The sequence below is a fragment of the Labilibaculum euxinicum genome (assembly GCF_009795715.1).
Lineage (GTDB): Bacteria > Bacteroidota > Bacteroidia > Bacteroidales > Marinifilaceae > Labilibaculum > Labilibaculum euxinus.
The window spans coordinates 1-57,671 of record NZ_WTCR01000003.1 but is presented as its reverse complement, the minus strand read 5'-3'; the positions used below and the strand labels follow the sequence as shown (position 1 = coordinate 57,671).

Here is a 57,671-nt window from a genome sequence, read left to right as displayed (position 1 = left end):
GTTTCCTATGAATACCCTCCTGTTGCTGGGCATGAACTGACAAGCCATTGATAAAAAGCAAAAAAACTATTAATACCTTTTTCCAGCTTGGCTTCAACCTTTTAAAACCTACTGTTTTTTGCTCTAGGACATAGGTCTGGCCATTGGTTGAATCGGATAATTTCATAAATATTCTTTGATTATCAGACATTTCATTTTTTATTAAGTCTACTATTCATCGTTCATACTGGAAACCACCAATCAAAAGAGTGAAACCAACCACTCCTCGTTCTCCATCCTCATTTTATTCTTTAATAGCCCAATAGAGAAAGCATTTCATCTGCATATCGCTTTCCTAAGATTCTGTAACCCGCTGAGTCAAAATGGGCAGCATCCTGTCCAGTACATCCATCCGAAGAAATAATGTGCGCTGTTGGAATCGTCTCCGGTAACGTTCCTATAATGGTGTTCATACTTGAACAGCAATTATTATCACCAGAGAACATTTCACCTGCTAAAAGAGGAACAGAATTGGCTTCTAAAGATAGGTCTGTCAACATATCATTATATATTTTCTGTACGTAGGTTGGCCATTCTTGCTGCCCCGAGTTTGTTTCACCCTGATGTAAAAGAATCCCTTTGATCACACCGTCCTTTTGAGCCAGTTTTGCCAGGCTGACCAAATACTGATATGGATTTCCATCATAACCGTCTATAATGGAGGTAAACCAGGCATCGGTAGATGTAGAATCGTAGTCCTGGTATTTATCCTTATCAAACAGCCTGATGTCGCATCCTGCAACAGCAACATTTATAATACCCACAGTGATGTTATTTGGCAGATTTTCAACCATAGTTCTTCCAAAATAATCGGCAGGCGAAAGCCCTGAATTACATTGGCAAGTAGGCGGAACAGCTGTATACCACGTTGACTTTTCCCTATTCAAGTTTGAACAATCCAGTGTTTGAAACACCTTGAAACGGCTATCTACCGTCTTATCCTGACTTTCGATTGCCCCCATGCCTTGCATATTGGATTGTCCAAAACAAAGAAAGATGTAAAAATTGGGATCCGCTTGTGCTACGGGCGTACTCTGAGAAACCTGTGATACTTTAACCAATTGTTGAATCTCTCCATTTTTCAGGGAGATGCTCAATGTGGCGAAGCGTGTTGAACCTGTGTCATTTAGTTCTGCTGTCAACTGGATTTCTACGTTACCACTATTGCCACTGGTTTGGTTTAATTCCAACCATGATGTTAAACCATCAACACTCCAGTTGTCATTACTTGTTATTGTTATATTTTCTGTTCCCCCTTCTGCTGATAAGGAAATCAATACTTTAGAAACATCCAGCAATGGTTCTATATCATTATTTGCATTTCCGCATGATATTGTGGCAACCCATAAAAGAGTCGCTAACATTGTTCTGCCTAAGAACTTGGTATTCATTATAATTGTATTTTTCATGAATTTTCTTAGTTGTTAAATTTTCTTTCAATCTTAAATACTACCGCCATATCATTTGGTACATCTTTAGGTTTTTCAATTACCAAGACCCCTGCTTTTTGTTTCCACTTGAGTTTTTCATTACTACCAAGCATTTCGATCTTTTTTATTTTGAAATTCACTTTGTTTTTACCTAGTGATTTTATGGTAATATCTTCTAAAGGAACCTCTAAAACTGAGGCGTAAAGAATAGTCCCTTTTTGATTGAAGCGAATATCTTTTTCCGACAATTGTGTTTTGCCTTCGTTAAAACCAGGACCTTGCATAGGGTTAGCTTCATCAGCCACTGGCCCCTCGCCAAACACCCTCCACGGACACGTATCAAAAATACTCTCTTTGTTTATATCCATCCAGGCTGCAATGCCTTCTAAAATAGCTACTTCCTTATCATCAATCGTTCCGTCTCCGCGAACTGGAATATTCAACAGTAGATTACCATTTTTACTAACGATGTCAATCAAAGTTTGTATGACTGTTTTTGCCGATTTGTATCGGTTTTCATCATAAACAGCCCTGTTATAATGCCAATCGCCAATACATGTGCAGGTTTGCCAAGCATCTGCTTGTGCTTTATCTGGCGCGCCTCTTTCCACATCCCACACCATACATTTTTTCTGTTCATCGGTCAGTACCTTTCCAAATAAGACAGCTTCTAGCTTTCCATCATGGATGGACATATTAGTATTGTAATAATGCGCAGCAATCTTTAAACCAGCATCACTAACTGGCCAAAGCGGCAGAGCCGTGTCATCAAAATAAATTAAATCCGGATTATACTTATTGATGAGATCCATGGTACGGTTGTAGAATCTATCACAGCATTCTTGATCTGGAAGGGATGCCCCATTTTTCCAATTCCACTGCCCACCCCATAAGGACGTAATATCATCTTCACTTCCTTTGCTAAAGGGATGATTTTGTGCATAAAGATTTTGGGGGTCAAGCCCTTCCCACCAAGTGCCCTTACCATCCTCTTTGGTTAGGTTTCCATCATAAGGTACACCAGCCAATGGTCCTTTCTTGTCAGAGCGCTGGGAAGTTTCAAACCATGTCCATGCATGGGACGCATGTACACTTATCCCAAAGGGCAAGTTATACTTTTTTGCTGCTTCTGCCCATCCGGTCATGATGTCTCTCTTTGGGCCTACACGTACAGAGTTCCATTCTTGGTACTTACTGTCCCATAAATCCAGATTATCATGATGGTTTGCCATGGCGAAAAAATATTGTGCTCCAACTCTTTTATAAAGGGCCACCAACTTTTCTGGATCCCAATTTTCAGCTTTCCAGTCATGAATCACGTCTTTGAAGCCTACCTAAGAAGGATGCCCATAATGTTCCAAGTGCCATTTGTACTGGGGACTACCTTCGTCGTACATAAGCCTGCCGTACCAGTCACCTTGCTCGGGCTGACATTGTGGCCCCCAATGTGCCCAAATGCCAAACTTGGCATTGCGAAACCATTTTGGTGTTTGGTATTGCTGAAGCGACTCCCATGTTGGCTCAAATTCACCTGGTGTAACGGGCTCTTTGCTGGTATTTACTACTACCATTTTTTTTTCCTGAGCCAACACCATTAAACTACACAATAAGGAAATTATGGTAGAAAAAACGATTTTCATAAATTAATACTATTTTAAAACGGTTTATATTTAAAATTTTTAAATTCTATTATCTACTTTTCAATAAAACACAATCCAATTCTTAAGCCCCGAAATCTGCAAAGAGTATTATTACAATGTTCTAATTAATTCTATTTTTATTTTTTTCAAATTATTAGATATTTTTACTCAGCATAATAATCAATAGCTTAATATTTAATCGTAAAGCTTTTTTGATTGAATATCTAATTATATATTGGCTTCAATAAAATAACTCCGAGAATTAATCATTAAATTGCCATTCATCAAACACAAAATCTTTTCCACTAAATACAAAATAGATATTCCCCACTCCCTTCTTTATTTTTCTTTCTACATTCTTTGACAGAGTAATCCATTCGTCTTTATCACATATAAGAGAAACAACAGCTGTTCCTTTTAAATCATTCACATAGACATCTATCTTACCTTTTCCTTTTACCCTAGCTTCAAATTCTGCAGGAATATGTTGACTAAAATCAGCGCCTCGTACCATGAGACATTGTTTATCCTCGTTTCCTTTAACAACCATATTACCTGGATTACCAAAAGCTTCAAATTGAACTTGTCCAGAAGTGGCAGCAGTTGTTTCTGCTTGTTGGATAACAAATGGATTTAATGTATTAAGTTGAGAAGGCCCCTTATAAGTCGCTTCTCCCATGTGTATGCGTACGTTTTCTTCATCCACCTGTATTTCATCAATACTTACGTTGCGAAAACCACCTTTTGTGCCTAAATAATCCTGTAAATACATGGAGTGATAAGCTATATAGTATTTCCTTTTAAATTGAAACAGATGCGTGTGGTTATTTGTATAAGGTCCCACGTGGTAATCACCAGGATTCTTAAAGTAGCTATCGCGATACTTCCAGCTATCCGAATCTAAAGGCGTTTTACTTGTCATATAAGACATACTGCATTGGCTAGGTTTATCAATATTCTTATAAGGCCATTCCGTGCGCGGTTTCCAGCTTGTATTAAAAGTATAAACCCAGGTTCTATTTATAAAGTTAAGCTCGCTTGCCTCAAAACAATAAGGAGCAGGTATCTCAGCAATTTCACCAGCAAGACTAATCATATCTTCTCCTAGTCTAACAATACGAGAATTACCTGGCATGTATTCGGTTTTAGGTGTTCCTCCTCCAAAAGCCAGCCACCCCATACCTTGGTCATCTATAACAACTCCAGGATCAAATGGAGACTCGCAATTGACTCCAGGCACAGAACTATCAACTATGTTTTTCCCTAATGGGTCACTCCAGGGACCAACGGGAGAAGTAGAGGTAAGCATGGCTGTTCCTATACCACTATTAGAGTAGTACAAATAGAAATGTGTCTTTCCATCAGATTCTACTCTAGATGTTATTGAAGGCGCCCATGAATTCTGAGTCCATGGCGAAATTTCCGCTGTATTTATAAGACCATGATACGTCCAGTTGACCATGTCGTCAGAAGACATCATGACCAGTGAACGAATATGATGATATGTGTTTTTTCCGTCCTTTCCTACGTTCTCATACTGTTGATGATCATTGGTTGCATAGACATAAATTCTTCCTTCATACTCAACCGCTGTTGGATCGGCAGTAAACATAAAGTCCAATAAAGGATTCGCATTGTCAGAGCTAAGCTTCGGTGAAACACCTGCGAATTTTTCCACTAGTTTTTCCTTAACCCTTTCCGTTTTATTTGTATTTGATTGATTTTCAGTGGATTTACATCCAAGAAAACACATAGCTATAATTGTACTTAAAACTATTTTTTTTATATACATTCTTTTATTTTCTTTAAAAAAGAGAATCTTCATAATGGTTGTTTTATTGATTTAAAGCCCCTCAATCATTCCAAGAGTGTAAAAACCCTAAACAACTTAAACAGTACAAAGTGTATTTTTTTTTATGTTCTTTACTTATCATAAATAATTTGTAATCATCCCCGGCACAAGTGTCGGGGATGATTACAAATTATTTATTGAACTACTAAAGCATTATAAATCGGTAATTAATATTACTTAGTCGCTTCTATAATAGCATCAATAGTACGTTGGTCCTTTACGGTATAGTTCTGTCTGTCCACGGCTCCACCAATATCCCAATAAAATGGAATCAAACCGTTTTCAAGAGCCTTTTTTGTCACATAGGTCATCCAATAATCCACGGAGTTATTGTGGAGCTCCAAATCTTTAGGTACATATTGTTCATTATCACGCCTATAAGTACCATACTCTCCCAAAATCACCGGGACTCCATTATCTACAAACTTCGCCTTTGCCAAAGCCATAGATGCATCTACCGCATCTTCTTCTCCATAGGTGGCATTACGTTCAGGCTCAATCGTTGAATGAAACCCATTTCCCCAATAGAAGGCCATTTTCCCCCAATCTACGTCTTCTTTCAAGATACAGAATTGAGAAGGAGAATAAAAATGAACCTCAGCCATCATACGTCCCTCTATCTCGTCTGTGGGCATATCCATTAAATCATTACTTTTTTCGATATTTGTGCTAGGTCCTTGAACTACAAGCACTCTATAGCTGTTTCTTCCGCCAGTAGACCGAACAGCATTGACGAAGGTCTGGTGATAAGAACTTAGCACCTCCATCTTAGCAGCATCATCTACGGCTGGTTCATTGGCACTGGCAAACATCAAATGCTCATCAAAGTCTCGCATTGCCGTTGCTATTTGCTCCCAGTAAGCTCTCTGTTTCTCATTTACCGATTCTTTCATCTCAGGAGTACAGTTATTTTCTAACCAACCTCCATCCCAATGGATGTTAAGAAGCACATACATATCATTATCAACACAGTACTGTACCACTTCCTTAACGCGGTCCATCCATGCCTGATCTATTTTTGCAGTCGTTTGATCTGCATACTGATCCCATGAACATGGAAGACGAACGGCATTAAACCCTAAATTCTTGATGGCTCCAACATATTCTTTTGTAATGTTAGGATTGCCCCAAGCGTTTTCGCCCCCAGGAGTTGCCTCTAAGGTATTACCAATATTAATTCCCAAGGTCATTTTTGCTGCCAATTCTACAGCAGTACTGCTCATCCCTGTTGCATCAGGAGCTAATGGTGATGTATTGTAGGAAGGATATAGATTTGCAGCCTGATCAACAGTCACTCTCCTTGCTTGACCATTCGATGAGTTTATAGTCAAAATACCACTCCTATGATTACCAGTATTATTAGCTTCAATTGTAACGTCAACCGAAGTAGTACCACTATTACCTGCTGTAACGCTTACTTGTACCCAGGTAGATGCATTATTATTTATTGTCCATTCATCACTACATTCAATAGTAAATAAATCCTCACCTCCATCGGGTTCTACGTTAATCTCAGTTTGAGAAACATTTAAAACTGACTCTACACCTGCCTCTTTCTTACATGAAAAAAAAGACATGATCGTAATAAAAATCACTAACCCTTTAAAATAAACATTTAACTTCATTCTCTTTTTGTTTCTAATTAATACATAATCAATACTACTTCAATATACTTTCAACTCGTTCCAAAGAAATCCTTGCATCATTTAATTAAATCCATAACGGTATTGAACCATTCAAAATCGAACTGTCCTTCGGCAGGCTCGTAACTATCTCATGCCAAATGTCTCTTGCAGACAACATTGAACCTACCTCTTTTATTAATTTAATGCTGCTGTTATTTTTCTCAATATTTTATCATCATAAGGATGATAATTTGTGTCCACATACAATTGCGACGCTTCGGAGAAGAAGTTTAAAAAGAAAGCAAATGCAATTAACAACATCACTTTAGTACTAGTCTTTCTCATTCCATTGTCATATTTTACAATTTCTATCATAAGCGACTATAATCTAACGACTTTAAAATTCTTTCATCCAAAACATTACACACCTGTAAGTTTCAAATAAACGACAATTTAAATATATCGTATTCTCCAAACTCCCAAGGGGCTCCATGTTTTACAAAGGGGGTATAAATGTATTATTTCCATTATTTTGCTATTTAGCAACAACCTCAGAGCAAATAGTGTTTGTTGAAACTAACTACATATTTATTCCTGCTTTAAGGCATAACTGTCCGAAAAAATAAAATAGAAAAAAAAGCCCGAAAATTCCATTTTTTGAAGTGTGAGCTTTAAAATTAATACCAAAACATTCCTTATCGCAATTATTAAAAAAAGGAGTTGCGGATAATTGATTTAACCGTATCGGCATTCATATTTTTTCTGACAAACTAATCCATTGTATATTTTTTACCATACAAAAAATTAGGCCTGCAGGAATTACTATCTGAAGTAAAAACCTACAGGCCTATATAAGATTAACTATTGTTTCAGTTAAACAGTTATTTAATTCTTATAATCCTAATGTTATCAAAAGCACCTCGGAAACCAGTTTCAGTTGCTACTTCAGTTTTATTGGCTGTATATATAGTTATGCCACCACTCCCGGCATCACCTAGCAAGTCAACTAAACTGGCAACACTGTCACCTTTGCCAGGTAGGCCATCGCTATCGGCTACTTTAAACATTGTTAGCGGTAAAGTTACTGTCACCCACTGACCAGCAGTAGTTGCTGAGAAAGTTTGGGCTCCATTAGCTACTAACCAAGGCTCCCAAAGCATCTGGTAGGATGGGTCCGCTTCAAAAGAATAATCTTTTATAACATACAATTGAGTTCCAATCCAATCGCCGGGAACATTAAGCTCAAACTTAAGGGCAAAATTATCAACAGGTAAGTCCAAATCTTCAACAGACACTAATTGCGTACTATTTAGATTAATACTACGACCACCGGACCACCAGTCGCCGGACCACGGAGCAAGAACATCACTGTTTAATACTGCAAAATTACCTTGATTACCAGGGAACTCTTGACTATCATTTTTAATTTCTGCACCCCAACTGAAAGTATTTATATCATCAAAATTACATAACATCCCAGTTTCAAAATCATTCACTGCAAAAATTGTAGAATCAACTCCTGATCTTGTAACAACTTTTACTGGCCCGCTTTGAGTCAATTCCGGAGCAGTAAATATAATAAATGTTCCGTCTTCGGATATTTGAAAATCCGCAATATTTGTACCTCCAAAACTAAAAGATTCAATTTGAAACAAATTAGTCCCACTAATGGCAACAACAGTACCTGGTGTTGGTAATTCATTTGAAACGCCAGTAATGGCAGGAGGCCCTGCAAGTATTGGAAAATCAAAACTTGTTTCTCCATTGGTGTTAACAAATCTAACTTTGTTTACATCTACCTCTGCCACCAAAGGAAAAGGAATTACATCAGGAACCTTTACCACCGCATAATTCCCGGCTAATATACCATTATCAATCGTGGCTGGTATACCATCAAAGGTAATCAACGATGCGTTCTGAAGGTTTGAACCTTCCAATACAACATACTGTCCGGGAACCAATACATCAAGAATGGTGTCATTGGGGGCAGGAGCGTAATTACGTATCCCTGTAATAACAGGTGAATTATCCTCTTCTTTTTCACAAGACGTAAGCTGTATTCCTAAAATGACAAAACAGACTAACATCGCGAAATGAATACGATTAAACATTATTTTTTTCATAATTATTCTATTTATTTTTCATTAAAAATAAGGTACCGGCTCATCCAACAACTTAGGATCTGCAGTGATTTCATCTGAAGGGATTGGTAGTTTAAATGTATTTATGTTTGCCGGGGTAATGATACCATATGCATCTTGAGGTTCTGCTACCCCAGCATCATTAAGTGTAAATATCACTCTTTCACCTCCATTTAAAAGACCAATAGCTTTAGTAGGATTATAATAAGAAAGTCTTACTAAATCCATCCAATATTGACTCTCTGCCGCCAACTCAATCCTTCTTTCTCGTAGCATTGCATCATCATTAATCTCAGTTACAGCTTCAAGGCCGGCTCTTTTATGTACTTTATTAAAGTATAACAGTGCTTCTGCATCGCTTGTTGAGCCGTTATTACCTAAAATAGCTTCTGCATACACGAGATAAACATCTGACAGTCTTAATAAAGGGGTATGTTCAGCCGAAGAGAATACACCCATTGTTGGCGCATTAACATCTTTTTCATTACCTACGATATGTTTCTTTAAACCAGCATCACCTGTATAGTCTACACCTCCCTTTTCTTGATTTAACTCAGCATAATGATCCCCTTTATACATAAAAGTAGCTTTACGCCTAACAGAATCTGCCTCTGAATACTGCAGATACATATCATAAGTAGGTCGAATACCGAACCAAGGTGTAACTCCGTTAATAGAGAAACCTGCACTTGAAAATAATTGAAGCATATTTCCATTCAGCCATCCTTGATCTACAGGAGACCATTGAAGAGAAAATAAAATTTCTTCGTCATCAGTAAATTCATACTTAAATACGTCTTCATAGCTATCCATTAACTCTAAGCCACTGTCATGACATACATTTCCCGCGTACAGTTTGGCACTATCAAGAAGCGCTTCGTTTCGTTGCCCTCCAGATATAGAATTCAACCCAGACCAAGTTAAATAAGTTTTAGCAAGCAGTCCTTGTGCTGACCAGGTTGTTACCCTACCCTTTTCATCGCTTACCGGCAAATATTTTGTAGCATAAGTAAGATCGTTTACTACAAACTGATATACGTCATCCGCAATATTCCTCTCCTTCAAAGGGTCATTTATCAAATCATTAAGATCCTCAATTATAGGAACATCCCCCCACAAAACAGCAAGATTTAAATAAGCATATCCGCGTATAAATTTAGCTTCTGCAATTGCTCCGTTTATTTCCTCTGCAGATATGGTATTGGGAGCTTTCTCTGTAATTGCATTAATCGTAATATTACAATGCTGAATTACAGCATACATTGATCTCCAGTAAGTAATAACAGCACTATTCAACCCAGTAACTGCAAAGTTATTTATCTGAACTGCATCATCATTATAACCAAGTATCATGTTTCCACTCATCACTTCACCGATTTGAAGGAACGAAAAATAACTCAAACTCCCCCATTGAGCACCAGCATATAAAGCAGCTGTTGCCAATCTTAAATCTTCAGAGGTTTGATAAAAGTTACCTGAACTGATGTTAGATAGTGGCGGACGATCTAAAAACGTATCGCTACAAGAAGCTAAAAGACCTGCAATAGCAACAGTTAAGTAAATTATTTTTGACTTTAATTTCATAGCAATTTATTTAATTATTTATTTGATAAAGATAAATTTACACCAAATGTAAATATCCTTGGCTGAGGATAATAACCGCTATCAACTCCAGCATTCCTAGGATTCCATGATCCAATTTCCGGGTCAAGACCAGAATAGTTAGTGATTGTAAATAAGTTGGTTACAGACGCATAAACCCTTAAAGAAGAAATATTCGCTTTACGAAGCAGGTGTTCTGAAAATCTATATCCTAAAGTAACACTTTTACATTTTAAGAATGACCCATCTTCAATATACCTGTCTGAAGTTCTTGTGTTTCCATTGGTATCGTCATTTCTAACCCCATGAATCTTAGTATCAGCATTCACAACATATACATTGTTCACATCACTGTCAGATCCTTCCGGGTCTACCAATGCAAGTTTGGCATAATCTTTCATTGAACTAAAGTAGGAGAGATTAGCACGTGGATTTTCTGTATTAATGCGGATTTTATTATATATTTTATTGCCATAGCTACCACTAAAGAAAATATTCAAATCAAAATTCTTAAAGGTAACTGAGTTATTAAATCCAATCTGAAATAGTGGAATTGGAGATCCAAGGTAAGTTTGGTCACTTTCATCAATGATGCCATCGCCGTTTTGATCCTTAAACATAAGGTCGCCATACCAAATACTACCTCCAGCCTTGCCATAAGGTAATATTTCTCCGTTTTTAGCCGGCCTTGCATGAGGAAGGATACCTTTTGCCTCATCACCTAAAAAGTCAACAGGGCTGGCATAAACACCTTCTACTTCATAGCCATAAAATTCACCTATTGCCCTTCCGGCAACAGTTCTGCTTAAATCACCTTTAATAAAAGCACCTTCTGAATTTAACTTAACAACTTTATTTCTATTAAGAGAAAAGGTAAAATTGGTCTTCCAGGTAAAGTTATTGGTTTTAATATTAGTGGATCCGATTTTAAACTCAAAACCTTTGTTTTCCATGGATCCCAAATTGCCATATGGCGCATCTATTGTACCTGGGACATAACCTATTCCTGTATCAGCATATGAAGGCAATGACACTTGTAAGGCCAGTTCATCAGTTTGTTTAAGATAAAAATCTAATCCAATATTTAATCGCCAATCAAACAAAGTAACATCAAGCCCTATATTGGAAGACTTCGTTTGCTCCCATGTCAAATCAGGGCTTCCAATTTTTGTGGTAATTTGAGATACGCCAGATAGAGCTGTTGGCCATGCAGAAAGCACGGATGCATAAGCATAATCAGTCCCCCCGGCTCTGTTCGTTAAACCATATCCGCCACGTAATTTTAAGGCATTAATCACATGTATATTTTTCAGAAAGTTTTCATTTTTAATGTTCCATGCAACAGATCCTGAATAAGACAAGATCCATCGATTTTCCTTAGCATAAATTGATGAACCGTCGTAACGAACATTTCCTTGTAAAATATATTTATCAAATAAACCTAGGTCAACCCGTCCAAAGTATGATTCTGTTGAATTATGCGTTTTACGACCATTATTGGTAGCTGTGGTTGCATCTCCTGCACCAATGGTTTTTACAGTATTTGAAGGGAAATCACTACGCCCAGCAGATACATCTTCGCCTTTAGAAAGCTGAGCCTCATGACCAACCATCGCTGTCAAGTTATAATGATCTGCAAACATATGATTATATGTAAGGTAATTGCTTACAGACAAATATTGACTCTGCCTATATTGATAAAATGAAGAATTTATATCCCTTATTGCATTTCCCAACTCATAAGTTGGTTCAAACTTATCAGCAGTCCAATCAGTGAAACTCACCCCAAATTCATTTCTCAACTTTAAGCCTTTTATAAAGTTAATTTCAGCATACGAATTATTCCGTAACACTCTACTTTTTTCTTTGTTGTCATTAATAAGCGCTAATGCATATGGGTTTGGCTGAGGTGGTACCCAACCCAAGTCTTCAGTTGAACCACCATAGCTCCCATCAGCATTTTGTACAGGGATATTAGGCCTCATCTCTAAAGCTTTCTGAATAACACCACCAGAGGACTCACTTTTATTTTCTTTAACATATGAAAATGACACATCTGTACCTATTTTCATCCATTTGGTTGTTTGGTTATCCAATTTAAGCTTGAAAGTCATCCTTTCAAAACTTGAACCCAAGGCAATACCTTCCGTATTATTATATGATCCAGACAACACATATTGTGTCACTTCATCTCCACCATTTACACTAATCGTATGGTCATGAGTAGGAGCCATTCTAAATAAAGCATCCTGCCAATCCGTACCCTCACCTAAATATTCTGGATTGGCAAACTCTGGTCTGGCATCAAAAGACCAAGTATTATCCTGGCTTCGTTCATTCAAAAAAGTTGCATACTCTTTTAAATTCATCAAATCGTATTTTTTAGGCACTTCGGATAAAGAATATTTATAACCATAAGATATGGTTGGAGCTCCAACATGCCCACGTTTGGTAGTGATAATAATTACCCCATCTGTACCATCAGTACCATAAATGGCGGTGGCCGAAGCATCTTTCAAAACATCAACCGATGCGATATCGTCCGTATTTAATCCTACTGTTGGATCACTACCTTTTGACATACGTACACCATCAATTACATATAAGGGCTGAGAACCTCCCAAAGAAGTGATACCTCGAATTGAAACACTATTTCCAGATCCTGGACGCCCTGATACAGCCTGCACCATAACTCCCGCCACTTGCCCTTGTAAAGCCTGAGTTAAAGTTGTAGGATTGGTTTTAACAATTTCATCTGCACTAATTGACGAAATGGCACCGGTTATATTTTTACGGGTTGTTGTTCCATAACCTATTACAACAACATCATTTATAAGCTGAGATTCATCTTTTAATGAAACATTAATCACATTTTGTCCTTTGACAGAAACCTCTTTCGTTTCAAAACCTATAAACGAAAAAACCAATGTTTCTCCATCTTCAACCTCTAAGCTATAGGCGCCATTGATATCAGTAATAGTCCCTTGATATGTCCCTTTTATGATGACATTTACACCCGGCAGAGCATCACCATCCGAACTCGACTTTACAACGCCCGATATTGGTATTTTTTGCCCAAAAACGGGCAACACAATTAAATTCATCAGCACAATGGCAAGAAGAACTCTATATTCTCCATTCAACCATCTCATGCGTACACTAAATTTCAATTTCATAATAAGATAGATTTTAGTTTAAAACAACAAGCCTCTTGGGCAACTCAATAAAAATACACCTAACCATAGTTACAAGAGGGTCTTTATGTTTCTCATTTAGGATGCTTTTGTATTTAATTCAATGGTATTATTTAAATTCGAGGGGAAGGAGTATTATATGAAGGGGTTATAATTTATTCGCAACACCATAACACTCATTCGGAATTACGAATAAACTTCCCCGGGAGAGCCCCGAAGTATTAGAAATCAAAAAGAGTAAGCTGAGCTTCATACTCTTTTTGATATTTTACTTCTTTGCCTTGATTTTCAATATGTTTTTTGATAACATCTTTGTTCCTGTATTGACCAACTGTGTTTGCATAGTAGCCACTTGTCCAAAAGTTCCCTTCCTAAAGCTTGGTCTTCACTTCCGGAAAATGTCTGAAAATTTCTTTCGCCATGATACTCTTTACTTTCATACACATTTCACTCACAGACAAACTGGGTACACTTTGTATTAAGAAATGAACGTGGTTTTCTTCATAACCAACTTCTATAAATTGTATTTCATGGCGTTATGACAATTCAATACAGATTTCGTTCAATCCAACTCCAACTTCATCTATAATAACTGGTATGAAAAACCATCCGTTTTTCAAACTTTTCCTCTATCCTCCCCGGGGCGGAGCTTCGAGCGAATAAAACTCTAGGATATCAGGGGTCAAAACATTTCAAAAGAAAATCCCACTTCAAACAAATATTTAAAGTGGGATTATTAATTAAAATCATTAAGAAACTTTTAAAATCAATTTAGTACACAAGGAATCTCAGTACTCGTCTTTCTTTTCCAACTATAATTACAACTGCATACACATTGTTTGGTCTAAAAATAGATCTATTATTGAAATCGAATTGATAAACCGCATTATTATGTCCTTCATCTGTATCTATTTTAAGAGCTCTTTCTACATCATATATTTCCAAGCTCACGTCTGCTGTTTTGCTCAAGAGAAGCTTTAAATGGAAATCGCCCCTATTTGGATTAGGATATAATTTTGCCTCAGTTATATAAACCTGATCAGGCTGAATAAATCCTGCTTTCCGTTTAGTACTGTTGCTTTCAACCCTAACTTGCTTTTCCATATAGTCACTGCATTCATTTTTAAAAATGGACATGCCAATTGTGTGGTTTCCCGCTTCCAGTACTCTCAACCAAATTGATGCCTCTTCTCTATTCACCACTTCTAATCCGTCTGGGAAATGCCATTTTACCGAATCGGGTTGCTCCCATGAAATATCAACTGCAACAATAGTATCACCAACAATGGCCTCAACAGGTATAATAAAATCAGCCACTACTTCATAATCAAGAAATGTTATTGCAAATTCGTGCTCTGCCTCACATCCTTTTTCTGTTGTTACAACCAATCGATAATCCCCTTCTTCATTGAGTTCTACCTCGTTGTTAACGCTAAATTGATTGCCTCCAAAAAACCACTTGCTTGAAGCTCCATCCACTCCAGAATTTACTGTTTCTGTTTGATTCCGGCATAACACATACTCGTAAGGCAATTCTATCTTAACGGGCACCGGTGCACTCAATTCGGCCTCTAAAGTTTTTTTACAGACATTTGCATCAGTAACCTCTATTTGCAAGTCCCCAGCTCCTAAATTAGGAAACCATCCGTTAATGTTTGATTTACCATTTAAATTATAGATATAGTCAGGACTTCCTCCAACAGCAATCAACAGAATACTTCCATCATCAATTCCAACACAATTTGGAGATTGTAAACTACTCACATATAATTCCAATTCTTCCGGGCCCGTAATTTCATATTCTGCCTCTGCAAAACAATTGTTTGCATCACTAACAACGAGCGAATACTTCCCTTTTCCCAATTGCTTGATTTCTCTTGGATTTAAACTTTCGAGGCCTTTCCAAATCACATCATATGGCTCTGTTCCATTTGTTATATCAATAGATATTTCCCCATCTGTGGATTCATGACAACTCACTTCTTTCAAGTCTATCAAACTAATTTCAGGGCCACTCTTTTCTACTATTGAAAATGATTGTGAAGCTACACATGAGTTGGCATCAGTAACTTCAATTTTATAATTACCAGTTGCCAGAGTGTTTGGTTGTAATTTGTTAGCCGGATAAAAATCACCCCAATTGATATAATATTCCGGCGTACCTCCTGTTATTTCAATCTTCACAGAACCGTTACTACTGTTACAGGTACTATGTGTTAAATCTGACAATTCTACCTTAAGGTCTTCCGGTTCATCAACATCAATATATTGATTTTGAATATTACCCAGCTTATCTTTTACAAAAACACGGTAATTTCCGGCTTTTAGATTCGTAAATTCATTCGATTTAGAAAAATCTACCGCATAATTAATTGCATAGGTATAAGGTGCAGTACCCCCAGTTGCGCTAACCCTTACACTACCACTTTCATCGTTAAAGCAAAGACAGTTACTCTTCTCTAATTCCATCAAAATTTCGTCAGGCTCTTCAATTACCACTTCTATTGAATCTTTTACTCCTTTACTATCTTTTACCCGTAGTTGGTACAATCCGGCTTTTAAATTTTCAAATTTACTGGTCACTAACCAAGCCCCCTGATTTAAAGAAAATTCATATCCCGGCCAAACGGCATAAGGCCATCCACCAACAGCTGAAACTTCCAACACTCCATCTTCAGCACCATAATAACTGGTCTTAACAGAATTGGCAACAATAGTTAATTTACCTCCTGGCTCCATTACACCAGCCGTCTTCTTCAAACCATTCGCAACTCCAAACTCATTATTACCATAGGGACAATTGTTCTTATCCCAAACTTCAACAGTATACTCTCCAGCATAAAGCTCTTCAATTTTTTTAAGCCTACCATTTGAGTATTTTTCACCTTTGTGATACCATTGGTATCGATAGTCTCCATTTCCACCACTAACTCTCGCCTGAACTGCTCCATCATTATTTCCAAAATCCGCAACGCCCATCACATCAAAATCGATGGCCATTTCGGCAGGTTGCTGTAATTCTTCCTCTTGTTTGTAGTAACAGCCTAAATCATCAGTTATTTCGAGAAGGTATTTGCCTTTGCCTAACCCATCCTGATTCCATTCCTTACCCGTTGTGCCATTTCTAAAATCCTGCTCATCTTTAGAAATAATAAATGAGTAGTTTCCCAAAGCACTTGTTCCACCTAATACTTCACTCGTCCAAAATCCATCTTTTGCTTCGTAACATTCCGGAATAACAGAATTAAAACTTTCAATATGCAACCAATCTGCTTGCTCCAAATGTTGTTTATTTCGTTCTGTCATACAACCATTAACATCAGTTACCCTGATAATGTATTCCCCTGTCTCCCGTTGAATAAATGTTGTATTTGAAATCGCTCTAATTGAATCCAACCGATCTTTTGCTTCGGCAAGTGGCATCTTATTTAATAGAAAATCATAATAGCCTCCTGAATAATTTACACCTCCTATTGCCTGCACCTTTATTTCACCGTCTGTTCTTTTCGAAATGTCCCCCATGTCCTTTGCGTGACATGTTGGTATTGTAAAAGCAACATCTGTAATTTGCAAAGAATCCGGTTTTACAAGCGTTACTATATTGCTAACAGAACACCCATTATCATCAGAAACTATATAGCTGTACATTCCTGCTTCTAAATTTTTAAATGCAAGATTCTCTCCGGCAATAATATTTCCTAACTGATGATTTTCATGTTCATCCGATTGTACGATTTTATATTTGGATGCATTCGTAATTGGCAATCCGCCATAAGGAGTGATCTTAACTGAATCTTTTAAATAAGAACATCTGATTTCGAACCCGCCTTCGTAATGCGATGTTTCAATATCAAAATGAAGTACTGTTGGTTCGGTTAATTCCGTATCCTTTACATACTCACAAGCTTTAAACTGATCAGTAATGCTTACTTGATATTTGCCTGCTGGTAAATCGCTAAAAATTACCTGACCATTTTTTACTTTAGTAAATTCCTTCTCGATTTCCATCCCCTCTAAATGAATGCTGTAGGGAGAGATTCCCCCCAAGGCTTCTACTTTAATAGTATCGGTTAATCCTTTACATTTTATTTCAAATCCATTATAATCGGACAAATTTATGTTTGCATTTATAGGATCTGGTTGTTTTAAGCTAATATCATGAAAAGCAGAACAGCTGCTATTATATGCCCCCGTTACCTTTACATGATAAAGACCAACAGGTAAATCTTCAAAAAATACTTCACCATTCGAATCTTTGCTTGCCATTAGGGTATTGCTTTCATCCAGCAATTCGAAAGTGTAAGGTGTTATTCCTCCTGTAGCTTTTGCCCAAATACTATCTGTCCCACCAAAACATTTAATATTATAATCGTCCGATTTATATTTATTTTTTGATAATTCAAGTTCCAATTTTAATGGTTCTAAAAGATCAGGGGTATAATTATTCTCACATCCATTACCATCTTTCACTAAAAACATTTGAGGTACTCCCCTTATACCAAAATCCACATAATTACCTTTAACATCCAAATGTTCAATTACTCCATCATGCTCAATAGTATATGGGGTTGTTCCTCCATTTACTGATATTCCCAAAATATCACTTACACCAAAACATGCATAATCAAAAAACTCATTTTTCGAATTACTATACTTAGAATCGCTCTTCCCAACTTTTAGCTGTGTCGGTTGATCTAAAGCAAATTTAACCTCAGCAGATTTACAATGTAATGTATCTGTAGTTAGAACAGAATATATCCCCTTACTCAGTTTTTTAGTATCCGGGAGATTAATTTTTGTATTGTTTGCCACATTAGAGAAGCTATGATAAAAACTACCATCTTTCTGTATTTCAATAGAATATAATGGATTTCCTCCATTTACAATAAGAAATGGTTGTACAGTTTCACCGAAACACCTAAATTTAATTTCTTTACCTCCTTTTAATACATCAATTCCAGCTATTTCCATACTATTTACAATAGAATCGGTCTTATCAACAATGATCTTTGTTTCGTACAAACATGAATTAGTATCTTTAATTTGAACATCATAGGTACCCGATGCTTTATTAGTTTGAATAAAATTCCGATTGGTATTCATCCAATCATCCGAATTATTTATAGAATATTCAAAAACATCTCCTGCACCTCCAATAATCTCACTAACCCATTTACCATTCTTTTCATTGTAACACCTAGGTCTAGTAGTAACAATATCCTTAATCAATAACAAAGGTGGTTCATTCAATTTCTGATTTTCCCTAAAACTTTCACAACCATTTTTATCTTTAACAATAATTTTATATGTCCCTGTAACCCGATTTTTAAATACAGCCGTCTTGCCCAAAATAGTATTTTGCTCTAAATTATTCCCATATGCATCTATCCCATCAATAACAAATTCGTAATCTGCTCCAATGCACCCGCCACTAGCACTCACCTCAATCTCACCATTCCCTTTCTCATTCAATACATGATCCATCATATCATGATGACAGGAAGGCTCTTTAAATTTAGGATCCCCAAGTACTAATTCTTTTGGTTTAGTTAAAATTGTATCTTTTACAAGCTTACAAGTATTCTCATCTATTACCGTATAGGTATAATTGCCATCATCCAAATTTCCAAATTCTGAATATGATTCAACATCATTATGGCTTGTATTAAATACTCCGTCAATATCTTGCTGAATATCATAAGGTCCGACACCTCCAGAAAGAGCAATTGTAACCAAATCTGTCGTATCTGAACATTTAATTTGGTAACCATTATAATCTGATACTTTCATTGTAAAATCCAATGGATATGGTTCATTCAAGACAATGGACTTTACAATAGGAACTTTATTAAACTTATCAGTTATTTTTAAATCATAAGCCCCTGCTTTTAATAATGAGATCCCAGCTTCAATAGTTTTAATAACAACATCCTCTCCTGATTTTGTTATCTCCAAAGTATAAGGTTCAATCCCTCCTGAAGGGATAGCATTAAATCTTCCGGTTTCTCCATTGCATTTTATCTGATAACTATTAAAATCATCTGGATAAGTAATACTAGTTAGGAGTGGGGCTGGTTCCTTTATCGTTATCGGATTTTCTTGTATACATGTAGGATATTTCCCATTAACAATAGCTTTATAGGTACCAGCGGTTACATCAAATTTATTTATTCTCAAACTAGAAGATCTACTCTCCACAAGCTTCCAAACTCCTTTTCCTTCATCATATTTCTGAAAAGTTATAGCATAAGGAGTAATGCCCCCTTCAACTATAACATCTAATTTATCGTTTCCTCCATTCTTTTTGATATGGTAAACTTCTCCCGTGCCAGAAGTATACTTATTTGGGATCATCTTAACAGTCAACTTTTTCGGCTCTTTTAAAGTAAGATTAAAATCAGGCTTACATCCCAATGCATCTGTAATAATGATAATCGGTGCTGTACCTTGCACATCAAACTCTGCAACTCCTCCTGAATTACTTATATTCTTATCCTCTGAATCATAACTTAATACATAAGGGCTAATTCCACCATTTACCTGAAGTTTAACTGTTGCATAATCTCCTAAACATTTGTAATTGTAACCCGAATAGTTTAGATAAGTAGGATTTACTTGCACAATCGAAGGCTCTTCCAATTTAAAAGTTTTGACCTCTCCTAACGAACATCCATTCTTATCAAGAATTGTTAAGGTATATTCTCCTGATAATAGTCCTTGAATAACAACTACCGTATTTTCACTTATTTCAGTTCCCGATTTTGGTGTTGGTCCAATTAGAATATAAGAATATTTTGGTGTACCTCCTTTTATTTTAAATTTTACTTCTCCATCACTAGCTCCATTGCAGCTAATATGAATTTCATTCCCCGCAATCTTTTCTGTTCGCTCAAATTCATAAATCTCAATAGGACCATATTGTTCAAATGTTCTTTCAACATCTGCTGCGGTACAACCATGTGAATCTTTTATTTTGAATGTATGTTTCTTTGCATCAATATCAGTAAAAGTCTTATCTTCAGCATAATCTTCAAGAGGGTTGATCTCACCATCCATTGAAAAATGATATTCTCCACTTCCACCTACACCTGAAACTGTATGAGATACTAACTCACCAAAACATACCTTCCCTATAGGTTCAGGAACTGCAAATTCCAATTTACTATCCTTAATTAAGCTAGACTTACCACTCTGATAACATGCTAAATCATCCATTACCCAAAGTGTAAACTCCTTCTCCTCCTCTGGTTGTTTATCTGCAATACTCACAATTGGTAATTCCGTTCTATACTCTCCATTAGATGTTAAACTATAAGTATAAGCACTTGATACAACACCTCCACTAGTGCTAGGATTAATAATCTGAAATTCATCACAATTCCCAGTAGATTCAAATCCAAAAGATGACAATTTTATTATCTCATTTTCCTTTATTGTAAAAGGAACTGTTTCATGACCCAACAAAAAGAATCCATTATATTCCGTTGAATCTTTATCTTCATAATTCTCAGTATTAGATTGATTAAATCCATTACTAACAGTTAATTCATAATCTCCCTCACTTAAATTATAAAAGGTAAACTCGGATGTTTCGAAAGTTTTCGAATCAGAATATGTTTCATCTATTTTCCTCACTGTTGCCCTATATGCCACAACACCTCCATTGCTGCCTAAATCCCCAACAACTTTTACTTTTAGTTCTCCATCACTTCCTCCAAAACATGTAACAGTCTTTTTATCGGCCTCAGAGATTAGCTGTATATCTGGATAATGCGGAAAAACATCCACAATCATCACTTTATCCTCCTCGATACATCGCAAGTAAGTTTTGGTTGCAGGGCGGACAATGGTTTGTACTCTAAATTTAAAGTTTCGGTAGAATTTATTTGATTCGGGGAGTAGGTAATCACAGGTTCCATCGTTTGTGATATTGGACTTTGTTTTACTATCTATTGCTGGAACAAAATAGGGAATATCAATTGTTTCATCTATCAAGTATCGCTCTATCATATCCTCCAATTCATTATCAGAAGGATCATCTTTAAGATAAAACATAACATATTGAGTAACATTCCATATTTCTTCCCGAGACATATTAGAATAAAACTGAAGATTATATCCGTCCTCTGGCTCTCTGCCAATTGCCGAAATCCAAGGAAATGATTCTCCGTATTCATAAAAGAAAAACGGAGCTAAAACCTTACGTTTGGTTTTTTCTGTAGTAGTAGCACCATCAATCTGCACCATCCATTCGTACTCAAAATTAGCACCTTCAGGTTTAACTACTTTTAAAGGAACTATAGCCCCCTCCTGAAAACTGGTATCATCTTTAGAAGGACTTGTAATTTCTACAGAGGGTGGCGTTATGGAATATTCTAAATCAACAGCCCAGTGTTTACCATCGCTTTCCACTCTATATATATGATAACCTGGACTATCATCATTATCGATTAAGGTTTTAATCGAAAAATCACGCTCTTCTATAAAATCATTATCATTACTCCCCCCGTCATGCTCCCAGACCTTAAATCGGAAAAATCTATCTTTGTCTTCTGTGAAATAATCAACTAAATTCTGAGAAGTAAGTTTAAACTTTTCTGTATGAAAGGTAGCTGGTAATGTTATGTTGCTTAGATTATACCATGCAACATATGCACTTGCTTTATTTACTCCATTTCCAGTAATTGTTTTAGTATAGAAATTGGAATAATCTGTCCCAGATTTCTTTTGAAAATTAGCCCTGCATTCTAAATCCCCATTTCCATGATCATCCATTTCTTTCTGGTAGAACTGGATAATCTTAATCTTAATCTCCACCTCCCCATTATACTTCAAGCCTTGTGCCTTTACCGAAAAGCTCCCCAATAAAAAAACAAGTATAAAAAACAGTAAAAATCTCAATTTCATAGTAATGGTTTTATGGATGATAAAATGATCTGGTATCTGAAAATAATTGTTTAGTAATGAATTTGCAGTAGTTCGGTAAAAGGAGATTTACCTCCATCTTTGTATACAGCCTGCAGTCGGTACTGATAGTGGGTATTTAACTCTACATCAACATCTTTAAATTCCGATTTATTTTGAATGAACCGATAGAATATTAATTCTTTTCCCTCTGCAGCTCTATATATATTTACCTGCACAACATCTTTGTCTGCTGCTTTCCATGTAAGAAGTACATGTCCCTCATTTATTTTTGCCTCTGCCTGTACTGCTTTTAATTCAGGACGAAATCCGTCATCGGCAATTTCTGCCTGCAGCCACTTTTCGGCGGGAGATTGATTTTTACCGGCATCTTCGGCAAGAATACAATACTGGTAAGCAATTCCTTTTTTAGGACTTTTATCCAGATAGGAACTTATAGAATCGGTACTAGAAAAACGAGCAATGGTAGCACACACTACACTTTCTTTTGATTTTCGTATCAGTTTCTCGTATTTAGTATCCACGCTAAAGCTATGCACCCAACTAAGATTAATTCCCTCATCGGTAATTTCGTAATTCGAGAATATTGGTGGTACTGGAGGAATGGTATCAGGTTTTTGCAGCAGTAATGCCTCGCTCAATTCAGATTGATTAAAACGTTGATCGACAGCCGCTACCTTGTAATAAATTTTAGGGGTTAAATTGTACAAATCGATGGAGTCTACAAAAAATGTATCGCGAGTATGTACTTTGGTGATCTGGCTAAATTCATCAATCATGAAATTGGATCGGAAAACCCGGTAACCATTTATATCTTTTTCTTTGCCTGCATCCCAACTTAGGTGTACCAAACCAGTAGAATCGATTCGCCCCTGCAAGTTTACAGGGGCAACCGGAGGAATACTGTCCTGAAGCTGCACCAGCAACGGCACCGAATAGAAGCTGTCGTCGTTTACTCCGGTTGCCTTAATTTTATAATAATTGGTGCTTAATGGTTCCATATCTACAAAAGACCGGGCTTTCCCATTCAACTCACCCGAAATATCCTTAAAATTTCCTGTTGATGAGCCAGCTCTCAGCACCTGCATATTCTTCACATATTGATCTCCGACAGAATCCAGTTTCCATCGAATTTCCACCTCTCCATTATCATTAATCTGCTGATCCAAATCTTCATATCCTATTTGATACTGAGGCTTTCCCATTGCGCTAACCACATCGGAATAAGGACCTGCTTCGCCAAAAGCAGTACGCCCATAAATTCGATATTGATATTCTTTCAACAATTCAGGCAAGGAATCGGGCTTCATCATATCCATAGGAATATCTCCATCATCGCCATAGGAAAGAACCATTGGCGATTCACTTAATGAGTGAAAAGAGTTTCCTCCATCATCCGATCGTTCCACCATATAAGCATTGTAAGTCGTTGATAATAGAAATTGATTCCATACAATTAATGCTCTTTTTCCATCTGCCTTAGCATGCAGTCCCAATGGTTTTTGCAAGGGTTGATAATCAGCTGCTCCCGTATATACATATCCCGTATCCACCTCAACAGTTAAATGGGTAGGATAAACCCGATACAAATACATTTCATTTTCCCTGATATCCGTATCGGTATAATTCAGGCCCATTGCCGCAGATACTCTGGCCGATTGATCGGCAGCAAACATGGCAAATGAAAACCGGTTCTCCTGTTCTCTGGTTTTATAAACCATCTGCATCATTGGATTTTGCTTTTCATCAATCATTTCGAACTCTTTGCCATAAAGAGCCTGAGCCGCTACGCAAAGCCAATCGTAATCGGCTGCAAGAGAATCCTGCATGGCATTTTCCCACCATTGCTCATTATTTGCTTTACATCCTTCCTGCAACAATTTGTATTCGGGCTGAGGCAATTGTTTCCCATCGCGATACAAAACAAATCGTTCCAAAGTATAGCCGTTTGTACTGGCCTGCTTCCAAAGAATATGATGGTTAGGAGCCCAACGCAACAACACTTTATCTTTTTTGGGCGAAGCCAAAATTGCGACACCACGTTTAAACTCAGCATCGTTTTCCTGCGAAAAAGCATTGCTTATGCATAAGCTCAATAAAAATAGGGCTATAAGATGTTTCATTAGTTATTAAATTGTTTGGTATTTTATGGGATGTGGTTTAGGGGAGTATACAATTACAACTCCCCTAAACTTTCTTTTCATTTAATAATCTGCAGGAGTAAATTCCCAAAACTCTAAATTGTCATTATCTCCACCTATATATATTTTCCCATTAATTACAAAAGCAAAATAATGCGGGCTATAATACCCTGGACAACATGTATTTATGGTTCTTATATCATTATCAAAACTGTAATTTGAAATTTCAAGTACACTTCTGTATTTTATTTTTGTATTGTCAGACGAAACATATACATAATTATCTGTCGTAATGCTATAAGCCTTATTATCTAACAATAATGAAACACCAAATGGATTAAATGACGACTCACTTTCTTTGTAGGTATCTGTTATATAGTCATATTCGAATTGCTCAATAATCACCTTATCTCCATTTACAAATGCATCTTCTTTATAAGTTAGAGAATGATTTCTTGACGGGCAGTCAGCAACTCGAGTCCATTCATCCTTATCTAAATCATATTTCCAAAGATCATTCTGAAATACGTCGCCGATGTATCCCAAGCCGTAATAGAAATTGTTATTCACAACAAAGCTTATAGCACCACTACGCTTTTCTCCGGGAAATTCTGCTCTTGCTTGAGAATAATCTCCATAAAAGTTGAAACTTTTCAGCGTCTTTCCCTGCAGAATCAATAATTCCTCATCGATCAGACCAATTGCATCAGCCTTTTTATTTTGCAGCGATAAAATCTCTTTGTAAAGGCTCCAGCTATCGTTGGTTGGACTGTATTGATAAAGTTTTTGATTACTTAAAACATAAGCAAAATATCCTTTGGTAAAACCAAAGCCGTCCCCCATTTGTTTCTCTGGCAAATTGTTTTTCTTAAGCCAGGTATCAGGTGGCAATACTGTAAGCGTATTATTCTTATTATAATATTTATACCCGCTGCCACTTGTCACTTCCAAATCAGCTACTCCAGGCTGAAGATCTTTTGGAGTTTGTACAGTTACCGTATACCCCTTATCACCTGGCCACTCAGAAATAACCTCGCATAGTTTCCCATTAATCTTGAAATTTATATCCGCTCTATTTGTTTCCGAATTCATAGGCAAATATCCACTAACAAAAACTCCTATTGATTGGTCTGATCTGATATACTCCTCATTTAGTGTAAAATATCTCAAATATTTAAATGTGATTTCACTTTGACTTGTCGCTCCATTTACAACTAAATAAAGCTCAATATCTTTATCTCCCGCATAACCATCTGGTGCAATAAACGTAATTTCGGTTTCGGAGGCTTCCAATATTTCGGCCTCATCTGAACCCAACTCTAGGGAAATAGCTTCCTTGTCAGTTGTAAAGTATTTACCAGTTATAGTCACCTTAGTTCCTCCGGAACCTTCTTTTGGGTTGATATCTGTAATTTCCGGTTGAGCCATACTAAATCCCATATCATACTTATTCATGTAAATATCTGTTTCGGTCTGAATAAAAGCATTGTAAGAATACTTTTTCCCTTGCTCTAAATTTTTCAATTCAAAAGAAATAACTCCTTCATTTGGGCTTCCCTCCAAGTATTGTATTGTGCCATCGTCTAGAGTTGAAATATCGTCGTATCCTTCTGCCCAAACAAACCCATATTTAAGAATAGGCTCGGAACCTGCCTCTGTAATTTCGGCATTAATAACTGCCGTTGTATTGGTTATATCTGATGCCGCCGTGGCTCTTATAACCGGAGGAACCATAGGCTCATCTTTTTGGCAACTGCAAACTACAAGAGCAATTAATAGTATAAAATAACAGCGTTTTAAGTTTTTCATTTATGTATTGTTTTATTATTTGATTTTTATTTTCAATTATTCCTTTTTCTCATTTACACCTATCTAGAAAGCTTTCGGAAACTATGAAGGAGACTTTCCAAACCGCACCAGTAAGCCCCTTTAGGGGTTTGGGGTAATAGGGATAAAATTTATTATTACGACTCATATCAAAATTTACTCTAAACAGTTAATCTTTACTACTTAATTGCATTACCTACCCATGTCTTTCACAAAACACACAATACAATCTCACCTTCTAAAATCCTTCACAAACCACACGATACAATCGTGCGGGAGCGGGGGTTGCTTTCTTATTTCCTATTTCTTGTTCCTCATCTTATACCCCTAAATCCCCTGAAGGGGACTTTCCCAAACCGCACCAATAAGCCCCTTTAGGGGTTTGGGGTAATTAGGGATAAAATTTATAATTACGACTCATATCAAAATTTACACTAAACAATTATTCATTAATACCTAATTGCATTACCTACTACATATCCTTCACAAACCACACGGAGGGCTTTGGGCAGCAGAGGAAAGATCACCTGTATGACTTAGAACGCGATACAATCGCGCACTAGCGGGGAACTAGCGGGGAATTCACATTACTCATAGACAAAAAACAACCAATGTACATAAGGAATTGTTTGCTCTTGTACTAATAAGGCTCTTTCACCAAGTTGTTTCCCAGAAATAATATCTCTAACATAAATAGCATCATTAACTCTGTAATAGATTTTATTGTCTTCTATCAAAAGAATCTCACTATCTGCTTGATTTTCATTATTCTGTTTTGCATCCCACTCAAAATATTGCTCTGTGTCGATATTATAAATAAAAAGTTTCCCTGTTGGAAATATTTCTTGAATAGAAAACCGAGTATCGGCATTCATGCCCCACATTGTCGTATCTTTTCTTCTGTATTTTTTACCTGGTATTTCAACACCATTATTAATTCGCTCCTCTTGCCCTGCTGAAACCCAAAACACCTCATGACCTGCCAACCATTTCCCATGTGCTCTAAGAGTTTGAAAAACGGTTGGTAATCCAACAGACTTCCATTCTTCTTTTTCTTTGTTATACAAAAAATGTAATCGTTCAAATTTATCTCCAATAAACTTTCCTTTATAGGGCATTACTATCATTTCATTGGTACAAATCATATATAACATCCTACCATACTTTGAGCTTAAGTTTCGCTTTGTAGAATCCAATTGAATTATCTGCTCATAATGCGGTAAGTCAAAAGGAGCTTTTCCTGTACTAGTTACAATTAATGTATCCCCATTAACTAATTCTCTTCTTAACTCAATTTTTTCTGTATAATTAGAATTAATTCTACTATAAGTATCGTCTAAACCTAATCCGTTGTAGCCTTCTGACCTATAAAAATTATAATCATTAGATGTCGTTTTATATTCTTTTTGCTCTTCTACATCAACATTATAACAATGCATCCTATTATCATTATCATATGTCCTATAAAAAAAATATGACTTACCCTCTTTTACTAGATTTAGACTTCTTAAACCGATATTGTTCGGAGTGTTAAATTGTCTTAAACCCAATTTATTTTTAAAAACCCCTTCAATAAAATAAGTTGTATCGGAATCGAATTGATCATACATTATTCTAAATAATTTTTGTTCCTGATAAATCCTTATCATTTTTGTTCGGTTCTTAACACTATCCAACGGATATGGTGTCATGAATCCTGTCTTAACCAAAGTATCAACAACTATTAACTTCTCATTATCAATTTTAGATAAACGAACTCCATATTTTATCTGCTGATCTGCATCCATTTTTGGATATTTATCATTAAAATAAAGAAACTCACTCATAGCCCGTTCAGTTCCATCATATTGCCCCTGCAAACAATAAAGTGTTCTTTTTTGCGCATTTAGGTTAATGCAAAAAAACAAGCCAAGATTTAATAGAATTAATTTTAATTTCATATCTGTTTATTAATTATTGCACACTTCATTGATATAACTTGTATTAGAAATTACCACTTCTTTTCTTTTGTAAGTTTCAACGACTTCCCAATGTGGAGGATGTAAAATAGGTTTCTCCTCATCCAATGGGTTGGGGTCCTCTTTACCTTCGTTCAATTTAAATAAAGTTACACCACCATTAAATTTCCCTATTAGTATTGCATCTAAAAATGAATATTTCCCCGAAGGGGCATTAGTATTTATCACATTCAAATTAGGAAAAATTGGACTTTTACTATTGGTAAATGTAATCTTACCAAAAACAATATCATCTAAAACCGCATAGCTTTCAGGATATTTTCCCAACCATTCTTTTATTAGTAATAATTCATCTTGCAAATTATTTATTACACTTTTAACTTTTGTACCAACAACATCAAGCCCCCCATCAACATTAGCTTTCCAATTCCACCTTTGTTCTGCTGAACATACTTTATCCACTCCATTTGATCGCCAATTATCCAATTGCTTCAATCCAAATCCTTTTGGTCCTCCATATAAGGGTAAGCCTTTTTGTCCTTTACCATTTTTAAATGGACTAACATAAACTGCTTTTTCATCAATAGGAGCCAATGATAAACTCTCTACCTTGTAATGATCAAATTGCATACTTAAAGACTCATGTTGAATTATTTTATTAAGAAACCAGTAATTACTATATCCTTTATTATTCAAATATGATTTAATTTGAGATTTCGTTGGGTTTTTACCTCTTATATGAAAAGTTCGTTTTTCAATATCATTCTCACAAACACAAGTTATTTCAACCGTCCCTCCAATAAATTCATCAAACTTTAAATGCACTTCTTCTTGAGGGCTAACATTTTTAAATGATGCAATTTTCTTTTCATCTAAAAACTCATAAACATCATTCGAATATTTATATTTTATCAAATATTTAACATTAACATCAAACTTTGCATTTATCTTACCAACATTCTTTATTTTAATATTTTTTGGCATTTCAGGCATTTCAGAAATATATAAGTAAAGAGAGCTATCTTGTGTAATTAAGTTATCATTATGATATAATTCCATAATACCTTTAACCTGATTTCCATCAAACTTCTCCTCTCCCTTCAAAACCTTAAATGCAGTCAATAACTTTTTAAATTCATCATCATCGTCGCTCATAAATTGAACTACCATTTCAACTTTTTCATCCTTGAAAAAGGCTAGAAGTAAATAATCTCCAATTTCAGTAACTTTAATTTGCTTATTAAGCTCCTCATTATCGATTAATTCACAATAATCCTTCAATTGTGCTTTCTTTATTACAGACTTCTCTTTATCACAATAAATTGCAAGATTATAATTTTCCTCCCCTATTTTAGCTTTCCCCAAATAGATTCCTCTTTCGGTAAGATTAAATTCAACTTCTTTATCGTTCTCACTTTCTTCTAATTTCTTTAAAATACGCTCATACAAAAAACCTTTTGCATTCTCATCTAAAGTAGATCCTCTTAAAGACCACCCTTCTATATTCTCAACCTCCTCTTTTTTCTCTGCCTTGGCATTTACTTCCAACTTCTCCATCAAATCATCAAAATTTGTATAGACACTATTGTAAATTTCTTTTCTAGATTCTAACATAGTCATACTTTCACTTTGTGTAAGAGTGAAATATTCCTTCAGCTTCGCAACAGTACATTCGGACATACTCGCATTCCCCTCTTCTTCCTGCCCCCACAGCTCCACATCCCTTAGGTTGTGAATGTCGTCCCACTGGTATTTGCGCAGTTGTTGTCCGTCGGCATAGTCCATTAGGTTTTGGGTAGAGTTTTCGGGAATGGAAGGAAAATCCTGAAAAGGGTGACTTAGGCGGAATTCGCCGTGAGCTACCTCGTGGGCAATGGTTCGGCACAATGCCTTGCTGTTGTTGTAATGAATATTGGTAAACACAAAACCCCAAGGCCTCTTTTTAGGCATAAAACCCGCTTTGTTTGCAGTTTGTGCTTTATCAACCAAAAACACGTAAGTTTTGTGTTTGTCGTAATCACCGGAGCGTTTCAAAGCCTTAATCACCTTGTTCATTTCCTTGGTGTAATTGCTCAGCATTTTCGATTCGCCATCATCCAATCCCTGACTCATGTCGTCGCTGTACTCAACCTGTACACCCGCATGCCGGCTCACCGTCCATCGCACATTGGCGGGGCTGTAAGTATCGTTCAAGTAGGTTTCGAGCTGTGCCCGTGGTATGCTTGTACTATTTCCATTAACCGACACCAGAACCAAATTCTTTTCTATTTGATCGTAGCTGATTACGTTCAGTGCGCCTAAGAGTACCTTCTTCGTGTTTTTGGTGCTGTCGTCTTTTACATTGTAGTAGGCCGTAATTTGCTGCACATCTTCGTGAAAGCTGCCACGCAGGTTCAAGCTGAAAGCATCGCCCTGTTTTTGCGGAGTAATTTCGGCTCCCATTGCATTCATAAAATGAACGGTATCGGCCTTCATGCCATTGCTTAGCTGCATTTTTACGTTCACCACATCGTTGCCGTTGCTGCCAATGCTTTTCCATGCTTTTAGGTAATACTGTTTGGTGGTATCGCCCAACTGCAGGCTTTCGTAATAAGGCAGATAGGCTTTTTTCTCTTCTTCTGTTAAGCCTTCATCGTGGCTGTCGAAACCATAGCTTTGGCTGCTGTGGGCAAAAAAGAAAATGCCGTTGGCGGTAATTTGAAAATCGCCGCTGTTTACCTGATCGAGAATTTGTGCCACCTTATCGGCTCCCTCTTTTACTAACTGAGCTCCTTCTTTATTCCCTACAGCCAACTGATCGCGCCCTTTCTCGATGGTTCTTTTGGCTTTTTCCAATTCATTATTCAGGCTGTTGTCGCCCATGTCTGTTTGCAGATTGCTGATTTCATCCACAATACTTTCGGCATCTGCAATGGCATCATCAACACTGTCCCAAATATCGTTGTTGAAAAAATCGTCGGCCTGGTCGCGTATGTCGCTGCCCAGAGCGTAAATATCCGAGCCAACCACACGTATTTCTCCGGCGGTTAGCTGGTAGCTTTCATTTACCTTAATATTATCGAAAATGGTTCGCAGTTCAATATTGCCCAACATGCCAATGCGCACCACACCGCTTCCGGTAAATGTACCTCTGCTGCCACTTGCCTGTTTTACTGTTACCTTAAAACCACCGGCATTAATTACATCTCCCGCAGTAAGCTGATTCAATGCCGGACTGCCGTCAATTTCAGGAATAGCTGCACTTTGTCCGCACTCCACCTCGGCCTGCTCTTTCGAAAGGCTAAACTGACTGATTGGGGTAAACTCACTTTCGAGGGTTTCGCATTGTGCCTGCACTTTGTACTGATAGGTAGCGCCCGGTTTTAGTTGCTTCAGCTCAAAATCGGGCTGATTCGACTGCTGGGAGTACCACTTGTCGCCTGCAACATCGCGAATTTGCACGGTAAACGAGCTGTGATTGCTTTGGGGTACAATACTCAGCTGCGCTGATCCTCCTAAGGCCGGATCTACATCAACCATCAAGGGTGGCTTGCATTCTTCGCCAAACACGAAGCTTACTACGGGCGAATAGCCTTCGTTTTTAAACATCTCTTTTTGCTGGCTGCTAAAGGCTCGAACACGGCAGGCATATTGGCGTCCGGGCACCAGCATGGGGTATTGTGCATCGTAAACAAAAGATGTGTTGCGAAAAACGGTTTTCAGCAATGGCTCTTTGGAACGAATTGCCTCTTCGGCCGACTGATTTACAGGCCAGATTTCCACCATTGTAAATTCGTACTCTACATCTGCCAAGGCATTTTGTGAGTTCATGTGCCGTGGCAGCCAATTGAAAAAGATGGAGGCCGGATCGGTAGCCTTCAGCAGTTTGTTATTGGCTGGTGCAGTAATTACCGGTGGTTCGTTTAAGAGCATCCAAGCCATGCTGGTGGCCGTGTTCGATACTTTTTCCTGTCGGCGGGCTTCAAATACTTCTACCGTAAACTTGTAAACGCCTTCGGGCAGGCGTCCGGTTTTCAGGAACTGCTTTTGGGTGATTCCCGAAAAATTCATGTGCTCGGGCGCCAAATACTCTTCCAAACGATCGCCGTACAACAGCTCGGGTGTACCTGCCTGAAGCAGAACGGGAGCTTTGGGAATAAAATCGTCTTTGGTAATCAGTTTAATGCCCTGTCCTTCGATGCTGATGCGTAATCGTACCGAAAGATCGGCGTGATTTAAATCTTTTAGCGTGAGATTGACCAATAGTTTTTGATTGCTCCCCTGATAATAATCGGCCAAATGTACCGAATAGGGTGGAATAAGCTGAACATTGCACTGTACCGGATAATGCTGCGCATTACTTGTACCTGCTGAAAACAACAGAACAATAAATAGTAAAAGAATGGAAACAATGTTCCGTGGTATTTGTTTATTCATAGTTCAATCAATAATTTCTGATCATTTTTTTTTATTCCTTTTTCCTTCTCCGCTCCACCTCATTTTCTCTACCCCTAAAGAGTGTCCAAAAAGTATCGTTCTATTGTCATTCTGATCCCGATGAATCGGGACGAAGAATCTTTCACTTTGAAAAACAGATGTTTCGTCCCGATAGCCATCGGGATCGCTCAACATGACAATCCAATACAAAATATTCCTTTTTGGACTCTCCTTCTTCCAAAACCGAACCAATAAGCCCCTTTAGGGGTTTGGGGTAACAGCTATTACTTACCACACGATACAATCGTGCGGGAGCGAGGGTCAGCCATTACTTACCACACGATGCAATCGTGCGGGAGCGGGGGTCATTTATTCATCTTTTACACAGCGAACGCAAAAGCCAGCACTCTTGTAAAGAGATCTTCTTTCTAACCTCTTTTCATCACCATTAAGTCCAAAATATCTATACAAGTACTTTCCAGACTCAAACTCTGTATTAGTCCAATATGAAGCACCTACAGGCCACAATAGTCCTTCTCCATCACCATTTTCATATCTATTTCCATAATAAAAAAACATATCGAAGCCCATATTATATATCCCTTGTTCAATATCCACATGAGTTAAGCTTTCTCTTTTTCCAATATTTTGAGATTCCTTATCATCCATTCCCATTGCTAATTCCAAATCAATCCATTCTTCATCGGTGGGTAAATGCCAACCTTCAGGGCAAGACAATTGAGCTGCAACCAAATTATAATAGACAAATCCATCTTTGTAATATTTTTTTTCTTTGGCTTCTTCTACATTAGTTCCATCATAAGCTCTAACATAAGCATATGCCTGAAGTGGGTTACCTTCTTCTATTGGGTAAACTTGTGGTAAATACTTTAAATTATCCACCATCCAGGTTTGAGACCCAATTTTTAACGTGCGATACACATTACCATCTCGCTCATCAACAAACGAACCGTAAATAGTTGGAGTTTCGAATATAATTTCTTCAGAATAAGTTGTTCCATTCTCATTGGTTGCATAAGCTTTTAAATGGTATGTTTTTTCCCATTTTAAACCTTTTATAGTAATCGAAAACTCACCTTTCCCCTTTCCTAAAACTTCTTTTATGATATTCGATGATAAATGCGGCGAATAATTTTCACCAATTACAATACCATGTTCTGAAATATCAAAACCTCCATCATAAGTAACATTCACTTTACAAGTGGCTGTTCTGGAGTCAAAACTCAATAATTCTGCCACTAATTTTGGCAGTTTTGAAGCGATAGTTGTAAACTCAACTTGATTTCCATATGCTAAGCCTACCTCATTTTTTGCATAAGCACGAACGTAGTATTTTACTCCATCCTCTAACCGATACTCACGTCCACTAAAAGCATCGCCACTACTTCGCATTTCTGCTTTTGTGATACTATCAGATAAAGTTGGAGTTGTTATTTTTCCGTAACAAAATCCATACTCAAGTATCCCATGTCCTCCATCTGATTCTAATGTTGCATGAAAATATGCTGAATCTTCATCTGCATCCGTCACTGCTTCTGTTGCTACAGAAGGAATTGTGTCCTCTTTCTTATCGCAAGACTGTATCAAGCCTATTAAACTTATTAAGAGTCCAATAATTAAATAATTTCGTTTTCTTTTCATATTTTATTGCTTAAAATTTCTTTACTCTCTTTTTTGCACTTTCCAATTATCTACCCCTAAATGGACTTCGTCGATTTCCACTTCGTTCCAATTCCCTAAAGGGGATTTTCCCAAACTGTTGCCCTTAAGCCCCTTTAGGGCTTTGGGGTAACAGCTATTGCTTACCACACGATGCAATCGTGCGGGAGCGGGGCTTTACTCAAACAAACCCAACTCATAACTCCTAATTCATAACTCCTCTAGTCCATTAAATAAGGCACAACCAATTTGTTCGAATAAGTTTCCTTATTGATTCCAGGCAATACATAACGAATGATTACTTCGTATTTTCCTCCCGTTTGAAATGGGAAATGCTTATTTAATAAATTACTCAAATTCTCTTTCTGAGGCGTTAATGATACTTTAGCTACCTTGTCTCTAAAATCTTTGAAATCGCCGTAAGCTACGGCAGCAATATTGTAATTCAGATTAAAATATTGTGTTCGCACCTGCGGATCTTCTCCCGTATAATTTGTTTCCGTAATTAAAGGATTCGTTATGTCCTGTGAGATTCCCACGGCAAAAACCGGAGGCGTTCCCAAAACACTGGCTTTTCTCCACTCTAAGCTGTATTTTCCGGCCAAAGGATATTCGCCATACATCAATGGATTCAAACCATTTTTAAACCAAGGGTTGTTTTGTTGAGCTTCGAACTGTATTAATGGTTTGTAATCGTCTCCCCCCTTCAATTCGTTCTTACCAAACACTTCAGGAGAATTAAACATTACGTTTGCCTGATAAACACCTATATACACAGGCCATTCCCAACTTCGTCCGAATTGTATTTTCTTGTATTTCTCTTTAAAAGTATTGTAGTTGCTGCTTCTAAAGAAGTTTTCGTACACCTGCTTTTCTTCTACAGTAGTAATACTTGACCCCTCCTTGGCTTTTTTATTATTTACAGTCGCATCCTCGTTCCCGCTTTCCTTAATTACAACATTAGCATCCATTTTACCGGCACTAAATTTTGGAATGTTTACCAGTTCCTGTTTGTAAACAGAGTTGGTAATCAATCCCTTTGGTATTTCAAAATTAACGGTACGGTCGGCATAAGAAATATCGCCCAGCAGTGCACTTCCATCTTTTCGGGTCATTCTCATTTTCTGATCCCATTTATCGTCCGGCTTAAATAAATAGGGTTGTCCCTTTCTGAGCTTAATGTAACCCAACTTGTATTCGTCTTTAAAGAAATTGAATTGGTTCGATACCGGGTAAGAGTAGGCAATATTACGTGCCGGAATATAATCAGGAGCCACTCCGGTAGTAAAACTGCCCTTCTCTTCCTGAGTCTGACCTTTCATTTTTTTCCATACGCCACCAATTTTCTCTTCAAAACTCACCTTTACCTTGTAATCAATTTTCGATTCTGGAGGCAGTATATCTAAGGAGTTAAAAATAGCCACATCCTTATTTTCATTCCACTCTATTTCTCCTTCTATTGATTTTCCATCAGCCGTTAAACTCATCTCATCCAGTTTAACACGGAAAGTTTTTTCAATCTCATCCAAGTCAACCATTTCGAACGGTTTTTCAATTTCCAGATTAAAAACAGTTTGAAAAGCGGTAAAAACATCTACTTCAGCTCTTCCGTTTTGAGGCGTAACATCCGAAATCACTTCCAGTTCGTCCAATACACTTCCTCCTACCAGTTCGCATTTATTGCCAATTTCCACTTCGAATTTGCAACGGCCTTTTACCAAACCACCCAAAACACTATAACGACCACCAACAATGCCTTTCATCCATAATGGATTTGGTAATTGCGCCTGAAGTAATGCGGCAGCACCTATGTGCAGAATGTGTATTCTTTTTCGTTTGTGAAATACTCTCACCTGAATGCCAATTTCTCCGTCGAGATAAGCGTAAGCCTGTCCGTTTGCATACCAGCCATCAATACCCGGCGATTTACCACTCCCCTTGCACCGCACTTCGTTACCATAATTCTTTAACATGATATCGAAACCGGCACCGGCATTAAAATAGCCGTAGAAAATAAGGAAATTCAGATTTCCGGTACTGATACTGACATTGGAGCCAAAAGCAAAGCCTTTCCCTGTTCCCAATGCATTAAAATCTCTCATGTAATCCAAGTCATCTGCACCCAGAATATCTGCAACTTCATCCGGAGGAGGCGGACTGCCCAGTATTTTTGTTCCCACCATAAAGTAGCTGCCTGTTTTTAGTATGCGCATGAGTTTGATGCCTACCCGGTCTTCGGGTGTTCCCATGTAGAAGTACCAATCTTTAGGATCGACATGCAATTCGGCCCAGCCTGCTCTTCCATTCGATCCTACCCCCTGAATAACTCCTCCCGGCACATTCATGAACAAATCGAATGTTCCGTGCAAACTTTTATTGGGAAAATCGTAGCTGACTTTTGCTTTTGCCGCCACCACAGATTTTCCGGCAATTTCACTTTCAGAGCCAAACATTTGCGTTTGAACATCCGATTGTCCCTTTAATCCCGGAATATTAACTGCATCTACCAAATTATTTAATCCTTTGTCCAGACTTTTAGACAACTTCATACAACTTGCCTGCATAGCATCAGCACCCGGAATATTTAAGGGAGATAAAAATTTCCCGTTTCCTTCAAATGAAATGTAATTCAATCCTCCATTGCTATTGAACGACATCTCGAAAATTGTTTCAACTGTTACTGCCGCTTTATCTGGTGAAGCCAGATCGGCTCTCGCTTTTAAACCAAGCCCGGCCTTTTTGTTTGGCACATAAACAATTCCGCTGGGAGTTGCCCCAATACTGCCTGCACCTAAAGCTGTTCCGCTATGCGACATCCTATTGTAAACACCACCTCCAAAAGAGTAAATACTTAAACCTGGAAATACAGGAACACCACTCGGCAAAGTAAACATACCATCGGCATACCAATATCGATATCCTTCAACACTGCCAAAAAGCGCTGAAGCCTGCAAAGCAATTCCGGGCGTAAATTTGGCATCAACCATTCCTTTAAAACCGGATCCGTACAGAGGATCATTCTTGTACCATTGTGCAAAACCTTTTAATTGATAACTGCCCTGATTTACTTCAATACCCAGCTTGCCGATATCCAATCCTGCATACTTAAATTTTATTCGTTCAGGATCTTTTTCGGCCAAAATAATAGCTTCTGCAATCCCACTAAAACTACTGCTAACATTAACGGTCATGTCCAAACCCAAACCGTATTCATTCGTTTTTCGTTTCGTTAATGTAATTCTGTTGAGTTGAATCGGTAAGAAACCTAACTTTTTAGGTGCATCCTCTCGTCCTAAACTAAAACGATCTGCATCCAGAAAGGGTTCCCTGGTAGTCACCATTAGTCCTTCAAAAGAAATGTCTCCAATATTTAAAAGCTTCGTCTTTGGCACCATTGAACCATGCAATACCGCTTTAGGATGAAAGCGGTGATCTTCAACATCAACCTCTAAATACGAAGAGGGAGCTAATTTCACATCAGCATTAAACAGCGGAAAATCCATATCTTCCTTTACTGTTGCTTTCACATAATATTTATCATCAGGTTGAATTAAACCATAATAGCCCAAATGATCTGTATCACCTGCAATTGGTATTAAAATATCACCATTGAACCATGCCTTTTGTAACTTATTGTACTTTAAACCCACTCCCAGAGTATCCAACGAATATGCCCAGCCACTCATGTCCCCTTCTTCCAAAGGAATTAAATTGGTTCCTCCGAATTCTCCTGTAAAGCCCATTTCATCAATAACAGCACTTCGCAAAAAGAGACTTATATTTTCCTCTTGATTTTTCTTGCGGTACTGACTTGGAATCTCAACATTTAAATCTTTTAAATAGAATCCCTGCCAAAGCGGACTATTTAATTCAGGCATTGAGGTAGATTGATAGCCTTTTGGGAAAACCATCCCTGAAGAATTTCGGGTATCACTAAAATCGAAAACAGCATTGCTAACCTTAAACTTAAAATCGGTAAGACCTTTCACCTGAAAAGGATCCAAGCTCACATCAACAACAAAATCAGAAAATGTAGTAATACTGGTTTCGAAAGCTGCAGAAACCTTTGCAGTATTTATTGTATCGGCAGGCAATAGTACATCGCGGCTAAACTCAAGCTTTCCCTGCAAACCCATCCCCCTGTATCCGTTGCAATCCCAATCTACATATGTTTTTTTATTCTCCCCTACAAATACCATTGTCATGTTCTTGTTAAGCGGAAAAGACTGATTCCCAATCAGCATTAAACGTGCATCGCCGGTAAATCCGCCACGGTTAAAGCCAATCCTGTTCCCTGCAAATCCTAATTGTTTTGCTAAACCGGGAACATCAATTAATGAAGAGGCACAAAGTTCGCCTCCTTTCGGAGTTAGAAAGACGGAATCAATGCATATTGTAACTCCTCCCACTCCCATTGACTGATCTTTACCCAACGGCAAATCGAATGATTTTGACGAATTGATTAAGTCCTGGAGCTTACGTGATTCGGTTCTGATTTTTTTTGCGGTAGCAATCAATTTCGCCATTCGCTTAACATCCTTCGGATTAACCAAAGATGCAGCCATCGAAGCTCCTTGCGATTGAACAGAATCCTCTTGAAAGAGTTTTATTTCATCAATATCATTTTCAACAGCAAAATGATTTGCAGAAAATCCAACTTTAAATACAGAAACAAGCAAAATCAGCAATATCAAATTTCGCAGCGATTGACTCATCGTTGCCCTGCAAATTCCATCTTGAACTAATTTATTCCCTATTGAATCGAACTTCATTTTCTGCTGTTTGTTTAAAAACTGTAATTGTAACCCATACTAAGCGTGAACTCTGCATATTTTTTCTCTTCGTGCCTATTCATATAATTCATGCTGAGAGTAAAACTATGCTTCTTTACTGCATAAGAATTATTGCAGCGAATCACATAAATCCGATTTGCGAAATCACCGTTCTGATAAGATCTGTTCCAGGATCCGCTCACCGAACTTCTCAAATTCTTTTTAAACCTTTTGGACAAACTCAGTGTTGGCCCAAGAGTTAAGGCCTCACCCGATTCCATATCGTTGTAATTCCCATTTATTGAGGAGGACAAAGAAACTCCACTGTTTTTCCAACTAATACTATGCGTTATTCCGGTGCTGTAGAATTTATTTCCAGGCTTTTTATCCTGCCCTTCCTGTTTTTCCGAAGCCATTTGCACATTCAGATTAACATTTAAATTTTGTCTGGCATCTGCATTTTTCACATCACCCAAAACCTGCGACAGAGTAAGTGACATATTCTGAGAAACCTGGGTAAAATCGAGGGTATCATAAACCTGTTGCTGATTCACTTCGTTTATATCTTCGAAATCGGATCGGATATTCGTGAAAGAACTATAGTTTGAGTAGGATAAATTCAGATTCGTTTTGGCGCCTGTTTGTATTCCAACATTTACAGCTCCAACCACATTATTCATCCTTGATTTTTTCTCATTTTTCAAATCATTCCTTTGCAAACCGGCATTTGCAGAGATATTTAAGTGTCCTTTAAAAAACTGTTTGGCAGTTGCCACTGAAATATTCTCCATATCATTGGTAAAATAATAGGCTCCCAATGTTTGATACTCCGGATCAACCCTTTCGTACAACATCGACACAGAAAAATCCTGACTTTGATAGGATACATCAGTTTTTATTGCGGTATAAACAGAACTGGATGAGTTGGCATTCATAATGCCATTGGTAAGTACGAATACACCGGTATTCTTTTCACCTCTGTTTTTAAGTCTTTTATCCTGGGTCAGCATACTATTGGTATATTCAACACCAACAAATATTTTACTGAACAGATTTTTACGAACATTCACTCCCAATACCAGGTTTTCCATGGGTGTGATTTCGGTGTTGTCTGGAATGAGTTTTACTGAATTCTCATCATCCTTAGCCCCAAATGCAATAACACTCAAATCATCCCCCTTGTCTTTGTAATTTAGCTTTAAACCGTAACCCATCCTTTTGTAAGAGAACAATGTTTCCTTTTCCGTACCTACTGGTTCTTCCGCTTTCCGAAGCCTTCCAAACATAAGGCTGGCGCTTAGTTTTATTGGTGGAGTCAGCTCAAGCCCTACTCCTAAAAAACTATGTCCGCTTAAACTATAAGGCGAGAAACTCATGGCAGAATAACCCGCATGCAGCTTCACCCACTTGTAAGTTGGAGATATACCTATCTGGTTAAAACTAACTCCATGCGATAATTCTACATCCTGATTGGAATAAGTGAAATTTAAAGGAATTGACCACTGTTCAAACAGTGACAAATTCAAACTGCCCGTAGCATAAAACGTATGTGCGTCTCTGTTGCGCTTAACTCCTATTGCCGAATAATTAACATTATTGGCTGAGATACTACCCGAAACACCAATCTTTTTTGCATTGATTACCTGCTCAACATCCTGAGCACAAACAACAAGAAATGAACTTAACTGAATAAACAGGAAACACAAGATCCGGGCAAACATCCGGGTTCTCTGATCTCTATTTCTCCTCAAACTTATTATATCGTGAACCCCTTTATTCATTTCTTACCGATAAATAATAAATTTGATTCGTCTGTTCTTTAATCTTTCCTGACCATATGCATTGGCAACAACAGGATTGGAGTTTCCTTCCCCAAAATAATCCACTCTGTTTCCTGCAATTCCATGCTGCTCGAAATAATCGGAAATAATTTCAGCCCTATGAACAGATACTTCCAGATTCTTCGCATCATTTACCATCATATCGGTAAAAACATGTATATGAACAATTGAGTTTTTATGCTTTTGCATCCGTTCAATCAAAGAGTCAATAAACTTCTTCAAACTCTTATCTATAATTTTGTGCTGATCAACGGTTGAATAATCCCAGTACTCATCATCCCAAACAAACTCCTCCTTCTTTTTGCGTACAAGTCCACTTGCATTTCTTATCTTATCAGAGAAGCCGGATTTCTTTTCCCGACTAAAATTCTTATTCAACGAAAGCATCACTTCATTGCTTGTCATGTAATTAGAATTTATTTTTGAAGATGTAATGGTACGGCCAACTCTTATTGAATAAAAGGATTGCGAAAACTCTAAAGCAAGTGCGTAGACTTTGTCCACAACGTACCGGGGAATTAAAGCAATACTTCCTTCCTTAAAAAAACCTCCGTTGGAATTCTTCCAATAATATCTCATATCCAAACCAAGATTTAACCACTCATTCTCATCCTGAAATCTCAAATCACCATCTGCTAACAGACTTAATTCATTCCCTAATAAAAGATTGTACCCAAACTGAAGACCGTATTGATAAGAAAGCTTCTCTTTTTGATCGTTCCCTGAAGTGTAAACAGGTCTATTTAAATTGGCCAGTGAGGCACCAACAAAATAGTTAAGACTATTATTTCGATACATTTTTTCGAGTCGAATTCCGGAGTTCCATGAAGAATATCCATCCGATACATCCTGAAAATTTTCATTAATAGCTAAACTTGGCCTAAAACCTTCCCCTAAAACATACTGACTCCCCGTTGTAAAACCATTGTTGTCAAAAAAACGCTGAAGCACATTCCAGGAAATACCCAAACCTAAATTTAATTGATCCGACACTTTCAACTTATAGGCCAATGAAACGGCAAAACTCTCTTCCTTCAGCAAATCATCAGACGATAAATCATCAGACATAAACGACACCCCTACAGCGCCCAAATGGCCTCGTTTCTTATCATTTAAAACCGGCAAAACACCAGTAACCAGAGAGGTCGTAAAAGCAGAACCTGATTTAATTTTCTGAATACGATTGTAGAAACTTACTTTTGCGTACGGTAACCCGACAATAGCTGAAGGATTGTATTGCAATGGAGATTCTGTATAGTTAACTAAGGGTATTTTTTGAGCCTTGAGGTGAAATGACACGACAATAAAAACCAATAAAATTATTTTCCCTCTCATTCTGGATTACTGTTTTATCTAATTCTCTAGCTCAGGAAATTAACCTTAACAGGTTGAAATGGCCTAAAACTAATAAATTTTATATGTTACATTATTCGGCCAACAATAATAAACACTAATATGTTAATACACAATATTTTTTGTTAATATTTATTAAATAACACTCAATTTTATCAGCCTTAAAATAAATATTCTAATTAACAAGTAAATTAGATTTTTAATATTATTTTATGTTGACACAAGCGAAAAAAACACCTCTTCACAAGTTTCGTAAATAATACATTTCACAGCTCACCACGCAACAAAATAAATTGACACATAACTCTTAAAAATAAAGATATACTGGCATTGCAGAATCACCAAATATCATTTTACTCACTCTAAAAACCTTTTTAAAGTGAATATTTTAAACAGAAAAACCTCATTAAAATAAAACACAACTATGATTAATTTAAATACATTCTAACTTATGGAAGGGGATAATATCACAAAGTTCTTCTCCAATTTTATTTTATTTGTCTATATTCGAACATAATTTTCAAAACAAAATCATGAAATCAATTTTTAAGTTAATCACATGCAGTGTTATTGTATTATTTTTCTCAAACAGCTCATTTACACAGGAGTTAAACAGAAAAGGGATACAATCCTTCTTTAAGGATGTAATCTCAAATCCTGATTCATATCATAATACGCCAAGTGATTTTAGTACAAATAAGCTTGAAATCTTAAATGATTTAGAAGTATACAGAATTGATTCAATTGACGCAGTTCGAAAATACGCTTACCTTATTGCCAATAACCTAATTAAAAATGACACAAATTCTATCCTTAAACAGGATGTGGTTAATTTTCTGTTAAAAGGATTTAATGACTCAAACTCCGGCATCTGCGGTATTGTAAGCGATTTACTGAAAGATTACGCTAAAAAATGCTATGACAATAAGGCCCGAAACAAAATTCTGGAATTACTCTACCTACCCCCCCCTTACTATCATGAACTAATCAGATTAGCTGGATATGTTAATCCTGACTCTACTCTAAAAAGCATTACAGAACTGCTGTTATCTGGAATTATCAAAAGCAATGAACCATACTGGGCAGCCAAACTGGCACTGGCAAGAATTGGAGATCATGCAGCAATGGAATTCTGTATGAAACAGATTAAGATGATGGAGGTAAATGATGATTTAGTTTATGATTACGTTCCTGATCTTATCTACACACATCAGAGAGAAGCTTTTGATTTTTTAATCGGGTTATTAAACAGCAATGAAAAAAACTGTGAATCTTCCAATGCAGAATCGACAGAGATGATCGTATGCGGATACAGAATCATGGAGTATCTGGCTCCTGTAATAAAAGACTTTCCTCTTAAAATAAGTGATAGCGGAGATATAGACACGAATGATTATACCGAAGCTCTTCAAATATGCCGCGATTGGTTTTTACAACATTCTGACTACAAAATTATAAACGAAGAATACTAATTCTTCCCATTCCTGAATAGTAAAAAAATGAAAAAAATATTTTTAATCCCCATAGTTTGCCTTTGTTTTAATTTGTGTCTGGCTCAGTTTCAGGAGAAAGTTTTCACCAACATTCCCAATTTGAATAATAGTAAATGTGTTTTGGGCGACATCAATCACGATGGGCGCCAAGATTTAGTATTAATGGGCGAACAACCAGATAAATATGTAACCAGCATATATATCAATAACAATGATCACTTTTCTAAAATGATTGTTCCCGAATTAATACCTCTCAGCAATGGTTCTCTCTCCTTATTGGACTTTAACAATGACAACTACCTCGATTTATTTTATACCGGAATGGATACAGATGGTATTAAACACACTCTCCTGTTTAAAAATATCAACGGAAACTCATATGTAAAAATGGCAACATCATTCGAAAATGTCAACCTTAGCAGCCATACTTGGTTTGATTTTAACAATGATGGGTTTCTTGATCTGGTTTTGTCAGGTTTGAATGATAAAAATCAAATCATTACAAAAACATATATAAACAACAAAAATGAAAGCTTCTATTCACAAGAACACAATCTGGCAAGTATTTATTCAGGAAGTACAACATCAATTGATTACGACAAAGATGGATGGACAGATCTTCTAATCACAGGAAAATCGGAAGGCGCCCGCAGAATTTGTTATTTATATCGAAATGAAAAAGGCATTGCTTTCCATAAAGTAATAGAACTGGATGGTGTGACAGATGGAGATTCAAAATGGGGCGACATCAACAATGACGGATTCCCTGACCTTGTAATTGCTGGATATGATGGTGAAAACTATCAATCAAGAGTATACACAAACAATAAAGGAACTTTACAGTTTTCTCAAAACTTATCTGTTCCACTTGGTGGCTGCGATTTAGAATGGCTGGACTATGATGGTGATGAAGATTTAGATTTGATCAGCATAGGAGGAATTAACAATACAAGCCCAAAAACCGTGCTGTATACCAATGACAACGGTCTACTTTCTAATTCCAACATCGTATTTCCAAATGTTTTTGCAGGTTGCCTTGCCGCTACAGACTTTAATGGAGATGGTAAAGCTGATATATTCATTTCCGGCACGCAAATCCCAGAAGGTCCTAAATCTCTTTTCTATACTAATAATTTCAGTTTCTCATACGAAAAACCAGCCCCTCCAACCTTATTGAATTCAGTAACAAGTTATCCTAATGTATCTTTAAATTGGAACAAAGGCAGTGATGATACATCTGCCCCAAGCAGTCTTCAATACAGATTAAAACTTGGAACCACAGCCGACAGATCTGAATTCTACCCTTTTTATAGTAATCTAACTACAGGCGAAAATTTATTGACTTCACAAAATGAACTGTCAGGCACAACTATCGAGTTGACGAATCTCTCTGAAGGCAAATATTATTGGGCTTTACAGAGTGTTGACATTGCCGGCAATATTTCTGAATTATCTGATTCACATACATTTTTCATTAATGCCCCAATAAGTTTAGGGGAAGATCTAAAAGTTTGCCCCGGAGAACAAATTCAACTATCAATTCCTGATGGCAATTACACCGCAAACTGGTATTCAAAAAGTAAAGGTGAAATTGCAAGCAATACGAACAAAATTTCTCTGTCAATTACCACTAATGATACCGTTTGGGTTAAATTGAACAAAAATTACGGAGGTGTTGTATACGACACAATTAATATTTTTTATCATGAAAACCCGATAATTGAATTAAATAATGAAACATACTCATGTTACGGTGAAAGTATAAGCTTACATCCCATAACAAATGGCACTATCCGGACATGGAAAACATTCCAAAACAAAATACTCAGTAATAATCTGAACTACAATGTACTTACTACCGAAAAAGACTCCTTGATTTTTGAAGTACAATCAGAATACGGTTGTGTTGCAAAAGATACAAGTTTTATATTTGTACACGAACTTCCTGTAATTGATTTAAAAGACAATTATTTTGCTTGTAAAAACCAACAAATCACAATTCAAACAAGTGACTACTATAAAACAGAATGGTTGAATCAAAATAAAAACTTACTATTTGAAAATACCAATAAATTCACTTATAAAGTCGACAAAGAATATGAATTTTATTTAAAAGTGGAAAACAAAGAGGGATGTTCATCAGAACAGAAATTTACACTCCATCCTTACTCTCTTCCATCAGCTTACGCTGGAAAAGACACCCTAATTTGCGAAGGTTCTGAAATTGAACTTGGACCGGATGTAATGGCCGAAGGTGGAAGATCACCATACAGATACATCTGGACTTCATCAAACAACAATTTCGTTTCCGAAGAAATGCACCCAAAGTTTAAGGCGCTTCAATCTACTGAATTTGCATTAAAAATTACTGACTCAAATGGCTGTGAAAATCGAGATACTACTGAATACAATATAAATCCGATTAGCAACATAGATGCAGGATTAGACAAATCGATCTGTGTTGGAGAATCATTAGAACTTGGCGGCAATCCTACAGCTCAAAATAGTCTTAGGGAGTATAAATATTTATGGATTCCTTCAACAGGACTTAACAATCCTAACATTGCCAACCCAACAGCAACGCCTTTGACAAGTACAGAATATCAATTAGTTGTTTCCACACACAATTGCGAAAACTTAACAGATAAGATAAAAGTCAACGTGCATCAAACACCAATCATCACAATAAAACCCGACACTATTGTGGGGGCTAAACAAGAATTCAAGCTTTGGGCAAAAGGTGCAAACACTTATGAATGGACTCCGGAATTACCATTAGATGACCCTTCAAGCAATTCTCCAATAGCCAGCATTCCAGAAAATACAATATTCTCAGTAATTGGCTATTCTGAATTTGGCTGTCAGTCAGACCAGAAAAATATTAGCGTTCATGTAAACAACGAAATTTTCATCCCAACTTTATTCTCACCAAATAAAGATGGTAACAATGACAGATTCCTTGTGTACGGCACAGGGCTATCGAAATTAACAATTAGAATCTACAACAACTGGGGAAAAGTTGTTTATAGCAGCAATAACAATTCCGAAATTCAGAAAACAGGTTGGGACGGAAAAAACAACGGTAAAAATGTACCTGAAGGCAATTACATATGGGAATTGGAAGGAAGCTATTCTGATGGCCGATACTTGAAAAAAACCGGTACAATCTACTTAATGAGATAAAACTCAGGCACTAAGATATTATTTTCTTTCATCTCAAATATTTTAGGTGAACGCAACTTTTTAGAACGGTCAAAACACCGTTACCAGAGCATTTTCAAATATTAGTTCTACTCCCTTTCTCTCTCCGCAACAAAAGAGAGTTTCATTCATTTGAGACTCTCTTTTTTTATGCGCAAATTTTCGAATTGATGAGAATCACCTATCTATTATCAAAATCACCGCAGAAAGTTTGCATGCTGTCCCTTCTGCGATATTTAATACATTACTGTTCTACATGTACTTCTAAAGTACCCTCCTGTAAACCATCCGACACAGCAGTTACTTTAATATTACCCGATACGTCTCCTGCTTTCAGTAAAACAGTTGCTATTCCGGCCTCGGCATCAACAGGATTTGCTCCAATAATCTCTGCTCCTCCATCAATCATAAATTGGATACTATTTTCGGCCAAAGGAAGTATGTTCCCTTCTTTATCGGCAACCGCAGCATATGCAAACACAAGATCGTTGCACCCGCTTGCTAATTTTTTACCACTCTCATCAATCCATAATTTCAAAGCCACAGCTTCGCCCGGGGTTTTCTGAACTGCTTGAGATACCACTTTGCCATTCACATATCCTTTTGCCATCAGTTCGCCTGGTGTAAATGAGGTTAACTGAAATGAAAACGGAGGATGCGCTAAATGAGTACTGTTTTTATCCTGATCAGGCTTTTGCTTTCCTGCACTTTTGCCATTTACCAACAGCTCCACTTCTTCGCAATTGCTGTAAACCTTCACATTTAAAAAGGATGGATCATTGTAATAATTGGCAATAGCCACTATTGGTTCGGCAAATTGTTTCAATTTTGATTCTCCGATATTTGTCTGACTTTTGTAAAAATAATAGGCGAATTTAGGCAGACGGAAAATATCCATGATTCCAGAAGATTCCAGATCCGGCGCATAGCCACGGTTGTAATCGAACATCAGCCAGTTGGCATCACCTATCGCTTTTCCCTGAAGATTACTGTTATGAGCCTCCTGATAATTCAAGGCTTGCTGCGCCAATCGTTTTTGACCAAAACCTCTTAACTGTCTGGAGTTGCGCTCCTCATCAGACAAATCCTGAAAGGCTTTTTGATTGAAACCGGCATTTTGAGCATAGTATTCCCAATCACCATACTCCGCAATAAAAAACGGTTTATCCTTTTCATACTTATTCCAGTAATATGGAGGCTTAGCGTGTTGACGTGCAGGATTAAAAACATCGTAAGCAAAATCTTTCCAACCGCAAGTATAAACATCAGTTCCCGGAAATTCTTCATGAACTGCTTCGTGCGACTTCTCCATAAAATCCTGACTCATTGCCGATTCATTCAAAGAAGATTCCCACATTATAACGGAAGGATGATTCCGATCAACCCGAACCATTTTACGTACGTCCTGAATTGCATTTTTCTGAAACTCCTCATTCCCGAAAAACTGCCAGCCGGGAATGGCATCCATTACCAATATTCCCAATTCGTCGCAGGCATTTAAAAATGCCTGACTTTGCGGATAATGCGACAAGCGGACAAAATTGAAACCTACCATCTTAATTTTCCAGGCATCTCTGTAATTGGCATTGTCTGAAATAGCATATCCCACATATGGATATTCCTGATGACGATTGGTTCCTCTCAAGTACAAAGGATTTCCATTTATTGTAAAACCCTCTTGTGCAGTGATGCTAAATGTTCTGATTCCTATTTTTACATCTTTGGTCTCCAACTCCTCTCCTTTCAACAATACTTTAATTCTGAGAGTATAAAGAGACGGAGAATCAGGCGACCAAAGTTTTGGTTGCTTAACTTCTATATCCGTGTTTACTTTTGCTGTAGAATTGGCTTTTAGTGCTTGTTTTTGAGAAGAGCTCCCAACTACTGCTTTAGTCTCATCAATTAATTCCAATTGAATTTCCACTTCTTTTTCAGTGGCTAAATCGTTTTTCATATCCACCTGAGCATGAACCTTAGCCGACTCTTCACTAACATTACTATAAGTTACAAATACACCTCCTGCAGCAATGTGATTCACCTCCATTTCGTTCGATATGTGTAAAGGATCTTTGACATCCAACCAAACATTGCGGTAAATTCCACTATAGGTATTGAAATCGAGTACTTTTAATGATTTCCCTGGTGGAACAACAGGATTGTCTTCATTATTCAGTTTTACAAGAAGACAATTATCAACTCCAAACTCAACACTTTTTGTAATATCCACATAAAAAGGAAGGTAACCTCCCAAATTGGTATAAAGCAGCTTACCATTCAGAAATACCTCTGCAACCCGCATAGCTCCTTCAAAATACAATCCCAAATGCTTCCCGGATAAATCTTTGGGAAGAGAAAAATATTTGCGGTAAAAACAGGTTCCCTGCCACTGATCGCCTTTAATCACCAAAGGTTCAATATTTGCAGTATGAGGCAAAGAAACTTTTTCCCATGAAACATCCTTGTCTTTACGATTCATCAATTCATCAACTGATTTGTTTACATCTTTAACAAACTCCCATCCCTTATTAAAAGAGTTTCTTCCTTTCACATACTCTCTCTTGTGTGTCTGTGCACACGACAAAAATCCCACACAGAGAACAAATACAAAAACTATTTTCAATCTAAATCTCATCATTATCTTCTAATCTTATCAAATATTGTTAGTTAGTTTATTAGTAATCCGGATTTATCCGTTGAAATGATCAGCTCAAAAATGAACCTTAGTTCCACGCATTTATACCGCAAACTAAAAGCCATTACCAATCAACCAAAGACATCCTAAAAAACCACAGGCTTAAAAAAGTGGTTCAAATGATCAAAAACAAGAAAGGTAACATTACCGAAATAATAAACAGTGTTGGATTCAACAGCCTTTCCAGCTTTTCAAAAAGCTTTAAAAGTATTTTTGACATTTCACCCAGCAAAGATCGGAAATTGGACTAAACCACACAAACCATCTTCTATTTACAACCTGTATTAAAAATAACAGCCTGAACCCAGGGAAGTGACTTCCTTCCTGATTTTTTTAATAAATGTTCCAACCAAAGGTTTTAATAAAAGTCATTCTAAAACCAGATAATTTTTAAAGTGGTGAAGAAATTATTCGAACATGTTCATTTGAATCATCCAGTTGCAAAAGAGTATGAAACAATTCCCTTGACTAAAGCCTATTCATTCGATCCAATCCCCGAAGGTCTGGATCCAAAATATGATTCCAAAATTCCAGGACTGGGATGTCAGATGTGGAGTGAATGGATTCCAACAGTTCAGAAAATGAATTTACAGATATTTCCAAGACTGGCTGCATATGCCGAAGTTGGCTGGACAATCAAAGAAGAAAAGGATTACTCTAAGTTTTTAGGTTCATTATCAAAATTAGAAAAAAGATGGGATCTACTTGAAATAAACTACCATAAGGATTAATTAGCGGCATTTATGCAATGATCTTGATTGGGAAAAATGATTGATCGCAAATGATGAAGCACTATTGAAAAAAAGAACAAGAGTTCTTCGGAGAAATTACACTAAAATCAATAACTCCATAAGATGTTAATTGTATTATTCTAATCTAGAAAGAGAGTTTCATTCATTTGAGACTCTCTTTTTTTGAACCTATTTTAAGATATTGAAAAAGGGATAAGAAGAAACCATTTGGGATTCTTAACGGTACTCATAACGAAAACAAAAAAGAGAGGCATAATCCCTCTCTCCTGCTCATCCAACAAAACCTCATTATTTAGAGATAACCTTTATTTCCACCCTTCTATTTTTCACTCTGTTTTCTTCGGATGTATTTTCAAAAAGGGGCTCATTTAAACCCCTGCTTTCTATTTCCATTTGAAAAGGAGGAACACCCAACTCAATTAATTTAGACTTTACATATTCTGCTCTTCTTAAACCAACTATCATATTTGTTTCATAATCTGCGATATTACATGTGTGTCCAATTATTTGCAACTGTATTTCCTGATTTTCTTTCAAGAGATTACTCAAGATCTGGAAATTACTATCTTGCTCTTTTATAAGTTCTATTGAATTAAAACTAAACTCCAGATTCATAGAGTCTGATATTTGTCTTGCCTTTTCAATTGGTGTTTCTTCTTTATTAACTGAGGTTTTAATTTCTGATTTTGCTGGTTCAATATCTAATTCTTCTTTTACCGAATCAGCGGGCAGTAACGAACCGGAATGTTCTGTTGTTTGTACCTCGTTCATTGATCCTGTTTTTGCTGATTCAATACCTAATTCTTCTTTTACCGAACCTGCCGGGAGCAACGAACCAGAATATTCTGCTGTTTGTACCTCGTTCATTGATCCTGTTTTCTTGCTAATTCTGCGCCTTACCTTATTTATTCGGAAACGGACTCCAACTTTAAGTCCAAATGCCAACAGATTAACCTTAGAAACCTGATCTGATGCTAAGATCCCATTGTAAACCCCGTCTGGCTGATAAACTATTTTTTTCTCAGGGCTTATTAAATTATTAAAACCATAGTTACAATAACATCCTGCATACACATCTATTTTCTCAGATACTTGATAAAACCCATCCAATTCTGCAATCGCAGAATAAGATGGATTTAAAGATATGTCGCCTTTGTATTTAGTTGTAATCGAACCTAAACCATGTTGCGGTAAATCGTATAACTCTACATTCCACTGACTGTAATAGGCAGTGGTTACCATTTCACCTCCTGTTGTTTCATAAGTGGCCTGTGCAGGAATAGATATTTGAGCCCCTAACCCAGCTAAAATCCCAAATTTTTTCCCTAACATCTTTTGATACTGTAAGGATAACGGAATGTCAACAAAAAAGACATCTTGTTTTTCCTGCCAGTTATCAAACCTGTTACGAAACTCATACGAATCGCCATCAGAATCAATTTCACTGGTACTCGACTGATAATTTAAGATTGCCTCAGTTCGACACTTCTGCATTCCAATACCTGTCTGCACTCCCCAATGTGAATTTAAAAAATAGCTGTAAGACAGATGGAAGCCATATCCAAACTGTCTTTTTGCTTTGCCATTTTGAAGAGAATATTGCATGCTATGCAGTCCACTACTCATATCAAGTGATAAAAACTGATCTGCTTTCTGGGCTTTAACTGATCCAAAAACAAAGAGGGAAAATCCAATTAGAACCTGTATTTTATATTTTTTCATTGATTGATTTCTTGAGTTTTCACGAATACTGTTGATTGTAATTTTTTTCTAATTATAAAATACACCTGTTATTTTTGAATAAGAATTTTAAATGAATACTTAGATCCCGTCTCAGTAGTGACATTTCCAACATAAACTCCATTTTTCAATTGAAGCAGTAATACATTTTCTTTTATCACATCTTCAGTATAAAATACTTTGGCTCCAAACGAATTGAATATTGACAATTGACTTCCCAGTAATTCGTCTTCTTCAAAACCATTCATACGAACAGTACATTTACCATTACTACTTATCGGATTAGGATAAACACTAATTGATTTATTTAATGGAATATTGAATTCCTTTGAGCAAGTTGTCAAATGCTGTCCGTCAATAGTTATTAAATCCAAAGAATACGAACCAACCAGACCATCAGGATCATTATAGAATTGATTAACAGCACCCGGAATCGCAACTCCATCTTTATACCATTGATAAGCTGCAAATCGTTCACTGCTGTTGTCGCACAGTACCACATCATCATACTTCGAAATAATATATTCTGCTGATACATTTACGATAAACTGAAATTTATACATCACAGACTCTACCCCAAAGTTATTTCTCAATTGCAGATTCCCTTCATACAAACCATCTGGAACCCCAACAGGCACTGAAAATCGAAACACTCTTGAATCCGATAAAATATCAGTATAATCTATATCATGAAATCCTGCAGTACTCGCTGATTCTTCGAATGTGATTTTATATTGACTTGGATTTCCAATTAAACCGGTATATGCGAGTTCAACCTCAGTATCATCACAAAGACTCAATGGATTATCAACATCATTTACTAGATCTAAAGTGATTTCAGTTGATTCGGAATCATCAATTACGCCATCACCGTTGGTATCTCCAGCTATTTCCGGATCAGTGATAACACCATCTCCGTCAGTGTCTCCGGCTATTTCCGGATCAGTAATCACACCGTCTCCATCAGTGTCTCCGGCTATTTCCGGATCAGTAATCACACCGTCTCCATCAGTGTCTCCGGCTATTTCCGGATCAGTAATTACACCATCTCCATCGGTATCTCCGGCTATCTCCGGATCAGTAATCACACCATCTCCATCAGTGTCTCCGGCTATTTCCGGATCAGTAATTACACCATCTCCATCGGTGTCTCCGGCTATTTCCGGATCAGTAATCACACCGTCTCCATCAGTGTCTCCGGCTATTTCCGGATCAGTAATTACACCATCTCCATCGGTATCTCCTGCTATCTCCGGATCAGTAATCACACCATCTCCATCGGTATCTCCTGCTATCTCCGGATCAGTGATAATACCATCTCCATCGGTGTCTCCGGCTATTTCCGGATCAGAGATAACACCATCTCCGTCAGTGTCTCCGGCTATTTCCGGATCAGTAATCACACCATCTCCATCGGTGTCTCCGGCTATTTCCGGATCAGTAATCACACCATTGCCGTCAGTGTCTCCGGCTATTTCCGGATCAGAGATAACACCATCTCCGGCAATGTCTCCGGCTATTTCCGGATCAGTGATAATACCATCTCCATCGGTGTCTCCGGCAAGTTCAGAATCATCAATTGTTCCATTGCCGTCAGTGTCTCCGGCTATTTCCGGATCAGAGATAACACCATCTCCGTCAATGTCTCCGGCTATTTCCGGATCAGTGATAACACCATCTCCATCAGTGTCTCCGGCTATTTCCGGATCAGTAATTACACCATCTCCGTCAGTGTCTCCGGCTATTTCCGGATCAGTAATCACACCGTCTCCATCAGTGTCTCCTGCTATCTCCGGATCAGTAATCACACCATCTCCGTCAATGTCTCCGGCTATTTCCGGATCAGTGATAACACCATCTCCATCGGTATCTCCGGCAAGTTCAGAATCATCAATTGTTCCATTGCCGTCAGTGTCTCCGGCTATTTCCGGATCAGTAATCACGCCATCTCCGTCAGTATCTCCGGCAATATATTTATTAACTGTTAATATTTGACTAACCTGAATTGCAGGATTGAAATTACTGTTACCTGCCTGATTCGCGTTAATCATACATGTACCTACTCCAATAATGTTTACAATTTCGCCATTAACTCCCGAACATACAGCAACATTTTGATCTGAACTAATAAACACAACTGGGTTACCAGAAATACCTCCTGTTGCAGAAATTGTAAATGGTGCATCACCGTAAACTTTTGTTCCCAAAGGATTGAAAATTATGATTTGGGATGCAATGGTAATATCCAATGAACCATCAGCAAATGTAATGGCATAATTGGATGAAGTCAATCCACCTGGAGTGATGACATATCCTGTTCCAACATTGATCGCTGTGCTTGCAGTACCCGTGAATGCCAGTGTGCCTGATAAATCAGTTTCATCTTCTCCACTTATAAATCCAGCGTAAGTAACAGTAAAACCAGTAAATACGGCTCCATCGTACTCTTTGGTTTTGTTTTCGGCTGTAACGGTCAAGGATTTTTGCGTGATACTAAAGTCTTTACTCACGAAAGTTAAATCGTAGTTCGATCCGGCACTCAGTGTTCCGATTGTAATAGCATAACTTCCTACATCTTCTCCTGTTGCTCTTGAAAGTACCCCGCTAAATGAGTCACCGCTTTCCAATGCTGAAGATGCCGTGTAAGTAAATGTCGGATCTGCATCTCCGTAAACTTTTGTCTGACCGGCATCAGCGGTTACAGTTATTTGTTTCTGTGTAACTGCAAAGTCTTTACTCACGAAAGTTAAATCGTAGTTCGATCCGGCACTCAGTGTTCCCTGTAAAATGGCATAAGAACCTACAGATTCTCCACTTGTTCTTGATAGTACTCCGGTGAAAGAATCGCCACTTTCCAATGTTGCTGACGTAGTGTAAGTAAATGCCGGATCTGCATCTCCGTAAACTTTAGTCTGACCTGCATCAGCTGTTACCGTTATTGCTTTTTGGGTGATACTAAAGTCTTTACTCACAAAAGTTAAATCATAGTTCGATCCGGCACTCAGTGTTCCCTGTAAAATGGCGTAGGAACCTACAGATTCTCCGCTTGTTCTTGATAGTACTCCACTAAATGAGTCACCGCTTTCCAATGCTGAAGATGCCGTGTAAGTAAATGTTGGATCTGCATCTCCGTAAACTTTAGTCTGACCTGCATCAGCGGTTACAGTTATTGCTTTTTGGGTTATATCCAATGAACCATCTACAAATATAATGTGATAATTGAATGAAGTCAATCCACCCGGAGTGATGACATACCCTGTTCCAACATTGATCGCTGTGCTTGCAGTACCCGTGAATGTCAGTGTTCCTGATAAATCAGTTTCATCCTCACCTATTCTAAATCCAGCATAAGTAACAGTAAATCCGCTGTATACTGCTCCATCGTACTCTTTGCTTTTGTCTTCGGCTGTAATGGTCAAAACTTTTAGAGTAATGTCCAATGAACCATCAGCAAATGTAATGGCATAATTGGATGAAGTCAATCCACCTGGAGTGATGACATACCCTGTTCCAACATTGGTAGCAGTTGTAGCAGATCCACTATAAACAAGTGTTCCTGATAAATCAGTTTCATCTTCGCCTGTTATAAATCCAGAGTAAGTAACAGTAAAACCAGTAAATACGGCTCCATCGTACTCTTTGGTTTTGTTTTCGGCTGTAACGGTCAAGGATTTTTGCGTGATGCTAAAGTCTTTACTCACGAAAGTTAAATCGTAGTTCGATCCGGCACTCAGTGTTCCGATTGTAATAGCATAACTTCCTACATCTTCTCCTGTTGCTCTTGAAAGTGCTCCGGTGAAAGAATCGCCACTTTCCAATGTTGCTGACGTAGTGTAAGTGAAAGTCGGATCTGCATCTCCGTAAACTTTTGTCTGACCGGCATCAACTGTTACCGTTATTGCTTTTTGAGTGATGCTAAAAGCTTTACTCACAAAAGTTAAATCGTAGTTCGATCCGGCACTCAGTGTTCCCTGCAAAATGGCATAAGAACCTACAGATTCTCCACTTGTTCTTGATAGTACTCCGGTGAAAGAATCGCCACTTTCCAATGCTGCTGACGTAGTGTAAGTGAAAGTCGGATCTGCATCTCCGTAAACTTTTGTCTGACTGGCATCTGCTGTTATGGTTATTTGTTTCTGTGTAACTGCAAAGTCTTTACTCACGAAAGTTAAATCGTAGTTCGATCCGGCACTCAGTGTTCCCTGTAAAATGGCGTAGGAACCTACAGATTCTCCGCTTGTTCTTGATAGTACTCCGCTAAATGAGTCACCGCTTTCCAATGTTGCTGACGTAGTGTAAGTGAAAGTCGGATCTGCATCTCCGTAAACTTTTGTCTGACCGGCATCTGCTGTTATGGTTATTTGTTTCTGTGTAACTGCAAAGTCTTTACTCACGAAAGTTAAATCGTAGTTCGATCCGGCACTCAGTGTTCCCTGCAAAATGGCATAAGAACCTACAGATTCTCCACTTGTTCTTGAAAGTACCCCGCTAAATGAATCACCGATTTCCAATGTTGCTGACGTAGTGTAAGTGAAAGTCGGATCTGCATCTCCGTAAACTTTTGTCTGACCGGCATCAACTGTTACCGTTATTTCTTTTTGAGTGATGCTAAAAGCTTTACTCACAAAAGTTAAATCGTAGTTCGATCCGGCACTCAGTGTTCCGATTGTAATAGCATAACTTCCTACATCTTCTCCTGTTGCTCTTGAAAGTGCTCCGGTGAAAGAATCGCCACTTTCCAATGTTGCTGACGTAGTGTAAGTAAATGTCGGATCTGCACCTCCGTAAACTTTTGTCTGACCGACATCTGCTGTTACCGTTATTTGTTTCTGTGTAACTGCAAAGTCTTTACTCACGAAAGTTAAATCGTAGTTCGATCCGGCACTCAGTGTTCCCTGCAAAATGGCATAAGAACCTACAGATTCTCCACTTGTTCTTGAAAGTACCCCGCTAAATGAATCACCGATTTCCAATGTTGCTGACGTAGTGTAAGTAAATGTTGGATCTGCACCTCCGTAAACTTTTGTCTGACCTGCATCTGCTGTTATGGTTATTTGTTTCTGTGTAACTGCAAAGTCTTTACTCACGAAAGTTAAATCGTAGTTCGATCCGGCACTCAGTGTTCCGATTGTAATAGCATAACTTCCTACATCTTCTCCTGTTGCTCTTGAAAGTGCTCCGGTGAAAGAATCGCCACTTTCCAATGCTGAAGATGTCGTGTAAGTAAATGTTGGATCTGCACCTCCGTAAACTTTTGTCTGACCTGCATCAGCTGTTACCGTTATTTCTTTTTGAGTGATGCTAAAGTCTTTACTCACGAAAGTTAAATCGTAGTTCGATCCGGCACTCAGTGTTCC

General features: G+C 37.4%; 26 protein-coding genes and 1 pseudogene (1 of these 27 running past the window's edge). 4 read left to right on the top strand and 23 right to left on the bottom strand.

The window, feature by feature from the left end; genetic code table 11:
- The 20 genes and pseudogenes from GQR60_RS04270 to GQR60_RS04180 all read right to left on the bottom strand — a co-directional run.
- A protein-coding gene (locus GQR60_RS04270) for a sugar-binding domain-containing protein (protein WP_225441335.1) crosses the window boundary here: on the bottom strand, nt 1–190 show its start. 2,327 nt of this gene lie to the left of the window's left edge; the window shows 190 of its 2,517 coding nt (coding positions 1–190); the start codon lies at nt 188–190; the stop codon falls past the left edge of the window.
- Nucleotides 191–290: 100 nt separating this feature from the next.
- Nucleotides 291–1,448, bottom strand: coding sequence for a sialate O-acetylesterase (locus GQR60_RS04265; protein WP_225441334.1), 1,158 nt, complete (start codon nt 1,446–1,448; stop codon nt 291–293).
- Nucleotides 1,449–1,456: 8 nt separating this feature from the next.
- Complete coding sequence (locus GQR60_RS20045) at nt 1,457–1,753, bottom strand: alpha-L-fucosidase C-terminal domain-containing protein (protein WP_225441350.1); 297 nt, start codon at nt 1,751–1,753, stop codon at nt 1,457–1,459.
- A gap of 78 nt (nt 1,754–1,831) precedes the next feature.
- A pseudogene (locus GQR60_RS04260) lies at nt 1,832–3,040 on the bottom strand (alpha-L-fucosidase); the annotation flags it as partial.
- A 331-nt stretch (nt 3,041–3,371) separates the two neighbouring features.
- The gene (locus GQR60_RS04255; RefSeq protein WP_225441333.1) at nt 3,372–4,934 is read right to left on the bottom strand and encodes a glycoside hydrolase family 43 protein; all 1,563 of its coding nucleotides are present in this window, start codon (nt 4,932–4,934) and stop codon (nt 3,372–3,374) included.
- Between the two features lie 200 nt (nt 4,935–5,134).
- Nucleotides 5,135–6,538 (bottom strand): cellulase family glycosylhydrolase, encoded by a 1,404-nt coding sequence (locus tag GQR60_RS04250; protein ID WP_225441332.1) that lies wholly within the window; start codon nt 6,536–6,538, stop codon nt 5,135–5,137.
- Between the two features lie 243 nt (nt 6,539–6,781).
- Nucleotides 6,782–6,931 carry a hypothetical protein gene (locus GQR60_RS04245; protein ID WP_154675798.1) on the bottom strand — a complete coding sequence of 50 codons (150 nt, stop codon included), beginning with the start codon at nt 6,929–6,931 and terminating at the stop codon, nt 6,782–6,784.
- A gap of 536 nt (nt 6,932–7,467) precedes the next feature.
- On the bottom strand, nt 7,468–8,709 hold the full coding sequence (locus GQR60_RS04240; RefSeq protein ID WP_124991750.1) for a glycan-binding surface protein: 1,242 nt from the start codon (nt 8,707–8,709) through the stop codon (nt 7,468–7,470).
- A 21-nt stretch (nt 8,710–8,730) separates the two neighbouring features.
- Nucleotides 8,731–10,311 (bottom strand): RagB/SusD family nutrient uptake outer membrane protein, encoded by a 1,581-nt coding sequence (locus tag GQR60_RS04235; RefSeq protein ID WP_124991749.1) that lies wholly within the window; start codon nt 10,309–10,311, stop codon nt 8,731–8,733.
- A gap of 14 nt (nt 10,312–10,325) precedes the next feature.
- A complete protein-coding gene (locus GQR60_RS04230; RefSeq protein WP_225441331.1) occupies nt 10,326–13,505 on the bottom strand; it encodes a SusC/RagA family TonB-linked outer membrane protein in 3,180 nt (1,059 codons plus the stop codon).
- A gap of 389 nt (nt 13,506–13,894) precedes the next feature.
- Nucleotides 13,895–14,050, bottom strand: a complete 156-nt coding sequence (locus tag GQR60_RS20350; RefSeq protein ID WP_124991997.1) for a transposase — start codon at nt 14,048–14,050, stop codon at nt 13,895–13,897.
- 244 nt (nt 14,051–14,294) lie between these two features.
- Nucleotides 14,295–22,430 (bottom strand): SprB repeat-containing protein, encoded by an 8,136-nt coding sequence (locus GQR60_RS04220; RefSeq protein ID WP_124991748.1) that lies wholly within the window; start codon nt 22,428–22,430, stop codon nt 14,295–14,297.
- A gap of 50 nt (nt 22,431–22,480) precedes the next feature.
- On the bottom strand, nt 22,481–24,571 hold the full coding sequence (locus GQR60_RS04215; RefSeq protein ID WP_124991747.1) for a fibronectin type III domain-containing protein: 2,091 nt from the start codon (nt 24,569–24,571) through the stop codon (nt 22,481–22,483).
- A gap of 81 nt (nt 24,572–24,652) precedes the next feature.
- Entirely contained in the window at nt 24,653–26,398 is a 1,746-nt protein-coding gene (locus tag GQR60_RS04210; RefSeq protein WP_124991746.1) for an IPT/TIG domain-containing protein, read from the bottom strand.
- Nucleotides 26,399–27,003: 605 nt separating this feature from the next.
- Nucleotides 27,004–28,356: a hypothetical protein gene (locus GQR60_RS04205; protein WP_124991745.1), complete on the bottom strand. Its 1,353-nt coding sequence runs from the start codon at nt 28,354–28,356 to the stop codon at nt 27,004–27,006.
- A gap of 9 nt (nt 28,357–28,365) precedes the next feature.
- Nucleotides 28,366–32,790 (bottom strand): fibronectin type III domain-containing protein, encoded by a 4,425-nt coding sequence (locus GQR60_RS04200; protein ID WP_124991744.1) that lies wholly within the window; start codon nt 32,788–32,790, stop codon nt 28,366–28,368.
- Between the two features lie 369 nt (nt 32,791–33,159).
- Entirely contained in the window at nt 33,160–34,452 is a 1,293-nt protein-coding gene (locus GQR60_RS04195; protein WP_124991743.1) for an FISUMP domain-containing protein, read from the bottom strand.
- A gap of 239 nt (nt 34,453–34,691) precedes the next feature.
- A complete protein-coding gene (locus GQR60_RS04190; RefSeq protein ID WP_124991742.1) occupies nt 34,692–39,242 on the bottom strand; it encodes a hypothetical protein in 4,551 nt (1,516 codons plus the stop codon).
- Between the two features lie 14 nt (nt 39,243–39,256).
- A complete protein-coding gene (locus tag GQR60_RS04185; RefSeq protein ID WP_124991741.1) occupies nt 39,257–41,023 on the bottom strand; it encodes a fimbria/pilus outer membrane usher protein in 1,767 nt (588 codons plus the stop codon).
- A gap of 3 nt (nt 41,024–41,026) precedes the next feature.
- Entirely contained in the window at nt 41,027–42,418 is a 1,392-nt protein-coding gene (locus tag GQR60_RS04180; RefSeq protein WP_124991740.1) for a PorP/SprF family type IX secretion system membrane protein, read from the bottom strand.
- A gap of 551 nt (nt 42,419–42,969) precedes the next feature.
- On the opposite strand from GQR60_RS04180, the gene GQR60_RS04175 reads away from it, so the two are divergent.
- Complete coding sequence (locus tag GQR60_RS04175; protein WP_124991739.1) at nt 42,970–43,908, top strand: hypothetical protein; 939 nt, start codon at nt 42,970–42,972, stop codon at nt 43,906–43,908.
- Nucleotides 43,909–43,935: 27 nt separating this feature from the next.
- Nucleotides 43,936–47,112: an FG-GAP-like repeat-containing protein gene (locus GQR60_RS04170; protein WP_124991738.1), complete on the top strand. Its 3,177-nt coding sequence runs from the start codon at nt 43,936–43,938 to the stop codon at nt 47,110–47,112.
- A 262-nt stretch (nt 47,113–47,374) separates the two neighbouring features.
- Here GQR60_RS04170 and GQR60_RS04165 read toward each other — a convergent pair whose 3' ends face one another.
- The gene (locus tag GQR60_RS04165) at nt 47,375–49,765 is read right to left on the bottom strand and encodes a glycoside hydrolase family 2 protein (protein ID WP_225441330.1); all 2,391 of its coding nucleotides are present in this window, start codon (nt 49,763–49,765) and stop codon (nt 47,375–47,377) included.
- Nucleotides 49,766–49,941: 176 nt separating this feature from the next.
- Between GQR60_RS04165 and GQR60_RS20345 the strand changes: the two genes are divergently transcribed.
- Complete coding sequence (locus GQR60_RS20345; RefSeq protein ID WP_225441329.1) at nt 49,942–50,073, top strand: helix-turn-helix domain-containing protein; 132 nt, start codon at nt 49,942–49,944, stop codon at nt 50,071–50,073.
- A gap of 147 nt (nt 50,074–50,220) precedes the next feature.
- Nucleotides 50,221–50,553: a family 20 glycosylhydrolase gene (locus tag GQR60_RS04155; protein WP_306598757.1), complete on the top strand. Its 333-nt coding sequence runs from the start codon at nt 50,221–50,223 to the stop codon at nt 50,551–50,553.
- A gap of 309 nt (nt 50,554–50,862) precedes the next feature.
- Here GQR60_RS04155 and GQR60_RS04150 read toward each other — a convergent pair whose 3' ends face one another.
- Nucleotides 50,863–52,296, bottom strand: a complete 1,434-nt coding sequence (locus GQR60_RS04150) for an OmpA family protein (RefSeq protein WP_124991736.1) — start codon at nt 52,294–52,296, stop codon at nt 50,863–50,865.
- A gap of 68 nt (nt 52,297–52,364) precedes the next feature.
- Nucleotides 52,365–57,671: MBG domain-containing protein (locus tag GQR60_RS04145; protein ID WP_124991735.1), on the bottom strand; the 5,307-nt coding region annotated here is incomplete at its 5' end.

Bases quoted from the DNA above. Each gene is read 5' to 3' on its own strand.
- GQR60_RS04180 (WP_124991740.1), bottom strand. From the start codon at position 42,418: ATGAGAGGGAAAATAATTTTATTGGTTTTTATTGTCGTGTCATTTCAC.
- GQR60_RS04210 (WP_124991746.1), bottom strand. From the start codon at position 26,398: ATGAAAAACTTAAAACGCTGTTATTTTATACTATTAATTGCTCTTGTA.
- GQR60_RS20045 (WP_225441350.1), bottom strand. From the start codon at position 1,753: ATGCAAGGTCCTGGTTTTAACGAAGGCAAAACACAATTGTCGGAAAAA.
- GQR60_RS04205 (WP_124991745.1), bottom strand. From the start codon at position 28,356: ATGAAATTAAAATTAATTCTATTAAATCTTGGCTTGTTTTTTTGCATT.
- GQR60_RS04200 (WP_124991744.1), bottom strand. From the start codon at position 32,790: ATGAATAAACAAATACCACGGAACATTGTTTCCATTCTTTTACTATTT.
- GQR60_RS04165 (WP_225441330.1), bottom strand. From the start codon at position 49,765: ATGATGAGATTTAGATTGAAAATAGTTTTTGTATTTGTTCTCTGTGTG.
- GQR60_RS04255 (WP_225441333.1), bottom strand. From the start codon at position 4,934: ATGAAGATTCTCTTTTTTAAAGAAAATAAAAGAATGTATATAAAAAAA.
- GQR60_RS04175 (WP_124991739.1), top strand. From the start codon at position 42,970: ATGAAATCAATTTTTAAGTTAATCACATGCAGTGTTATTGTATTATTT.
- GQR60_RS04185 (WP_124991741.1), bottom strand. From the start codon at position 41,023: ATGAATAAAGGGGTTCACGATATAATAAGTTTGAGGAGAAATAGAGAT.
- GQR60_RS04230 (WP_225441331.1), bottom strand. From the start codon at position 13,505: ATGAAATTGAAATTTAGTGTACGCATGAGATGGTTGAATGGAGAATAT.
- GQR60_RS04195 (WP_124991743.1), bottom strand. From the start codon at position 34,452: ATGAAAAGAAAACGAAATTATTTAATTATTGGACTCTTAATAAGTTTA.
- GQR60_RS04240 (WP_124991750.1), bottom strand. From the start codon at position 8,709: ATGAAAAAAATAATGTTTAATCGTATTCATTTCGCGATGTTAGTCTGT.
- GQR60_RS04170 (WP_124991738.1), top strand. From the start codon at position 43,936: ATGAAAAAAATATTTTTAATCCCCATAGTTTGCCTTTGTTTTAATTTG.
- GQR60_RS04250 (WP_225441332.1), bottom strand. From the start codon at position 6,538: ATGTCTTTTTTTTCATGTAAGAAAGAGGCAGGTGTAGAGTCAGTTTTA.
- GQR60_RS04220 (WP_124991748.1), bottom strand. From the start codon at position 22,430: ATGAAATTGAGATTTTTACTGTTTTTTATACTTGTTTTTTTATTGGGG.
- GQR60_RS04150 (WP_124991736.1), bottom strand. From the start codon at position 52,296: ATGAAAAAATATAAAATACAGGTTCTAATTGGATTTTCCCTCTTTGTT.
- GQR60_RS20345 (WP_225441329.1), top strand. From the start codon at position 49,942: ATGATCAAAAACAAGAAAGGTAACATTACCGAAATAATAAACAGTGTT.
- GQR60_RS04190 (WP_124991742.1), bottom strand. From the start codon at position 39,242: ATGAAGTTCGATTCAATAGGGAATAAATTAGTTCAAGATGGAATTTGC.
- GQR60_RS04215 (WP_124991747.1), bottom strand. From the start codon at position 24,571: ATGAAACATCTTATAGCCCTATTTTTATTGAGCTTATGCATAAGCAAT.
- GQR60_RS04235 (WP_124991749.1), bottom strand. From the start codon at position 10,311: ATGAAATTAAAGTCAAAAATAATTTACTTAACTGTTGCTATTGCAGGT.
- GQR60_RS04265 (WP_225441334.1), bottom strand. From the start codon at position 1,448: ATGAAAAATACAATTATAATGAATACCAAGTTCTTAGGCAGAACAATG.
- GQR60_RS04245 (WP_154675798.1), bottom strand. From the start codon at position 6,931: ATGAGAAAGACTAGTACTAAAGTGATGTTGTTAATTGCATTTGCTTTC.